The organism is Marinobacter salarius, from assembly GCF_032922745.1.
In the GTDB taxonomy this organism is placed as follows: Bacteria; Pseudomonadota; Gammaproteobacteria; order Pseudomonadales; family Oleiphilaceae; genus Marinobacter.
Window position 1 is genome coordinate 806458 of record NZ_CP136693.1, and the last position, 57671, is coordinate 864128.

Sequence of the window (57671 nt, forward strand, 5' to 3'; positions counted from 1 at the left end):
AACGACGCCATTGCCATCGCGCTGGAGCCTGGAACCACCCGTAAACATCAGGCCTATCCGTTGGCTGTCGATGGCAAGACACTGTACACACTGGTGGACACGCCGGGGTTCCAACGCCCCCGGCGTGTACTGGAATGGCTTGAAGCCCACAGCGTGTCTGCCTCTGACCGGGCCGAAACCGTCGAGGCCTTTGTGGTCCAACACCGCCAGGACAACGGCTTTGTCGATGAATGCGAGCTCTTGCAACCGCTCATTGAAGGCGCGGGCATCATCTACGTGGTTGACGGTTCGGTTCCCTACAGCACCCAGCATGAAGCGGAGATGACCATCCTGCGCTGGACCGGCCGGCCGAGCCTCGCCTTGATCAACAGTATTGGTGAAGACGACTACAGCGACACCTGGGCCAGGGCGCTCGGCCAGTTTTTCCAGGTTGTCCGGACCTTTGATGCGGTTCGCGCGCCCTTCGAGCAACACCTCAGCCTGTTGCGAGCCTTTGGGCAACTTGAGCCGGACTGGGAGCAGCCCCTGGACAGCGCGACGGCGTTTCTCTCGGCGCAGAGACGGCAACGCCGCACCCAAGCGGCCACACTCATCGCCCGTAGCCTGGAAGACATGATGTCCTTCCGCGAAAAACGGACACTGACCACACTCCAGACCAGCGAAATCTCCGATCACGACCTGGCCGCACAGTTGCGCAAAAGCTGGTATGACAACCAGAGAAAACGGGAACAGCACCTTCGAATTGCCATTGAGAAGCTCTACGAGCATCACCGTGTACAACGACAGGAAGCGGAACTGGAATGGCACAGTGAACACGACCTGTTCAGCGAAGACAGCCACAAAGCCTGGGGAGTAAACCGCCGCTACCTGGCCACCGCAGGCTTCGGGGCCGGTGCCGTGAGCGGGGCCGGGGTGGATGCGTTGACCCTTGGCCATTCACTGGGCGCCGGAGCCCTGGTAGGCGGGCTGATCGGTGCCGCAGGCAGCTATTTTTACGGCGACCGCCTGGCACTGCCGGTGCTCAATACCGGTGTACTAAAAAACGGGCTCAGGACCGCCACCTTCGGGCCTGTACAAGACAGCCAATTCGGCTATGTTGTATTAGGAAGGGCCGTTAATCACTGGTGGCATATCAGCCACCGAAATCATGCCGGCCGGGACCTGCTGGATCTTGAACCTGCCGATGACCATTGGCTTGAGCAACTCGACCGCAGCCAACGCCGGACCATCCATCAGGCCTTTGAACGTTGCCGGAAAAAGCGCGCCCTGGATGACAAAATGAGGATAGCCTTTATAGCCGCCATCGAGCAGTCGCTGGACGCCTACGACGATTGGCGGTTGAACCGAACCTGACGGGGATGTTTATACTGTAAGGCTGCTCCATCACACAGCGAGGGATAAGTATGAAAATTGTACGAGTTCAGGACATCATCGGCACCGAGCGCGAAGTATCAGGGCCGGGCTGGACCAGCCGCCGCATGCTGTTGAAGAAAGACGGCATGGGCTTTTCATTCCACGAGACCATCATCCCTGCGGGCGCCGAGCTGAACCTCTGGTACAAGCATCACCTTGAAGCTGTATATTGTGTCGCCGGTAACGGCAGCATCTACGACAAGGCCACTGGCGAAACCCACGAGATTTCCGATGGCACGCTTTACGCGCTGGACAAGAACGACCCGCACACGCTGCGTGGTGGCACCGAAGACATGCGACTGATCTGTGCCTTCAACCCGCCCGTCACCGGCCGTGAAGTCCACGACGAAGACGGCGCCTATCTCCCGGACACCGGCGACAACTAAGCCCGGCCCCAGTGGCTGACGTTTCAGGCACAACAACACCGCCACCGGCAGCCAAGCTGCTCCCGGTGGCGGTGTTGCTTTGGCTGGCCGGTGTTTACCTGCGCATACCGGTATTGGTTGCACCTCCCCTGGCGCCCTTCATCAGCGACGAGCTCAGCCTGTCCCAGGCTCTGACCGGTGCGCTCACCACTCTTCCAATATTGATGCTGGCTGTCGGTTCCATGCCCGGTTCCCTGGCCATCGCACGGATGGGCCCACGCAATACCCTGGCGCTGGCCATGGTGATCATGGTCATCGGTTCCGCCGGTCGCGGGCTGTCACCAGACACCGTCACACTCATGCTCGCGAGCGCCGTCATGGGTCTGGGTGTGGCCATGATGCAGCCCTCACTGCCGGCACTGCTGCCGCGCTGGCTCGAACCCAAACATCTGGCCATCGGCTCCGCCATCTACATGAACGGCATGCTGATGGGTGAATTCATCGGCGCCGGCATCACTCTTCCAGTACTGATGCCATTGATGGACGATAGCTGGCGAGCCACCCTCCTGGCCTGGTCACTGCCCGCGTTGCTGGTCGCTGCCGCTCTGTTCCTGCCGAGAAGAGAAATGGCACGGCCGGTGAAAAAACCGGCCTGGCTGCCCGATTGGAAAAACCCACTGACTCTTCGAATTGGCCTGCTGCTGGGCCTGTCCGGATCCCTGTTCTTCGGCCTTAACGCCTATATGGGCAATATCCTGGAGCAACAGGGTAACTTCGACATGCTGGCGGATGCGCTGTTCTGGTATAACTTCGCCCAGGTGATCGCCTCCCTGGTCATGCTGAAAATGGCAAGGTATTGGGTAGGCCTCAAAGGCCCCATCATGGTGATGGCAACCTGCAGCATCCTGGGCACACTGGGAACGGTCGTCTTCACCGGCTGGTGGTCAATAGCCAGCGCAACGTTTATGAGCTTCACGGCCGGTATTCTGCTGATCCTGCTGGTGGCTTTACCCCCTGTACTGGTGGAATCAAGAGAAACGGGGCGACTCTCAGCAGGAAACTTCCTGGTTGGTTACACAGTGGCGTTTTCTGTTCCCATGATCGGCGGGTTACTGGCCGATTGGGGCAACGACGCCCGATACGCCATCATCTTTATCATCGCCTATTGCGTTCTGGTTCTTCCCCTGACTTTTACCCTGGACCTGAAACGACAAAAGGGCCAACCCGAAAGTTGACCCTCAAAAAGCAGCCCACTCACAAATTGCTAGCCGTGGGGTGGGGGTAAATTTTCCGCCAGAAATGGGTGTCTGAGCGAAGCGAGTTCCATTTCCAAGGAAAAATTACCCCCGCCCCGCGGCCACCCCAATGTCAGATGTAATAGTCCTTTAACGGAGGGAATCCGTTGAATTCTATTGCACTGTACGTCGTGGTGTAGGCACCGGTGGACAGCCAGTACATGCGGTCGCCGATGGCCAGATTCAGCGGCAGCGGGTACTTGTGATGTTCGTACATGATGTCGGCGCTGTCGCAGGTTGGGCCTGCAATTACACAGTCCTCGCCTTCGCCGGATTTTTCGGTGTAGATCGGAAACTTGATGGATTCATCAAGCGTTTCGATCAGGCCACCGAATTTACCTACATCCGTGAACACCCAGCGATGCAGCGCTGTGCGTGACTTACGGGAAATCAGTACAACTTCACTCACCAGAATACCCGCGTTGGAAATCAGCGAACGGCCCGGCTCGATAATAATTTCCGGCAGATCATTACCAAAATCCTCATCCAGGAAACGCTTGATCTCTTCCGCGTAGGTTTTCAGATCGTTGGTTCGGGTAATGTAATTCGCCGGAAAACCACCGCCCATGTTGATCATCTTCAGTTCGATGCCGTCTTCTGCCTTCAGGCGCTCGAAAATTACCTTCACCTTGCCCAGGGCAGCGTCCCACGCGCCGATTTCACGCTGCTGGGAACCCACGTGGAAGGACACGCCGTAAGGTACCAGGCCCAAGTCACGGGCCAGGATCAGCAGATCCATGGCCATGTCGGTCTGGCAGCCAAACTTGCGTGACAGCGGCCAGTCAGCAGTCAGGGTGCCTTCGGTCAGGATGCGAACATACACTTTCGAGCCCGGTGCCGCCTTGGCAATATTGCGCAGGTCCGCTTCCGAATCCGTCGCGTACAGGCGAACCCCTCGCTCGTAGAAGGTGCGAATGTCCTTGGCCTTCTTGATGGTGTTGCCGTAACTGATGCGGTCGCCCGTCACACCCAGGCCCATGACCTTGTCGAGTTCGTACACCGACGCAATATCAAAGCTGGCGCCCTTGTCCCGCAGCATGGTCAGAACCTGCGGGGCCGGGTTGGCCTTCACTGCATAGTAAACGTTGGCATAGGGGAAGCCTTCCACCAACTCGTTGTACTGACGATCGATGGTCGCGGTATCAATCACCACACAGGGCGTATCCTTGGTATCGGCAAAAGCCTTGATACGGGCAAAGGTCTCTGCGTCGTAGTAATCAGCAATAAGAGCGTTGGCAGACTCGATCATGGATAGTGTTTCCCTCCACGGGCAAACAGGCATAAAAAAAGGCACCACAGCAACACTGCAGCACCCGTCAATCGCGCGATCATCGGTCCTTTCCCTGGGGCGGGATATGAGCATATCTACCCATAAACGAAGGCTTATTGCGGGCTCTCTGACACCTCAAACTGAGTCGCAATTCTGGTAATTTTGTTACCGTCTGCTTCTGCTTTCCTGAAACGGAAACCGGGTGTGATAGAGTGAGTCCAAATTCACTGGACTGTTGGAGAACCACATGTCTGACGTTGCTTCCCTGGCTGCCAGCGCCACTCAGATGAGCCAGCAGAATGTGCGCGAACAGGCGCAGATTGCTGTGCTAAAACAGTCCATCGATATGGCCGGGCAGGGTGCCCTGCAACTGCTCGAAGGCGTGACTGAAACCGCCGTAGCCACTACCGGCGCGACCCCATCGGACAATATCGGCAGCATGGTCGACGTCAGGGCCTGACACAGAAACCTTCCATCAAAGCGCAGTTGAATTCTAGCTTTACGTAACGACATCACCCTTTGTCATTAGAGCGGGGAGGTGGGGGTATTTTTCCGCCAGGAATGGGTGTCTGAGCGCAGCGAGTTCCATTCCCAAGGAAAAATACCCCCACCTCCCCGATCCCCACCATAAGCCCCAGTCTTACCTATAGAAAAAGGCCCAAAACAGGCTCATCGAACAGGACGCTTCTTAGTCCCCTGACTCGCATCCGCCGTCAGGGGATCTTCCGGCCAGGGGTGCTTGGGATACCGACCGCGCATATCCTTGCGGACCTCCGGGTAGGCGTTCTGCCAGAAGCTTGCCAGGTCGGCCGTGACAGCCAGTGGTCGCTGGGCCGGGGACAGCAGGTGGATCACCACCGGCACCTGGGCTCCGGCAACCGTAGGAGTTTTGGTCCAGCCGAACAGCGCCTGGAGCTTGGCCGCCAGTACCGGGCCATTTTCTGCGGTGTAATCCAGCGCCACAGTCTGCCCGGTGGGGATCGTCAGACGGGTGGGAACCAAGTCTTCCAGAGCCTGCTGTTGTGGATAATCCAGCAGGCTGGAAAGAGCCTGGTTCAGGTTGAGTTTGTCCAGGTCACGCCAGCGGATCATCCCTGCCAGGAACGGGCCAAGCCAGGTTTCCAGGTTGTCTGTCAGCCAGCGCTCACTGACCGTTGGCCATTCTCCGGGAAAGCGTTCTGCCAGCAGGGCGACCCGGGCAAGCCATTGTTCCGCCGCCGGCGTCCATGGCAGGCTCCCAAGGCCCTTCTTGCGCACAGCGGCGAGCAGCCCCTGCTGCACCAGTTCCGGTGACGGGGCCGGCAAGGCTGTTTCCTCCAGCTCCAACTGCCCCAGTTTTCGGACGCGACGGGCCACCACGGTTCCGCGTCGCTCGTCCCAGACCGCCTCCTCGTATTCTTCAATGTGACCGGACAGGTCCTGTTCCAGCAACGCTGGGGTAACCGGTGCAGCAAGATAAATCGTGGCCTCCCTGGCCTTGCCGTCCAGTTCAGCGGCAACCAGCCACTCATAGCGAGCCAGCCGGTCGTCGCTGCGAAGGGCTGCGCCGCGGCCGTTGCTGAGCTGGTATCGTGGTGCTTCGTCCCGCCGTTTACGGGCAATCCGGTCCGGGTAGGCCTGTGCGAGCACGCGTCCTACCTCATCCTCGGAGGGCATTGCCTGTGGTCGTTCAAGCCCGGCCGCCAGGCGGGACACCGACTTGGTGATCGATATCACCCTGGCGGTATCCACACCCTGTCGCGGGCCGGAACCCCGCAGCATCCTGACCCGCTCCTGCATGTCCGCCCCCACTGACCGGCCCGCCAGATCCCGCTCTTCCAGCAGCGCCGCCAGTTCGGCGGCGAGATAGCCGTGGCCGATATCCCGTCCGCGTAGAATCATGTGCGCCAGCCTTGGATGAACGCCCATGTCCCGCGCCGCCTTGCCATGTTCGGTAATGGCGCTGTCGGCGTCCAGCATATCCAGCCACTGCAACAACGCCACGGCCTGCTGCCAGTGCGCGGCAGGGGGCGGGTCAATCCAGTCCAGCTGCTCCGGCGACCGCGCGCCCCATTGCGCCAGTTCCAGCACCAGAGGCGCCAGGTCCGCTTCCTGTATTTCCGGCGGAGTGAACTCGGCCAGACCGAATTGGGCAGACTCGCTCCACAGCCGGTAACAGACGCCAGGCTCAATCCGCCCGGCCCGCCCCTTGCGCTGCTCCGCAGACGCTTTTGACACCCAGCCCGTCACCAGCCGTGTCATACCGCTGTTGGCCTCAAACACCGCCCGGCGTTGTTGACCGCTGTCTATGACGACGCGCACGCCTTCAATGGTGAGACTCGATTCGGCAATAGCCGTGGCCAGAACCACTTTGCGATAACCTTCGGGCGCCGGCGCGATGGCCCGGTCCTGCTCCTCACTTTTCAGGTTGCCGTACAACGGCGCCACGATCACATCATTGCCTGTCTGGTTCTGAAGCTGACGCTCAACCCGACGAATCTCGCCCGCACCAGGGAGAAACACCAACAACGACCCACTCTGATCCGCAAGCGCCTCATGAATAACGGACACCACCTGTTCTTCTACCCGGCCATTGCGCGGAATCGGACGATACGCCACCTCCACAGGGAACGCCCGGCCTTCACTGCTCAGCACCGGCACATCACCCAGCAACCGGGCGATGGGTGCGGTATCCAGCGTGGCGGACATGACGATGACCCGCAGGTCCTCCCGTAAGGCCTGGCGGGCTTCCCGCACCAACGCCAGCCCAAGATCAGCCTGCATTGACCGTTCGTGAAACTCATCGAAAATCACAACGGCGTAGTCTTCCAGCGCCGGATCATTCTGGATCAACCGCGTGAGAATGCCTTCCGTGACCACTTCGATCACCGTCGCCGACGTCACCCGCGTATCCAGCCGCGTGCGGTAACCCACCGTCTGGCCCGGCTTCTCTCCCATCTGCCCGGCCATGTACCTTGCCGCCGACCGGGCTGCCAGCCGTCTCGGCTCCAACATCAGGATCTTGCGATTCTCACGCCAGGGGGCATCCATCAAAGCCAGTGGCACCCTGGTGGTTTTACCGGCGCCCGGTGGTGCCTGTAGCAGGATGGTTGTTTGGGACTCCAGGGTGTTCAGGAGGTCCGGGATGATGTTGTTGATTGGGAGCATTTGTTTTTGGCTGTGTTCAGGACTGGTTGGGTTGGGGGAGGGGCGTGGGTGTGTTTTATTTTTCAAATGAAAATGAACTCGCTTTGCTCGGACACCATTTTCTTTTGAAAAATAAAACACACCCACACCCTTAGGTAACTCCCGTAATTCTCCAAAGGGTACTATGGTCTAAACTTGTTTTACGCGAAACGTTGATGCGCTTACCTCAACAGACGCGACAACTGCCAGTTACATGAGAGTGGGGTGGTGGAATTATTTTCCGCCAGGAATGGGTGTCTGAGCGAAGCGAGTTCCATTCCCAAGGAAAAAATTCCACCACCCCGCTCATGCCCCCTAACGATCAGTCCTGCCAGCCCCCCCAGGCAAAGGCACAAAAAACGCAAACACCGCTCCAAGAGCCAACGCCACCACCCCGATGCCAAAGGCCGTGGTCAGGGTGCCGCCGGCTTCCAGCCATTGCTTGGTGAGCCACGGGCCGGCCATCTGGGTGAAGCCGTAGACCGACACCATTGCCGCTGACAGTCGCGGCCCCTGGTGCGGATGCAGGGCCCGGCCGATGCGTTGGGTGAGCATCACCGTACCCACGAACGTGCTGCCCACCAGGGCGGCACAAACCGCCAGGCCCAAGGCACCAGGCAAGATCACTGCCGCCAGGGCGCCGGCAAGCTGTACCACGAAATTCATGCGCAATGCAGGGAGATCGCCGATTTTTGCACCAAGATAGTTCCATATCGAGGGTGACAGGATCGTCGCCACAGCCGCCAGGAACCAGGCGCCATCCAGCAGCCAGTGGTCGGCCGGTAACTGGTCCTTGGCCAGCAATGGCAAGAACGTCATCGGCAGTATGTAACCGAGACCAGCCCCGGCGTAGGAGAGAAACAGGGGCACACTTGCCCGGTCAAACAGGGGCGATTTTCCCGGCGGGGTTTCGCCGTCGCTTTGCGCCCTCACCGGTACGTCCAGTCGGAGTAACCGCGCCGTGGCCCACCAGGCCAGGGGGATGGAAAGCACGACGGCAGGCCACCAGCGTTCAGTCCCCTCAAGCCAGTGGGCGCTGGAGCTGACCAGGCCACTTGATACCAAAAGGCCCAGGCCTACACCAATGTAGAGATGCCCACTCAGAGTGGCGCGGTTGCGCAGCACCAGCCATTCCAGGATCAACGCCGGAGCCTGGACAAAGACAACGCCGTTGGCGATGCCATTGAACAGGCGGGCGGCGGACATGGCCACAAGGTGGTCAGTCTGCGTCATCGCAAGGGTGGTCAACAGATGAACCACGAGGGACGCCGGCAGCAGCATGCGAATGTGGCTGATGGTGTGCCAGCGGATGGCCAGCAAGGCGCCAAGCAGGTAGCCAAGGTAGTTCCAGGTGGCCACCGCAGCACCCTGCCCGGCAGTGATCTGGCCATCGTCCACCAGATACGGCAATAGCGGCGTGTAGATGAAACGGCCCAGGCCGTGGGTGACCAGCAACAGAATGGCACCCGCTACCACGACCAGATAAAGATCCCGCGGCGGTGTGCAGGAAGGGTGGGAATTTGGCATCACAGAACCCCTGGGGAAAGCCGGTAGGCAGTCTAAGTCAGTGGGAGCAGGAAGTCAGCCGAGTCAAAGCGAGGAGCGCAGGGTCATGACTGGGACGCTCGCGGATGATTTTCCCGGGCCCACTCGTAGATCTCACGATAGGCCTCAACCAGGTCTTCCGGCTTGTGGGGAGGCTGAAGCACGGCGGTCATTTCGCCGTCCGGGTTGATCAGCGTGAAATGCCCGCTGTGTTCCACCAGCCGTTCGCCATCCACCTGACGTTGGGAGAAAACCGCGTTCATGCTTCTGGCGAGCTCTCTTAGTGTCTCAATGTCGCCAGTCAGGCCGTGAAAGTCGTCGCCGAAAAAGCCCACATAGTCTTTCAGTCTCTGGGGCGTATCGTGTTCCGGGTCGGCGGAAATCAACAGGAACTCCGGCTGCGGTAGCTCCTCCGGTAGCATTTTGTCGGTTTTGCGCAGGGTCGCCATGGCGGCGGGGCAGATGTCCGGGCAATTGGTATAACCAACGAAAGCAAACGTCCATTTGCCCTTCAGGCTGTCCCGGGTGACCGTTTCGCCCTGTTCGTTAAGCAGCTCGAACTCTGCAAGTTGACGACTGTTGTCGTACACGTAGGCGTTGATACTGCTGAGTTCCGGTGGGGGTGAAGGCTGGTCATTTCCGACCAGCAACACCTGCCGTCCAACCACCAGCCCGAAGATCAGCACGACAACCAACAGCAGCAGGATCAGCGTCAGGCGAATCGAACGGTCCATGAAATCTCCGGTAAATCAGCATTCAGAAAAACACAAAGTGGTCGACCAGCAGCACCACAAACAGGGCCATCAGATAGGTGATGGAATATTTGAAGGTGTTGAGCGCAACACGACGGTCATCACCTCTGAGCAACCGTACGGCATACTGCAGGAAACGCAGGCCGAGGGCCAGTGCACCCACCAGATAGATAACGCCAGACATACCGGTGACAAACGGCAGCAGGCTGACAGCAAGCAGCATCAGGGTGTACAGGAGTATATGTAACTCTGTGTACTTGTTGCCATGGGTGACTGGCAGCATGGGAATACCGGCCTTGGCGTATTCTTCCTTGCGATGGATGGCCAGTGCCCAGAAATGCGGTGGCGTCCAGGCGAAGATGATCAGCACCAGCAACAGGGCGTGACCTTCCACTTGCCCGGTCACCGCTGTCCAGCCCAACAGTGGCGGCATCGCGCCGGCCAGGCCACCGATAACAATGTTCTGCGGGGTCATACGCTTGAGAAACAGGGTGTAGACGCCCGCATACCCCACCAGTGACGCCAGGGTCAGCCAGGCTGTCAGCGCATTCACCTGCCACACCAGGATGACCATGCCGGCAACCGCCAGCACGGTTGCGAACAGCAGTGCGTCCAGCGGCGAGATTTTCCCGGTGGCGACGGGCCGTTTGCGGGTACGGGCCATGACCGTGTCGATTTTCTGATCCACCACGTGATTGACCACGGCTGCCGCGCCCGCCAGCAGGGCGATGCCCAGGTTACCGTAGAGCATAACCTCCCAACCCGGCACGCCCGGTGTGGCCAGTAGCATGCCTATGACTGAGGTGAGGATCATCATCGCCACCACAGTGGGCTTGGTCAGCTCCAGAAAATCCCGCCAGGAAATGCCCGCGGCAGCGGACTCGTTGGTCGTTCCCTGCGCCGGCAGTGCCTTTACGTGCTCGCTCATGCCGTCACCTCTCGCTCGATTGTTGTTGTAGGTTCTGTTTTCGCTGCCTCTGGCAGGGCCTGTTGATGAAATCGCCAGAGCAGATTGATCACTGCCAGCAAAAGCCCTGCGCCCATCGCGTTGTGCGCCACCGCCACTGACAGGGGTATATGAAACACAATGTTGGCCAGGCCCAGCGCAATCTGCGCAACCAGGGCCACGGCCACCAGCTGCACATGCCACGCCAGTGGTGTTCGCTTTGTCCTGCGCCACAGTAATGCCAGAAAAACCGTGAAGTACGCAAGCACTATCATCGCTCCCAGCCGGTGACTGACATGGATGGCGACACGACCGTCAGCCGTTAGCTGCCCGCCCAGGTAATTCGGCCCCACATGCTGGGTGACATCGAACCCATGCTGGAAGTCCATCTCAGCCGGCCACCATTCGCCCTGGCAGGTGGGCAGGTCAGTACAGGCCACAGCAGCGTAGTTGGCCGCTGTCCAGGCCCCCAGGGCAATTTGCATAACAACCAGCGCCAGACCACCGTATAGCCACGGCCGGAAACGGCGCAACCCGGGGGGCCGGCCTGCGCCGGGTGATTCCCCTTCAGGTTGCGGTCTACGGCGTAGGCGAAGCGTGAGCAGTGTCAGCAGGCTCAGGGTGGTAAAGCCCCCTAACAGGTGCAGGGCAACCACCTGCGGCCAGAGCTTCAGGGTCACTGTCCACATGCCGAAGGCGCCCTGGAGCAGAATGAAGGCAGCAATAAACAGTGGCAACCGAAGCGGCACGCCGTCACGACGATGACGGAACGCATAGGCCGCCAGGCCAAACACCACCAGCCCCAGCGTGCCGGCGGCGTATCGGTGGATCATTTCAGGCCAGCCTTTTTCCACGTCGACGGGCGTGTCGGGAAAGCGCGCATTGGCGATGGCCATCCGCGACTCATCATGGGGCACCGTCAGAAACCCGTAACAACCGGGCCAGTCCGGACAGCCAAGGCCCGCGTCCACCAATCGGGTCCAGGCCCCAAGCATGATGACGACCACCGCCAGCAGGGTGGCCAGTAGCGACCAGCGCGCCATGAGGTGGGCCGGGCGGGAAAGACGGGGTTGGGTGGTGTTCAACGGGGCATCTCCGGTTACTGATGGTCAGCCGATCTGTGACAGCTTCAACAGGTGTTTCAGATCCTTCAGCATATCCTTTCCCGTGTGTTCGGTGCCGTAGTGCATGATCACGTTACCAAAGGGGTCCACCAGCAGAATCCGTGGCTGGTGCTCCGGGTTGATGCCGGACGGCCATTTCGGAGCGCGGCCCTCCAGGATACTCAGCCGTTCCATGGAGCTGTATTCGTCGCTCCAGCGAGCCGAAAGATCGTCAGGGATAGTGCCGAGCCAGGCCGAACGATTTACCCGGTTAGCATTCTTGCCCAGGGCAATATTGACCTGGCGCGCCAGATACAGAAGCTCTTCACACTCCGAGGCGCATTGCTCGGAAACCACCACCATCATCCATTCGGCGTCGGGTTCGTCAGGGCCAAAGCGGTCGACAAGCGGGTTGCCGCTGGCTCCCTGAAGCTGCATTTGAGCCAGGGGCGCCGGCGGCTGGATCAGCTCGCCATTATTGCTATTGCCGGCAGGATTCAGCCAGCCGGTGTAGTACATGATAGTGGCAAAAATCATCGGGCCGAAACCGATGGCAAACAGTAAAAGGGCGGTTCGCCTGCCGCGGCGTACCTGCTCTGGAGAGACGTTGTCGTCCGGGTCTTTCTGGTCCATGCGCTCAGCCGTTGTCATTGTGATTACGGACTCCTGTTTTGCGATAGCTCGCTACGACCGTCAATATAACCAGCGCGATGGCCAGTGAAAACCATTGCACCGCATATCCATAATGGGTTTGTGGCCCCATCCGGTCTGGAGCCCAGTCGGCGCGGTAGGCGCCAGGTTGCTCCGGCCCGGAAAGCCTGAGTACCAGGCTGGCAACATCATTCTCAATTTCCCGAGCCTGCCCGTGGGACAGCGACTGTGTTCGCTTCGGCCAGCCCGCTTTGTCAGATGGCACGGACTTGAGCACCGGGGGTTCCGGAAACTCACTCAACCGCCCCTTCACACTAAGCTCTCCGGACGGATAACTGACATCGGGCAGTTGATCACGTCGCCGGGGAGCTTGTACCCAACCGCGATTTACAACCACCGGGCGGCCCTGAACCGGGTGGAACAGGGTCAGTACCTCATAGCCCGGCGCGCCATCGCGTGTGCGGTTATCGAGGAGCCAGGATACCTCGCTGTAACGGCCGGACAGTGTCACCGGTTGCCCGGCTTCGAGGCCGGCCGCCAGATGTTGCGACCAGCTCAGGTTTCCGGCCTGTTGCTGCCACTGTTCAAGCTGGGCCTGTTTCTCTCCTGCTCGCTCCAGCTGCCAGATCCCCAGGCCTAACAGTACCGGCAGAAAGAAGCCGGCGAACACCAACAGGCGCCAATCGAAGTGCCATTGGCGACGAGAACGATCGGTTGGATCAGACATGCTCTGCTATAGTGGGCTCTGGATCTACATTCCCGTTTACAGGATTTCCCATGCTGAAGATTCTCATTGTCGTACTCATGCTGGCCGTTCTGGTGAGCCTGTTCAGCGGTCTGTTCTTCCTGATCCGGGATGGCGGGAAAACGAACCGTGTCCTGAATTCCCTGGCGTTGCGGGTCGCCCTCAGCGTACTGCTGCTGGCAGTCATTCTGATTTCGGTATGGCAAGGGGGCCTGACCCTGAATCCGACCCCCTGACGCGCGTCGTCAGAGCACGTAGACGAAGACGAACAGCCCGAGCCAGACCACATCCACGAAGTGCCAATACCACGCCGACGCCTCGAAGCCGAAGTGGTAATCACCCGTGAAATGGCCTTTGTGTATGCGGATCAACATGATCGTGAGCATCAGGGTACCCAGTATCACGTGGGCGCCATGAAAGCCGGTCAGCATGAAGAAGGTGCTGCCATAAATACCCGACTGCAGGGTCAGGTTCAGATCCTGATAGGCATGAGCGTATTCATAGCCCTGGACACACACAAAGATCAGCGCCAGCGCAATGGTGGCGCTCAGCCAGAGTTTGAGCTTTTTGCGGTTGTCTTCCTTGAGGGCATGGTGTGCAACCGTGACCGTAAAGGACGACGTCACCAGCAGGATGGTGTTAATCAGCGGCAAACCCCAGGGACCGATAATGCCTTCCGGTGCCGGGTAAGCGTCGGGATCAGGGTTGTTGATCAGCGGCCAAGTCGCCTGGAAACCTTCCCACAGGATGTTGGAGCTACCACGGTCGCCTTCACCGCCAAGCCAGGGCACCGCGAACATCCGGGTGTAAAACAGGGCACCGAAGAAAGCCGCGAAGAACATGACCTCGGAAAAAATAAACCAGCTCATACCCCAGCGGAAGGAACGATCCATCTGTGGGCTGTAAAGGCCTGACCGGCTTTCCTTGATGACCGTGCCGAACCACCCGAATAGCATATAGGCCATGATCAGGGAGCCTATCAGGAACATCACCCAGGGGCCGGTGGTGCTCTCACCCTGCTGGCCGTTCACCATTATGGCCGCCGCGCCGTAGAGGGTAACCCCCAGCCCGACGGTGGCGACAATCGGCCACTTGCTCTGTTCCGGAACGTAGTACGTCTGGTTTTCCGCCATGACAATCTCCGATGGCTTATCCGTTATCGTTTGTTGTTGTGGGCGCCAGTCTGCCTCTGTTTCACTTTACTTCCGGCGGCGTGGCAAAGGTGTGGTAGGGCGCCGGAGAAGGCACCGTCCACTCAAGGCCTTCTGCTCCGTCCCACGGCTGGGCAGACGCCTTTTCACCGCCCTTGACGCACTTGACCACAATCACCAGGAACAGGATCTGACTGGCACCAAACAGGAATGCGCCGACGCTGGACACCATGTTGAAATCGGCAAACTGCAGCGCGTAATCCGGAATACGCCGCGGCATACCCGCCAGCCCGAGGAAGTGCATCGGGAAGAACGCCAGGTTCATGCCGATGAACGACAACCAGAAATGCGTCTTCCCCAGTGTTTCGTCGTACATATGGCCGGTCCACTTGGGCAGCCAGAAATACGCCGAGGCAAAAATGCCGAAGATGGCGCCCGGTACCAGTACGTAGTGGAAGTGCGCTACCACGAAGTAGGTGTCGTGATACTGGAAGTCAGCCGGCGCAATGGCCAGCATCAGGCCGGAGAAACCGCCGATGGTGAACAGGATGACGAAGGCGACCGCAAACAGCATCGGCGCCTCGAACGTCAGTGAACCCCGGAACATGGTCGCCACCCAGTTAAATACCTTCACCCCCGTGGGCACGGCAATCAGCATGGTGGCGTACATGAAGAACAACTGCCCGGCGATGGGAATACCGACGGTGAACATGTGGTGAGCCCAGACCACAAACGACAGCAGGGCGATGGCGCCCACCGCATATACCATGGAGGCGTAACCAAACAGGGGCTTACGGGAAAACGCCGGGATGATATGCGACACCGCACCGAAGGCTGGCAGGATCATGATATAGACCTCCGGGTGCCCGAAGAACCAGAACACATGCTGGAACAGCACCGGGTCGCCACCACCAGAAGCATCAAAGAAACTGGTGCCGAAGTTGATGTCCATCAGCATCATGGTGACCACGCCGGCCAGAACTGGCATGACAGCAATCAGCAGGAATGCCGTGATCAGCCAGGTCCAGACGAACAGGGGCATCTTCATCAGAGTCATGCCCGGCGCCCGCATGTTCAGGATGGTAGCGATCACGTTGATAGCACCCATGATCGACGACACGCCCATGATGTGAATGGCGAAAATAAAGAACGTGGTACTGGGCGGGCCGTAGGTCGTCGACAACGGCGCGTAGAAGGTCCAGCCGAAGTTGGGCGCACCGCCCTGCATGAACAGTGTGGATACCAGAATCAGAAAGGCACACGGCAGGAGCCAGAAGCTCCAGTTGTTCATTCGTGGCAGCGCCATGTCAGGCGCGCCCACCATCAGCGGAATCATCCAGTTGGCAAGGCCAACGAAGGCCGGCATAACCGCGCCGAACACCATGATCAGACCATGCATAGTGGTCATCTGGTTGAAAAATTCCGGCTCAACAATCTGCAGGCCCGGCTGGAACAGTTCAGCCCGGATTACCATGGCCATGGTTCCGCCGAGCAGGAACATCGTGAAACTGAATATCAGGTACATGGTCCCGATATCTTTGTGGTTGGTCGTCAGCAGCCACCGAGAAAAGCCCTTTGCGGGGCCGTGGTGATGATCGTCCTGGGCGTGGGTATCTGCAACCGCACTCATGAAAAACCCCCGTTACCGCCGTATATTCAGGCTGGTGATGTCATTAATCTGGCGTCATTGGATAGGGTGGGCTGAAGCCTTCGCTCCACCCCCACCCGGTTCATCATTCCTGATTCTTGTACTCAAAGACTTCTTTTGGCGTCACCATTTCGCCGGTGTCATTACCCCAGGCATTCCGCTCATAGGTAATGACCGCCGCGAGGTCGACTTCGCTCAGCTGGCCGCCGAACGCCTGCATGGCGGTGCCGGAAACGCCGTTTACAACAATATCCATATGCGCCTGCATGTCTTCGGTCACGACTTTACTGCCCTTCAGAGCCGGGAATGCTGGTGGCGCACCGCTACCGTCCGCCTGGTGGCAGGCAGCACACGCGCTGGCATAGGCTTTTTCGCCACGTGCCATCAACTCTTCCAGGGTCCAGTCCTTCTCGGTCAGCTCACGCTCACGCTGGGCCGCTTCCTTCTGCTCGGCCACCCAGGCATCGTATTCGTCCTGAGGAACAGCCTTGACCACCACCGGCATGAAACCGTGTTTTACGCCACACAGTTCGGTGCATTGACCACGATAGATACCGGGCTCGTCGACCCTGGTCCAGGTTTCGTTCACAAAGCCGGGAATGGCGTCTTTTTTCACGCCGAAGGCAGGCACCCACCAGGAGTGGATCACATCATTGGCGGTGACCAACAGGCGGATCTTCGCCCCAACAGGCACTACCATCGGGTTGTCTACTTCCAGCAGGTAGTTCTCGGTTTTCTCGGTGCGGTTGTAGATTTCGTCATCGCTGGTGGTGATATTGGAGAAGTATCCAAAATCATCCTCTATGTAGTCGTATTTCCAGCGCCACTGATAGCCGGTGACCTTGATATCGACGTCAGCCTCAGTGGTGTCGTACATGTCCACCAACGTTGCTGTGGCAGGAATGGCCATTACAACGAGAATCACGAGGGGAATGATGGTCCAGAGAATCTCGACCAGGGTATTCTCGTGAAAGTTTGCCGGCTTCCGGCCCGGGGACTTGCGATGGGCGAAGATGGACCAGAACATGACCCCGAACACCACGATGCCGATGACAACGCAGATCCAGAGGATCGTCATGTGAAGGCTGAAGATTTCATTGCTGGTACCGGTGACCCCGGGACTCATGTTCAGCGTCCAGTCCGCCATGGACAACGCTGGCGTCATAAGCCCGCCCAAGAGGACACCTGCCCGCTTAGCGTGCACGCGCATAATACTGTGTCTCCACAGAGTGTTATTCTTGTCGGATTTTGCGTCCAATCCGCCCCGCTCCGGCCAGTGCTCGCACACACTATTCAAGACAGGGTGGAAGTCTGCTATGGATAATACACATCCCAGTATAGACACAGATCAAAAAAATGCGAAAGCCCGTCCACCCATAAATGTACTAAAGAAGGAAGCTTGCTCATTCCCATAGAATCGTCTCCGCGACTCGCCACCACCGATCGCAGGCTCTGGGCGCTGGCCTGGCCACTGATGCTCACCAATCTCACGGTGCCACTGCTGGGACTTGTGGATACCGCCGTGCTGGGGCGCCTCGATACACCGGAGTATCTGGGCGCGGTCGCGGTGGGCGCAAACCTGTTCAGCATCCTCTACTGGACGTTTGGCTTTATGCGCATGGGCACGACGGGGCTGGCTGCCCAGGCTTGGGGTAAACGCGATGAATTCGCGCAGATTGCCCTGTTGCTGCGCTCCGTGCTGCTGGCAATCGGTATCGGCCTGCTGCTGATTCTGTTCCATCAGCCACTGATCAAACTGGGCCTGACCCTGATGAACCCCAGTGAGCGTGTTGCCGCGCTGGCATCGGAGTACGCCAGCATCCGTATCTGGAGTGCCCCAGCCGTGCTCTGCCAGTACACGCTGGTGGGCTGGCTGATTGGCACCCAGTATGCGCGGGGGCCCATGGTCATGCTGATTGTGGCCAACGGCCTCAACATTGTTCTTGATGTGCTTTTTGTGACCGGTTTTGGCTGGAACAGCCGTGGCGTCGCCATGGCCACCGTGATGGCGGAGTACTCGGCGGCCGCCATTGGGTTTTACATGGTTCTGAAACGGATGCCGGATGGCCAGGGGATCGAACGGGCGTTGTTCGGGCAGTTGCGGGATTACCTAAGAATACTGCAGGTGAACCGGTACATTATGGTGCGCACCATTGCCCTGCTTCTGGTATTGGCCTTCTTCACCGCACAGGGCGCGCGACAGGGCGACACCATACTGGCCGCCAACGCAGTGCTGATTACCTTCCTGCTGGTTATTTCCAACGGCCTTGACGGCTTTGCCAATGCCGCAGAAGCATTGATTGGTGAAGCCGTGGGAAAAAACAGTCGGCGCCAGTTCAAAAACGTATTCCAGGTGGCGTTCCGGTGGTCGTTATGGGGCTCGGTGCTGTTTACCGTCGCCTTTGTTCTTGGCGGGCGCTTCCTCATTGGCTTGCTAACAGGTATCGAGGAAGTGCGCGCAACCGCGTGGGATTATCTACCGTGGTTATGGATGCTACCGCTGGCCTCGGTGTGGGGCTTCCTTCTGGATGGCGTGTTTATCGGCGCAACCCGAACGCGAGACATGCAGAACACGATGCTGTTTTCAGCACTGGTGGTTTTCCTGCCGGTCTGGTGGCTGACGACCGGGTGGGGTAATCATGGACTGTGGTTCTCGCTGATCTGCCTGATGCTGGCACGGGCAGTTTCCATGGGTTGGCTGTTTTTGAGCCATTCACGGCACGATCGCTGGTTTTCAGGGCAGTAAGGGAGTGTGCTGACAAACTAGGTACAACCTGTTCAGGTTTAATGCTCACACCACAGCAGCCTGTCAAAACTCGTCTACACTTGTGAGAAAAGGCAGGCATGTTGCGGTAGCCAGCCGCTTCCCATGCCCCTGACGATCCCAAGCGTATAACGGGAGGCGCCTTGCGACCCCATTCCGTTCAGAGACCGGCTTCTCCTGAAATGACACCAAAGGTAGTTCTCGACATCATTGATCAGGCCCGAAGGCAGGAAGCCCGCTCCGGCACCTTTCTAAAGCAGATGCGGGAGAGGGCATCGTCGCTGCCTGCCACCATCACCATTGACGGTTACCAGCCAGCGACCTGCCTGTTCCAGTTTGCCATTGAGTACATCGAAATGGCGCCCCGACTGATTGAATGCGTGGAAGCCTGCGCAAGAGAAGCTCGTAAGGCCGAGCTGTTTGCGCCGTTTGTAGAGGCAGCGATCGGTTATTTTACCCAACCATCCGTTCTTCTGGTACGTTATGATGGCCTTGACGGGCTTCTGATACGAGCCTATCTCTGCCACCGCCTGATGGAGGAAATGTACGAAAACAACCGCTCCACCCGCGCCAGCGAACTGGTCGACGTGGAGGCAACACGGGCAAATCTGCTGGCGCATCAGTTGATCGGCGAACCGTTCGCCAACGAACTGGACCAGTCCATCACCGTCACCGTGTTGCAGATTGCCGGCTCACCGGACTATTACGAACTGAACCTGGACCCGTTCGTAGAACAGACAAGGAACGTTGCATGGGACTGGATGAGACACTATTGGGAAAACCTGCTGGTCCGTAACCACATACGTTTGTCGTTAGGAGCGGGTCTTTAGAAAATACGGATGAACAACATTGATGTACAAGCTGACCGTAACCCTGTTTCTGTTGCTTGCAGGCTCTCTCTGCAACGGCACCGAGACCAACACCGTACCTCTTCAACTGACCGATAACCTGTCAGGAAAGCCGGTCGCCAATGCCGTGGTGATTCTGGAAAACGGCCCTACGGAATCGCCCATAGAGGCTGAAATTGTTCAGAAAAACCGAAACTTTCACCCTCATACGCTGATCATACCCAAGCATTCCCAGGTGGACTTTCCCAACCAGGACAACACCCAGCACCACGTCTACTCATTCTCACCCGCCAAGACATTTAACATTGAGTTATACGCCGGACGACCAACAGAACCGGTTGTCTTCAACAAGACCGGTGTGGTGGAAATTGGTTGCAACATCCATGACCACATGCAGGCCTTTATTCTGGTCATCGACAGTGCACCCTCAGGCCGAACGGATGAACAGGGCCGATTGACGGTTGAGATTCCGCCGTCGGCAGACGATGGGTCCGGTAAGATTGAGCTCCAGGTATGGCACCCCCGATTGACAGACAACACCCGTATGGCCCGATTCACCGTTGAGCAACCCTATCCCGAATCACTCAAACTGTCGGTGAAATTGTCCCCGGAACCCGCGAGTGATGACAGGCTGGATGGCCTGCAAGAACGTTTCCGGGAGCTTTGATGGCGGTCGCTAGCCGAATAGGGTTTCGTGGACGTTTAGTCACCGTCATGGTCACCATGGTGGCCATCGTCAGCCTGAGCATCGGTGCACTGTTAATGCTTTACCTGTTCGAGGATGAGAAAGTACGTGCACTTGAGCAACTGAGTCTCGGTGAACGAGTTGCAGAGGAAGTGCTTGAGCGCCGCACCAGCCTGATCCTTTCCCGGCTGGACGTTGTGGTCCGCGATTTCGGCTTTCGCTCTGCCGTCGCCAGCGGAGATCGCGCCACCACGGACAGCGCACTGACCAATCAGGCCCGAAGGGTGAATGCCGATTTTGCCGTCTTGCTTGGCAGCGACGGACATATTCTCGCCGACACCGATGGACTGCCCGATGCGTTTGCCAATAGCCCGCTGGTTACAGAAATGCTGTCCAGGGCGCGACAAACAGGCTTTGCCAGCCAGATGAGCGTTTTCGGTGCAGACGGCTTTGAACTGCTCACAATCCCGGTGGAAGCGCCCGGATTAAGGGCCTGGCTGATTGCCGGTTTTAACATCAACAATGATCTTACCGACATTATCGGTCGACTGAGCGGCACCGAGGTGTTGTTCAGGGCCTCCACTGGTGAAGAAGGCAGTTATCAGATTCTTACCGACCCGGGTTCCATCAACGCATCGAGGCTGGATGAACTGAACAATGCCATGGCCAGGACGTCCGGCGAGAACCAGTTTCTTGAGAGTACACATTACTTCACCCGCATCATAAGCCTGACCGGGGACGAAACACCGGCCCTGCAGCTGCTGCTGTTGATCAACCGTGAGGCCCGTCTCAGCAACTACTATGAGCGTGCTGTGGAAATTCTTACGCTGGTCAGTGCCGTTCTTGTGCTGGCTGCCCTGATTGCGCTCATTATCGCTCGCAACATGGGGCAACCAGTCCTGCAACTGGCGGACTATGCCAAGGCCATCGGCGATGGCCACACGCCCGCACCTCCCCGTATTCGCGCCGGCGGCGAACTGGCCGAATTGCGCAGGGCGCTTGGCGACATGCTGAGCAAACTGCGGGACCGCGAGGAGCAGATACACTACGCCGCCAGCCACGATGAAATTACCGGGCTACCCAATCGAAACGCCTTTCTGTCGCGCCTGCGGGAGCAATTCGACAACCACCGCCCCTGCAGCCTGATGGGCCTGCGCCTCAATGATATTTCTGACGTCAATGACACTCTGGGCCTCGAGTTCGGGGACAAGGTTTTACAGGCGGTGTCGGCCAGGTTGGAGGAAGCACTGCCCGGCAGCTCAGCACTGGCAAGGACCGGAGGCGCCGAATTCCTGATGATGACTGGTCTCCAGCCGCAATCCGAGCTCGATAAACTTGCCACCAAGATCAGCGAAATCGTGGAATCGCCGTTGTTCATCGACAACACTCCGTTCTCCCTTCGCTGCACCATGGTTACGCTGCAGCTACCCCAGGACGCCATCGATACCGACCAGGTTCGCAGGCGTCTGAACCTCACGTTCGAACAGGCACACAAAAGCCGGCTGCCCGTAACCCATTATCAGCCAGGACAGGATGAGAACCACCTGAGGGAACTTCAGCTGATCTCTGATCTGCACCACGCCATTGCCAGCAACGGCTTGCATATGAACTACCAGCCCAAACTTGATATGGCGTCTGCCGGCTTTCATCAGGCCGAAGCACTGGTGCGCTGGATTCACCCGGACCTGGGGTTCATCTCACCGGAAGAGTTCATTTTCCTGGCGGAGCAATCCGGCCAGATCACCGACCTGACCCGACACATTCTCCGCCGTGTTGCCAACGATGCAAGCAAGTGGCACGCCGCGGGCCTGAATATTGGTGTTGCCATCAACCTGTCGGCGCTCGACCTCACCCGCCCGGAACTCGCCAGGGAAGTTGCCGAGGCGTTTTCCCAATGGCAGTTACCCATGTCCAGTATCACCCTGGAGGTAACCGAGAGCGCCCTGATGGAGGAACCCGAAACGGCCTTTGAAACCCTGCGGCGCTTACGCCAACTCGGTGTCACACTGTCGGTGGACGACTTTGGCACAGGCTATTCCTCGCTGTCGCAATTGCGCAATCTGCCGGTGCAGGAACTCAAGATCGACAAATCCTTCGTCCTGCGCCTGAATACCGAACCCCAGGACCAGCTCATCGTGCGCTCCACCATTGATATGGCCCATGGCCTGGGGTTGCGGGTTGTCGCGGAAGGGATCGAAAACGCCGAAAGCTGGTCGCTGCTGCGGGACTGGGGCTGTGAGATCGGGCAGGGGTTCTTCCTCAGCCGCCCCGTTGCCGCTGGCGACCTGAAGGAGACAGAGCAGTCGCTGACGGACCGTCAGCAGGAACTCAGATACGCAGGAGAAACCACGTCATGACACGCTTGGCCAGGGCACTAAGCACCGGTTTGCTGGCATTAACGGTATCGGCAAACCTGTCCGCAGACACAGGCAGCAGGCTTTGGGCCACCGGTGGGGTAACGTCCGTCGGGGGTGCCGCCGGGGGCGGTCTGTCACCCTGGGCCCTGCTTGGCGGCTATGCCAGCGATGAAGAGTGGGGGGGCACGCTGACCCTGTCCCGCGCTGAAACCGACGACTATACCCTGTCGGTGGTCGGGACAGGCGTCACCTGGAACAATCGTGTTGAGCTCACGCTGGCGCGCCAGACTCTGGACCTGGACAGCCTGGTGTTCACCCTGAAAAACGGCTTTGGCCTTGAAGAGGACGAACTGGTACAGGACGTTTTCGGGCTCAAAGTAAGACTCGCCGGCGACGCCCTCTACAGCCCCTGGGGGCAATGGTCAGCCGGGCTTCTGCACAAACGCAACCGCGAGTTTACCGTACCCGACGCCATCGGCGCGGAAGATGACAGCGGCACCGATATCTACGTCGGAGGCAGCAAACTCTTCTTCGCGGCGGTGATGGATCGCAATCTCCTGGTCAATGCTACCGTTCGCGGTACCAAGGCCAATCAGGGCGGACTACTGGGTTTCGGCGGCGACCGCAACGACAGCTACGAGGCCATGTTTGAAGGCAGCGTCGGGTTGTTTGTGACCCGCCAGTGGCTGGTGGGTACGGAATACCGCCAGAAGCCGGACAACCTGGGTTTCGCCACCGAGGAAGACTGGTGGGACGTCTTTGTTGCCTGGGTACCCGACAGGCGCTTGTCGGTCACGGCCGCCCTGGTCAATCTTGGTGATGTTGCCACCCTGGAAGACCAGCGCGGCGCCTACCTTTCACTGCAGGCCAGTTTCTGACAACCCGGGAGATCATTATGAAACATTCTGTCATCATCTTGGTTCTATTACCTCTTCTGGCTCTCTCCGGTTGCCAGTCCATGGTTGAATCCAGCCAACAGAATACTTCTCTCTATCAGCAGCTTGGGGAACGTTCCGGCATTGCCGATATCGTCGAAGACCTGCTCTACCGGATTGTCGAAGACGAGCGTATCAACGATCAGTTTCGTGGCATTAACGTGCGCCAGTTCCACACCAACCTGACGGACCAACTCTGCGAACTCAGTGGTGGGCCGTGCACCTATTCCGGGCGCGGAATGCGCGAAAGCCACGCCGATATGAACGTGACGGACACCCAATTCAATGCCCTGGCTGAGAACCTCATCCTGGCCATGGAAGAGAACGGCATACCCACGGGTGCGCAGAACCAACTGATCAAAAAACTGGTGCCGCTGTACCCCCAGATCCGCAACCTTTGATTTGAGCCGGGCGACAAACCGGTTAAGCTTGCCCGCTGACCGATAAACCTTTCCTGACGGGAGAATAAACCTTGCTCGACAACGCGGATCTGGGAAAACTGATTGTTCGACTGACCCTGGGCGGACTATTGCTGTTTCATGGCATCGCCAAGCTGTTCCATGGCGTGGGCTTCATCGAAGGCCAACTGGCCAGCCATGGGATTCCCGCCTTTTTCGCGTGGGGCGTGTTCATTGGTGAGTTGCTGGCACCACTGATGGTGATCCTGGGTTACCAGACCCGTATCGGCGCGTTACTCATCGCCTTCAACATGCTGGTGGCCATTGCTCTGGTACACAGCCATGAACTGATGGCACTGGGTAACAACGGCGGCTGGGCACTCGAACTGCAGGGCTTCTTCCTGTTCATTGCCATTGCCGTTATTTTTCTTGGACCGGGCCGCTACAAGCTCAAGAACTGACCGTTCGAGTGGTCACCGGTCGCGTGTAACTAACGACGCATGGAGACAGATACGATGACCGATAAAAAGTCAGAGCTCCGCCCAGGCCGATACCGACACTATAAGGGTAGGGATTATGACGTCATCGGTGTAGCCCGCCACAGCGAAACCGAAGAGCCGATGGTCGTATACCGCTGCCTGTACGGTGACTACAGCCTATGGGTACGACCCTTGGCGATGTTCCAGGAGACAGTGGAAGTCGCTGGCGAGGATGTTCCCCGGTTTACCTACGTGGCCGACGATCACCCGTAAGCACGATTTTTGACTGCAGCACGCGTTTCCGGCACATTAGCGCGCTTTCCTGAACCGCCCCACCTCCGGGGCGCTGAAAGCCATCCCCGACATCCCGGAGTTTGCCATGAATGCCGTTGTTGCTGCGGTCGTGATCATGCTCGTGCTGAGCTTGTGCCGCATCCACGTTGTTGTTGCCCTGATTATTGGCGCCGTCGCCGGCGGCCTGATCAGCGGCCTGTCACTGGACGCCACCATTGCCGCGTTTAACGAGGGCCTGGGAGGCGGCGCCACCGTCGCCCTGTCCTACGCCACCCTCGGTGCCTTCGCCGTCGCCATCGGCAAATCCGGCCTCGCCCATGCCCTGGCGGACAAAGCCCTGAACCTGGTGGGCCGGCAGGATAACGGCAAAGCCGCTGGCGGCATCCGCCTGCTGATCGTTGGCCTGCTACTGGCCATTGCCATGTCGTCCCAGAACATCCTGCCCATTCACATTGCTTTCATTCCGCTTGTGGTGCCACCACTGCTGTACGTGATGGCCAAACTGAACATGGACCGCCGCCTGGTGGCCTGCGTGCTGACGTTCGGGCTGATCACTCCCTACATGTTCCTGCCTGTAGGCTTCGGAGGGATTTACCTCAATGAAATCCTGCTGGCGAACGTGGGCGACAACGGCATCGACGCCACCGACCTCAACGTCATGTCCGCCATGGCTTTGCCAGCACTTGGCATGCTCTGTGGACTTCTCGTCGCCGTCTTTTTCAGCTACCGCGGCGACCGACACTACAGTCTGGACGCCATTGCCCGCACCGAACGGGTAGATGTGACCTACAACGGCAGCACGCTGCTCATGGCCCTGGTCGCCATCGTGGCGGCGTTCGTGGTACAGCTGTGGTTGGGTTCGATGATCCTCGGGGCGCTGGCTGGCTTTGTACTGTTCAACCTGTCCGGGGTAGTGAAATGGAAAGAAGCCGACGACCTGTTCACCGAAGGCATGAAAATGCTGGCAATGATCGGCTTCATCATGATCGCCGCTTCCGGCTTTGCCGAAGTCATGCGCGAAACCGGTGACATTGCCACCCTGGTGGAAGGCTCCGTCTCCGCCATCGGCGACAACAAAGCCCTGGCCGCCCTGCTGATGCTGGTCGTTGGCCTGCTGATCACCATGGGCATCGGTTCGTCGTTCTCCACCATCCCCATCATCGCAGCCCTCTACGTGCCGCTAGCCCTGGAACTGGGCTTCAGCCCACTGGCCATTGTGGCTCTGGTCGGCACCGCCGGCGCCCTGGGCGATGCCGGCTCTCCGGCCTCGGATTCCACCCTCGGCCCCACCGCCGGCCTCAACGTCGATGGCCAGCACAACCACATCTGGGATACGGTGGTGCCGACGTTCCTGCACTACAACCTGCCGTTGTTGGGCTTTGGGTGGTTGGCGGCTATGGTTCTTTAGGGTTCGGAGTTGTCTGCTATTCGTAGCCTGACTTCAACGGGGGCTGCGAGGGGGCAGGGGGAGTTTTTGCTCTTGAAATGGAACTCGCTGCGCTCAGACACCCATTTCTGGCGAGTAAAAATCCCCCTACCCCCTCACGAACCAACACCCAAGATATCGCCAAGAACACACAAAATGTCACTGTCCTTTCAAGCGATACCCTTTCGGTTCAAACCGGAGGGTGTTGGGGTGCTTTCTGCCGGGAAAAAGGTGTCTGAGCGCAGCGAGTTCTTTTTCCCAGAAGAAAGCACCACGACGCCGTCCAGGCCCCCAAAACCAGCAGGCTACAACAGGAAGGCAAACTCCAAAGCCTCAATCATCCTTGGAAGAAAAGAACACCACCTGCTTAACGGTATGATCGTCTTCGTTGTCGAGCTTGTTCACCCGGGTTTCCAGTTCGGGATTGGTCGGCTCCGGGGTATCAGACACCGCATCCGTGAAACCGCAGGCGACGCACTCGCGAACCTGATCATCGTCGTCGGTGGTAAACATCATGATTTTGTCCATCTCCGCACAGCGGGGACAGACAGCGCCGGCGATAAAACGTTTGGGGGTCGCCATGGTTAAAACTCCAACAATTCCAGAACCCGGCCAGCCACAAAACTGACCGGGTGATATCGGCTTAAGCCGCGTCTTCAGTAATACCCGTCTGTTTCAGCAGCGCACCCACCTCCGGTTCACGGCCACGGAACGCCTTGAACAGTTCCATCGGCTCCTGGGAACCGCCTTTTTCAAGGATGTTCTGCAGGAACGCCTTACCGGTTTGCGGATCGAAGATACCCTTCTCCTCGAACAGCGAAAACGCATCCGCCGCCAGCACCTCGGCCCATTTGTAGCTGTAATAGCCCGCGGCGTAGCCACCCGCAAAAATGTGGGAGAAGCTGTTGGGGAAGCGGTTGAACGAGGGTGCTTCCACCACCGCGATTTCGCTCCGCACCTTGCGATGCATGTCCAGCGGGTTGGTGGGGGCGTCGAGGGTGAATTCCGCGTGCAGGCGGAAATCAAACAGCGAAAACTCCAACTGACGCACCATCGCCATGCCGGACTGGAAATTCTTGGCCGCCAGCAGCTTTTGCAGCAGGTCGTCCGGCAGCGGCTCACCGGTTTCATGGTGCGAGGCGATCAGGGCCAGGGAATCCGGGTTCCAGCACCAGTTTTCCAGGAACTGGCTGGGCAGTTCCACCGCGTCCCAGGCAACGCCATTGATTCCGGATACGTCCAGCACATCCACCTGGGTGAGCATGTGGTGCAGGCCGTGCCCGAACTCGTGAAACAGCGTGGTGACCTCATCGTGGGTCAGCAGTGACGGCTTGCCGTTCACCGGCGGCGTGAAGTTACAGGTCAGGAAAGCCACCGGCAGCTGCAACTGGCCGCGCAGGTTGCGCCAACGTACTCGGCAGTCCGCCATCCAGGCGCCGCCACGCTTGCCCTGGCGGGCGTACAGATCAAGGTAAAACCAGGCCAGGGGCTCGCCATTGCGGCTGATGCAATAGGCGGTCGCGTCCGGGTGCCAGGTTTCTACGTCTGGTTTGGCTTCAATCTGCACGTCGAACAGCTTCTCGGCCACGGCAAACAAGCCTGGAACCACCTTGTCCACCGGGAACCACGGGCGCAGGGTTTCCGGGGAAATGTCGTAGCGTTCCTGGCGCAGTTTTTCACTGTAGTAGCCGATGTCCCACGCCTGCAGGTCCTCAACGCCGTGGGTGTCCCTGGCGAAGGCCTTCAGCTCGGCAAACTCCCGCTCGGCAATGGGTTTGGACTTGGCCGCCAACTGGTTCAGGAAGTCCAGCACTTCGTCGACATTGCGAGCCATCTTGGTGGCCAGGGAGCGCTCGGCGTAGTTGTCGAATCCGAGCAGCTGAGCCATGGAGTGACGACGCTTGAGGATTTCCGCCATCACCGGCGTGTTGTCCCAGGTGCCGGCATCCGGGCCCATGTCGGACGCACGGGTCACAAAGGCTTCGTAGACTTCACGACGCAGGTCGCGGTTGTCACCGTAGGTCATCACCGGGTAGAAGCTGGGGAAATCCAGGGTGATCACATAGCCGTCCAGATCCTTCTGTTGCGCTGCCTGCTTGGCACCATCGAGTGCGCTCTCAGGAACGCCCGCCAGCTCTTCCACATCGGTGATGTGCTTGAACCAGTGTTGAGTGGCATCCAGAACGTTGTCGCTGAAACGGTTGGAGAGCTCCGACAGCTCCATCGACAGATTGGCGTACTGCTCTTTCTTTTCCTGGGGCAGATCGACGCCACCGAGGTGGAAGTCCCGCAGGGTGTTGTCCACGGATTTACGCTGCGCCTCGCTGAGTTCATCGTACTGGCCGCTTTCTGCCAGCTTCTTGTAAGCCTCGCAGAGTTCTGCATTCTGGCTTAACTCGGTGCTGTACTCGGTGAGCTTTTCCAGGCAGTTCTTGTAAACCTTGCGCAGGTCATCACTATTCATCACACCGTTCAGGTGGGAAATCACCGACCAGGCTCTTTCCAGCCGGTCTTCGGTTGCCTGCATCGGTTGCGCCAGGGTTTCCCAGGTGGGTTCGTCCTGCTGCGCCAGTTGTGAGATTTTCACGCGGTTCTCGCTGAGAATCTGGTCAATTGCCGGTTCCATGTGCTCGGTGCGAACATGGTCAAACTTGGGCAACAGGTCGTCGGTCAATAACGGGTTATTCATAAGTCCCCTTCTCAGCCTTTAATTTGTCAGGTAGCTTCGAGTATTCAACATCGGGAAAGGCACCTGTGGGGAAGCTTTTCCAAAACTGTACGGAGCCATGGATGGCGGAGTCCAAGCGTCACATGGATGTGCCGAAGGAGCGTGTTTTGGAAAAGCTTCCCCACAGGTGCCCCGAGCCTTCGGGTAAACGCTATATAGGTATATGTAATGTCGAATGTACGAACACACAAGGGTAACACGCCACAATTTGGAGAACGCGCCTGGATTGACCCAAGCGCAGTAGTCATCGGGGATGTCCAGACAGGGGATGACGTCTCCATCTGGCCAATGACGGCGGTGCGCGGTGACATGCACAAAATCCGCATTGGCAATCGCTGCAGCATCCAGGATGGGTCGGTGCTGCACATCACTCATGCCAGTGATTATAACCCCGGTGGCTATCCGCTTCTGATCGGGGATGACGTGACCGTTGGCCACAAGGCGCTGCTACACGGCTGCACCATTGGTAACCGGGTGCTGGTAGGTATGGGTTGCATCATCATGGACGGCGCCGTGGTGGAGGACGAAGTGATTGTCGCTGCTGGCTGCCTGGTGCCGCCGGGCAAAACCCTGGAGTCCGGTTACCTGTACGTTGGGTCACCCTGCAAACAGGCCCGGGCGTTGTCGGATCAGGAAAAGACCTTCTTCAAGTACACCGCGGCCAATTACGTCAAACTCAAGGACGACTATCTCAATGAGGTTTAGTGGAGAGATCCGCCATTGAAGCGACTGCTGTTAACCACCATCCTGCTGAACGTTTTGTTCGTGGCGTTGCTGCTGCCTCACTATCCCCAAATGCCCTGGTTGGCAGCGGAAGCCCTGTTGATAAGTGGACTGTTCGCTCTTCTACCTGAAAGCACGGGGAAGCGTGTCGGAGCGGCAACTGTTGGCGCTCTCTTTGGCCTGCTCGCTTTCTTTGCACTGAGTGATGTTCTGGTTCGCCACAGCATCGGGCGACCTTTCAATCTCTATCTCGAGTTGGGCCTTGCCGGTTCGGTGTTTAACCTGTTGCAGAGCAACCTGGGAATGACACTGTCGCTGACGCTGATCGTCATGGCCCTGGCTGTCTTCGTGGGGTTGGGCATCTGCGTAAGCCGGTTGCTCCGGCAGACTGATGCAAACCGTTCCCGCGCTCCGGCAACCGCCGTTGCGGCTCTGGGCATCGTCGCCATGGGGGTAGCGTTCCTGCCGCAACCATTCGTGGGCCTGACAGCAGCCCGGGCAGCCACCCAGCAGGTTGAACTGGCCGCTGATACCTATCAGTCAACGGCCTCTTTCCAGCAGCATTTGATGGATAACCCGGGCGCCAGCCAATCCAGGCCACTGCAGGCGCTTGCTCAAACCGATGTGATCCTGGGGTTCATTGAGTCCTACGGCATATCTTCCGTCACCGACCCGCGTTACGGGCCCCTGATCCAGCCTCGCCTCCAGCAAATGGAGCAGGTGCTGGCGAACGCCGGCCTGCATATGGTCACGGGCCGCCTGCAATCCCCCGTTCAGGGTGGCCAATCCTGGCTGGCGCATACCACGCTGCTCAGCGGCCAATGGATCGACACCCAACTCGATTACGACACTTTCCTGGCCAGCGACTATCCCACACTGATTAATGATATGGGCGCGACTGGCCATGATACCGTGGCCGTTATGCCCGCCATTACCCGGGAGTGGCCGGAGGGTCTTGCGTTCGGCTACAACCGCATCTATCACTCCACCACCATGGGCTATCGTGGACCCGCCCTGAACTGGGTCACCATGCCAGATCAGTACACCTGGTCATGGTTCCAACGCCAGATTCGGGAGCGCGCTGATCATACCCCTGTGTTCGCTGAGGTGGCGCTGATCAGCAGCCACGCGCCATGGGTCCCCATACTCCCGGTTCTGGACGATTGGGACAGCATTGGCAATGGAGAAGCGTTTAACCGCTGGAAAGACGCCGGCGAAGCACCTGCGAGCCTGTGGCGGGACCCCGAGCGCGTGCGCGATCACTATGCCCGCTCGCTGGATTATGCACTGAACGTGGCCACCGAATACGCCAAACGCCATGTGGATAACAAGACCCTGCTGGTGCTGACAGGCGACCATCAGGCGGCCCCTTTGATCACCGGCGACGACGCCAGCCGCGACGTCATTGTTCATGTGATTAGCGCCGACCCCACAATGCTGGCGCCGTTTGTTGGCAGCAGTGATCAGAAGGGCATACGCGGATTCCGGTGGGGTGCGCACCCCCACTCGGATCAGCAGGGGCCTTCGATGGCCAGCTTCCGGCCCTTTCTTCATCGGGCTTTCAGCGGCCCGCACATTCCGGTAGAAGTGTCTGCTTCAGGCGTTGTTGAGCAGTAACCGGTAAAGAAGGAGAACGGTCAGATTCAGCTCCCGGCCTCTGCCGTTGTTTTTGCGCCGGCTTTCCGAAGTGTCTCTGCATACGCGGTGCTACGACGGTGCCGCGACACCAGGTCCAGGATGGTCTCACCGTTTTCATCGACTGCGTTGAGATCCCGCCCCGCTTCCACAAAGAAACCGACGAAACGGTCAAAGTCTTCGGCAATCATGGCCTGGTAGGCTTTGATCAGGGCGTTGAAGTCAGGATTGATGTTGCGGTCGTAGGGCGTAATGGCCAGGAAGCTCTTTACCCGCTCATCACTCCATTCCTCACCAATCACTTTCGGTTTGTCAGGTCCGCTCATAATCTCTCTCTGGCCTTTTCGTTACAGCTTTTTACAGCAAATAGTTACGACAAATGTGTTTGCGTTGGGCTGCACAGTATAAAGATCTAAAAGCGCCGGGGTTATATAAATTGACTATGAGGAGCTTCCCGGCAGGCATATGCGAACTTCACGGGTTAATTTCCACCGGTAACTGGTCCGTCTCCACGCTGTCGTCGCATTGCGGGTTGCGAATGGCGATCTCCACCCTCCGGTTCTTGGCCCGGTTCTCCGGGCTGTCGTTGGGCGCCAGCGGGTTGGTTTCCGCCCGGCCCGCCGCGACAACCCGCTCCGCCGGCACCTGACGATTCAGCACCAGCTCGTGAACCACCGACACGGCACGCGCGGCAGACAGGTCCCAGTTGGAGCGATAGCGGCCACTGGCTATCGGGCGGTCATCCGTGTAACCCGCCACCAGAACGTCACCGGTGCAACCAGACAACACCTCTACCACCCGTTCGATGATCGGCACCATTCCCGGCTTGATCGCCGCTTCTCCGGAGCGGAACGTGGCTTCCTCCGAAAACCGGATCACCACCCGGCTTTCATCGTAGTTGACGCTCAATGCCTCCGAAGCCACTTCCGGTTCAAGCTCTTCGATCATTCGACTTGCCAGATCGATCACACCCGCCGGAATTTTGGTCGGGGCATCCGCTTCCGCGCGTTCATCAATAAATTCGGGCTCGTCGGTCGCTGTCTCCATTGGCTCCGGCAGGGAAACCGTATCCGACTCAATCAGGGTCAGCGGCGAGCCCCCCACAGCATCGCCGAGCACCTGGTTGCTGCCGAAGGCCCCCGCCATGGAATTAGCCATGGCACGGTACTTTTCAACATCCATTTCCGCGAACGACAGCAACAGGATAAAAAAAGTCAGCAGCAGGGTGGCCAGATCGGCGAAGGTGACAATCCAGGCCGGGGAGCCACGGCCATGCTTCTTCTTTTTGACGGGCTGGCGAACCACCAAAACCTACGCCTCCCGCTCCGGCGCAAGACCATTGCGCTGCTCCGGCGTTACAAAGGACGACAGCAGTTCGGTCATCACCCGGGGATTCTCCCCGCGCATGATGGTACGCATTGATGTGGTAATCAGTAACTGGTTACGTGCCTCATCTTCGGCCTTGAGCTGCAGCTTGTCGGCCAGGGGCAGGGCGATCAACTGGGCGATGAAGGCGCCATAGAGCGTGGTCAGCAGGGCGATCGCCATGGCCGGCCCAATGGAGGACGGATCGTCGAGGGTGTTGAGCATCTGCACCAGGCCAACCAGTGTGCCCAGCATACCGATCGCCGGAGCGGATTCACCGATACCACGAAATACCCTTTCGGAGACTTCGTAGCGCTCGGCCGTTTGCTGGGTTTCCTGAGCCAGAGCTTCTTCAACCAACTCCGGTGGGTGGCCATCCACGCACAGATTGATGGCCTTTTTCAGAAACTCGTTTTCGGTGCCGTGGTTCTCCAAGCCCAGGATACCTTCCTTGCGAACGACAAGAGCCAGTATGCCAACTTCGCGGATCAACTCCGCCGGCCGTTCGACGCGATCCTGAAACGCCGCTGCAAACGCCAGCCTGAAAGCACTCATCACCGAAGGCAGACGAAACTTGATGAGGGTGACGGCAAACGTGCCACCCAGCACAATCGCCAGCCCCGGAAGGTTGAAAAAGGTCAGTATTGACGCGTTGGCCAGCATCGCGAGCACGACAATCAGTACGCCTGCCACTAGCCCGACAAGGGTGAGTATATCCATCAGAGACCTTAAATCAGCGATTAATCAGCGAGCTTCAGGAACCGTCTACACCTGCGAAGCATAGCCCATTGATCCGGGTTGGGCTCAGTCGTTTCGCAATTCTTCAATCACCGGACGGGTGTCCGGGGTTTTTCCTCGCCATATCCGGAACGACTCCGCCGCCTGTTCCACCAGCATGCCCAGGCCGTCGAACACCCGGGTGGCTCCCCGGTCCAGTGCCCACTGGTTGAAGGTGGTGGTCTGCAGAGAATACATCATGTCGTAAATCACCGTGTCGGCACCGATCACATTTGTGGAAACCGGTGGCAGATCTCCCTGCAGGCTGGCACTGGTGCCATTGATGATGATGTCGAAAGCGGAGGTCGGCTGTTCAAATCCGCAGGCCTCCAGGTGCGTATCGCCAGCCACGGGTTCAAAGAAACTGACCAGGCCCTCGGCTTTTGCCAGGGTGCGGTTGGCAATCGTCAAGGCGGCGGGTTCTTCCGCAAGAATCGGCCCCAGAACGCCACGAACGGCCCCGCCGGCGCCCAACACCAGCAGGCGTTTACCCGCCAGGCGAACGCCATGGTTGACCATCAGGTCGGTAACCAGTCCTTTGCCATCCGTGTTGTCGGCGGTTAGTGAGCCCTTACTGTCTTTGTAGAGCGTATTCGCCGCACCTGCTCGCTCGGCGCGCTGGGTTCGCAGGTCCGCGAGCTGCCAGGCCTGCTCCTTGAAAGGCACGGTGATATTCAACCCCTTGCCACCGCGTTCGAAAAAGCCTTCGACGGTACCCGCGAAATCGTCTTCTGGCGCCTGTATGGCCGTGTACTCCAGCTGCTCGCCGGTTTGGCGGGCAAACAGGCTATGAATGCGGGGAGATTTGCTGTGACTGATAGGGTTACCCACCACGGCGTAAAGATCGTTATGCATCGACATTCTCCAGCCAATCCCGTCCAGTAAGAAAATAGTCCGTCAGCCGGGCTTCTTCCGAGCCGGGCTCCGGAACGAAGGCATATTCCCAGCGCACCAGCGGCGGCAGCGACATCAGAATGGATTCGGTACGGCCACCGGACTGCAGGCCAAACAGAGTGCCCCGGTCGTAGACCAGGTTGAACTCCACGTAGCGACCGCGGCGATAAAGCTGGAAATCACGCTCGCGATCACCCCAGGCCAGGGCTTTGCGACGTGCCACAATAGGCTCATAGGCATCGATAAAGCTGTCCCCGACAGATTGCATCAAGGCAAAATCACGACGGAAGTCCCCGGTGTTGTGGTCGTCGAAGAACAACCCTCCCACGCCCCGGGGTTCGTCCCGGTGCTTGAGGTAGAAATAGTTGTCACACCAGTGCTTGTACTCGCGATAGAGTTGGTCGCCGAAAGGATCACAGGCGGCTTTCGCGACCCGGTGCCAATGGACACAATCCTCGTCGAAGCCGTAATAGGGCGTAAGATCATAGCCCCCGCCAAACCAATAGACCGGCTCTGCATCCTCGGGGGTCGCAACAAAAAACCGGACGTTGGCGTGAGACGTGGGTACGTAGGGGTTCGAAGGGTGCATGACCAGAGACACCCCCATGGCTTGCCAGGGCGCACCCGCCAGGTGGGGCCGATGCGCGGTGGCTGACGCAGGCATGGTCTCGCCCATCACATGGGAGAAGTTTACACCGCCTTTCTCGAACACCTCGCCATCGGTGATCACCCGGCTGATGCCACCTCCGCCTTCGGGCCTGTCCCAGGCATCGGTTTCGAAAACGCCCCTGCCATCGACCGCAGCCAGCCGTTCGCAGATCTGATCCTGCAGGCCAAGCAGGTATTGTTTCACGGCATGGCTGTCGGGGTGCTGAAAAGGGTGCTGAGACATGGGAACTCCTAGCGCAGTTGCTTTCCGCTGACGATATCGATGATACGGCTGGGTTGACGGTTACCGCCCAGTTCTCCCGGCACCAACCAATCCAGTTGGCCCTCGAAGTAACGACGCACCTGCCAGGAGCTTCGGGCCGGCTGGCGCCCTGCCGGATTACAGGAGGTAGAGACCAGGGGAAAGCCGGCCGCCTCGCACAGCGCGCGCACAACCGGATGGTCACTGACCCTGACAGCGATGGAGCTATGAAGACCTCGAACCTGTTGAGGGATTTGCTTGCGGACATCCGGCAGAAGACAGGTGACCGGGCCGGGCCAATGACTCATCGCCTGGCGCTGCTGCTGCTTCGGCAGCGGGTCGAGCAGAAACCGTACCTGATCGACAGACGCCGCCACAAGGATCAGTCCCTTCTCCATCGGGCGCTGCTTGAGCGACAGGACTCGTTCAACGGCGTCCTGGTCCCACGGATCGCAACCCAGCCCCCAGACGGCTTCCGTGGGATAGGCAATGACCCCGCCACCAAAGACGGTGCGGCGGGCGCAATGAAGGTGCCAGTCGGACAAAGGTTGCTGTGGTGATTTCATGAAATCTTCAAGTCTTTAAACGCGGCTCAGGCAATCCGTTGAAACCCTCCCGGCGCAGAATCCACCAACCCCTGTAACTCCAGGAGAAGCAGCGACTGCATCAACTGATCGGCGGGAAGGCCGGTCACTGAACACAAATCATCGGTTGACTGCGGATCATACCCTAAAGCCTCCAGCACCGCGATTTCCCGGGAGTCCAGGTTTTCTGTCGCCGGCCCATGCATGACCACCGAAGAGGGATTGCCCTCGTTCTGACCGGTCCACCAACCGCCCAGTTCCTCGCAGATATCGTCCACGGTTTCCACCAGTTTCGCACCCTGGCGTATCAGGTGATGGCAACCACGGGCCAGGGGATTGTGGACCGAGCCTGGAATGGCAAAGACCTCCCGCCCCTGCTCCAACGCCAGTCGCGCGGTGATCAGGGAGCCGCTTTTGAGTCCCGCCTCCACCACCAGGATGCCACGGCTGAGACCGCTGATAATCCGGTTTCGGCGGGGGAAATGGCCCGCCTTGGCGGACGTACCCGGCGGGTATTCGGACACAATCACCCCCTCACCGGCGATGCGTTCACTGAGCGTGCGGTGGCGATAGGGGTAGGGTTTATCAACACCATTGCCAATCACCGCGACGGTCGGGAAGCCGGCATCCAGGGCGCCGGCATGGGCGGCGCCGTCCACCCCCAGAGCCAACCCGCTGGTCACCAGCAGGCCTTTTTGGCCAAGCGCCGCGGCAAAGGAGCGGGCGTGTTCCAGCCCCGCCCGGGTGGCGTTGCGGCTCCCCACAATACCGATCTGATCGCGCCCCAGCAGGGAGCGATCACCGCGCACATAGAGCACCAGTGGCCCATCGTGAATATGCCTGAGAGGCTCGGGGTAGTCGGCATCGGCGATGGTCAGGATAGCCGTGCCAGTCCTCAGGCAATTCCGGTATATGCCGTCGGCGTTGGCGACCACAGGGTGAGCGTTATCCTGGCGGCGCCATGCTTCGAGAGCAGCGATCGTTTCCGCCGCCAAACCCAGTGCTTTCAGCGTGGCGGCGTTATGGGTCAGGAGTTGCCGGAAATCGGGAAGCTGTTCGAGGATCGCCTGCTGACGACGGGCTCCGAATTTCGGCAGACAGGACAGGAATATCCAGAATCCGTGTTCCGATTGGAACAGGTTCGGGACAGACAGGGAGTCGGTAGCGAGGGGCATGGCATCCTTCCGTGGATCAAGGTTGGGTATCGGGGCTTGCCTTCCTGGCAAGCCGGAGGTGAATTATGCCATAAAAAAAGGAGCCGGCGATGCGGCTCCCTTTCTACGGACGTTTTACGTTGTGATCAGCTCAGGGATTGGTCACCTTGTCACCAACCGACAACGGACGGGTAGCCTGCAGGATCAGGCCATAGCTCATTTTTTCGTAGGCCTGAAACACCATCATCAGCCCGGCACGCTCGGAGGGCAGTTCGATGGTTTCATTGGTGACCGGGTCCCGAACCAGGTTGCCACTCTTCAGCACGGCCATGACATTACCCGGCTTCAGGCCTTCCCGTTGACCGCGGTTGATAGCCACCACGTCAAACTGCCCGATCTGGCTGACACCACCATCGACCGAAATCATCTGGGCCTCGATGTCACTGTCGGGAGAGCTGGGCACAAAACTGGTGGTGATGCGACGCTCTTCGCCAACCAGCAGACGGTCCCCGATGCGAACTTCCTCGTTGGATTGTTTCAGCCGGAGCGTCAGAACGTCTTTATTCTCGGCAATGACTTCACCGCGGGCAATACTCCGGGCTTCAAGACCAAGGAATTCGCCGGTTTCCGGGTCCCGGAATTCCTTGCTGCGGCGGAATACGCCCACATTGTCAGCCGGCTTCTCACCACGAGCGTAAATCCGATCACCCGCGCCGGTAATAATCCGGCCGTCCTCGCCCTCCAGCACGTAAGGCGCTCCATTCAGCGCCTCAACGTCAACGATGCGCGTGTCGGTCAGGAAACTGCTGATCGCATCCAGGGGAATGGCGGGAATCGGCGTGTCGATGGGCTCGGAACGCACTTTTGGTGAAAGCTTCACCACCCGATCACTGGAAACCTTGGTAACACGCGGCTTGCCGTCAATATAGACCAGCGCCAACTCGTCACCCGGATAGATAAGGTGTGGGTTTGCAACCTGTGGATTAACGTGCCAGATTTCCGGCCAGTACCAGGGGTTATTCAGGAAGCGGGCGGAAATATCCCACAGGGTGTCACCCTTCACGACAGTGTAACGCTCGGGATGATCGGACCTCAGTTCCGGGGCGGCGTGGGCCCAGGAGGTTAGCAGCAGCATGCTTGCTGCCAGAGCGTACAGCAGTTTCCTCATTGTTTAAGTCCTTGATCGCGTGCCTTGAATCGATAGATTCTGTTCTTGGTATGCAGCCGGTACTCTGCCTTTTATACCACTACTATAGAAGATGTCTCGCAAATTGTGATGTTATCTTTTGTTCTTCCAGTAAATTCTACGCTATGGTCGAGAGCTTTTGACTATCAACTGATCAGTTTGTACTCAATGAGCGAGTTGAGGGATAATAGCACCATAAACGGCGACAACCCGTTGAAACCGGCTCTTTCATCCCGATCATAATAGTCACGGGATGGAAAAATGCGCAGTACGCTGTCGCATTTCGGAGACAGTATTCACACCGTTACAAAAGATAACGGTGAAAGCCAGAATCAGACACCAAAAGTACGAGCGCCATGATATTAGATATTCTCGAATACCCGGACCCCCGCTTGCGCACCCTTGCCAAGCCCGTGGACGAGGTGACAGACGAGACCCGCAAGCTGATCGACGACATGTTCGAGACCATGTACGATGCGCCCGGCATTGGCCTGGCCGCCACCCAGGTCAACGTGCACAAGCAGATTATCGTCATGGATCTGTCCGAAGACAAAAGTGAACCGCGGGTATTCATCAACCCGGAAGTGGAAGTGCTTGATGGTGAGCTTGAAGACATGCAGGAAGGCTGCCTGTCGGTGCCGGGTTTCTACGAAGACGTATCCCGTATTGAACACTGCATGATCAGGGCCGTTGGCCGTGATGGCAAACCGTTCGAGTTGGAAGCCCGTGGCCTGTTGGCGGTATGTATCCAGCATGAAATGGATCACCTCAACGGCAAGCTGTTTGTGGACTACCTGAGTTCGCTGAAGCGCACTCGTATTCGCAAGAAACTGGAAAAGCTTCACAAGAAAAGCGCCTGAAGCCGCCAAAACAGCGTAAATCGGGACCGGGTGAAAACCCGGTCTTTTCGTATTCAACGGACCAGGAAGCGATACCCGTGCGACTTGTTTTTGCCGGCACCCCTGAATTCGCAGCCACCGCGCTGAAGGCACTGCTCACGACACATCATCAGGTGGTTGGCGTTTACTCCCAACCCGACCGGCCCGCTGGCCGTGGTCGCAAACTGACACCCAGCCCGGTCAAACAGGTTGCGGTTGAGGCGGGCATTCCCGTGTTCCAACCAGAGTCCCTGAAATCGGCCGAAGCGCAGGAACAGCTCCGCAGCCTTAACGCAGACGTGATGATCGTCGCTGCCTACGGCCTGATTCTGCCGCAGGCGGTGCTGGACCTCCCTCGTCACGGCTGCCTGAACATCCATGCCTCGTTGCTGCCTCGCTGGCGCGGTGCCGCGCCTATTCAGCGCGCAATTGCCGCGGGTGACCGCGAAACCGGTATTACCATCATGCAGATGGACGCTGGCCTGGACACCGGCGCAATGCTGCTGAAAGCCATTACGCCGATCGAAGACGCCGATACCGGCGGCAGCCTTCACGACCGTCTGGCGGGCCTGGGTGGCGAAGCCATCGTCAAGTCGCTGGAGCAGCTTGAGAAAGGCGAGCTGCAGGGCGAAATCCAGGACGAGGCCCGGGCCTGCTATGCCCGTAAGCTCAGCAAGGAAGAAGGGCATATCGACTGGACCCGGGACGCCCCCGCCATCAGCCGGCTGATTCGTGCCTTTAATCCCTGGCCGGGCACCTACACCGACCTGGAGGATCTGCGCATCCGCATTCATCAGGCAGAGATTCTGGACGACACCAGCGACAAACATCCCGGCACGGTGATTCGCCGCGACCGCGAGGGCATCGACATTGCCTGCGGCCTGGAATCCCTGAGGATCACCCGTTTGCAGTTGTCCGGCTCGCGGCCACAATCGGTGAACGACCTGATCAACGGCGGCAAGGACATACTGATGCCCGGCCAGGAGCTGAACTGAATGAGCCAACAGGGCCAGCCACTGCGGGCGGTTGCTGCCCGAGTGTTGCAATCCGTTGAGAACGGCCAGTCGCTGTCCCAATGCCTGCCCCACGCCATGGGTGATGTGGCAGACAACGAACGACCACCACTACAGGCACTGTGTTACGGCACCTGTCGCTGGTTTCACCGGCTCGATGGCGAGTTACAGGCGCGCCTGAAAAAACCGCTGCGCAAATCCGACCGGGTGGTCCACCACCTGATGCTGGTAGCGCTGTTCCAGCTTCGCTTCAGCCAGCAGGCCACCTACGCGATTCTGAATGAAACCGTGGAAGCCTGTCGCGCCCTCGACAAACCACATCTGACAGGGCTGGTGAACGGCGTTCTGCGGGCTGCGGAGCGGGAAGGGGAGCCGCCCATTGCCGACGAAATCGGTCGTTTCAGCCACCCTCCCTGGATGCTTGAAAAGCTGCGCCATAACTGGCCTCACGACTGGCAGGCCATTCTCGAAGCCAATAACACCCAGGCCCCCATGACCTTGCGGGTGAACGCCCTGCGCTTCAGCCGCGACGACTACCTGCGGTTGTTGTCCGATGCCGGTATCGATGCCAACGCAACCCTGTTTGCGCCCCACGGCATCCAACTGGCTGCTCCCGTGCCGGTGGACCTTCTTCCCTGGTTTTCCGAAGGCGCGGTCAGTGTGCAGGATGAAGCAGCCCAGCTCTGCACCACCCTGATGGACCTGGCGCCCGGTCAACGGGTGTTGGATGCCTGTGCCGCACCGGGAGGCAAAACCTGCGCTATCCTTGAAAGCTGTGGACAACTGGAAGAAGTGGTCGCTATCGACGAATCCGCTGATCGACTGCCACGGGTGCAGGAAAACCTGGAACGGCTGGACCTCGTGGCCACACTGAAGCAAGCCGATGCCGCAGATATTGACCAGTGGTGGGACCGGAAGCCGTTCGATCGCATCCTGCTGGACGTTCCCTGCAGCGCCACCGGCGTGATTCGCCGCCATCCGGACATCAAGTTGCTGCGCCGTGAATCAGACATTGTCCCGCTCGCCAGCATTCAGCTGAGTCTGCTGGAGTCGATGTGGCAAGTGCTCGCACCCGGAGGACGCCTGGTCTATGCCACCTGTTCGGTGTTTCCGCAGGAGAATCACCGTATAATTCGTCGATTCCTGAAACAGCAGGACGACGCTGCCCTGGTGGAGCCCGATGTCCTTTGGGGGCGCGATATGGAAACCGGCCGCCAGATGCTGCCTGTTCCCGAAAGCCACGATGGATTTTTCTACGCTGTGCTGGAGAAACCCGAACCATGAAAATCCTGATTCTCGGTGCCGGCCAGGTGGGCGGGACCCTGGCAGAAAACCTCGCCAACGAAGCCAACGACATCACCGTGATCGACAGTGACAGTACCCGCCTGCGGGAGCTTCAGGATCGCCTGGATATTCGGACTGTCCAGGGCATGGCCTCCTTCCCCACGGTTCTGCGTCAGGCGGGCGCTGAAGATGGCGACATGGTCATCGCCGTGACCAACAGTGACGAGGTCAACATGGTGGCCTGCCAGGTCTCCAAGTTGCTCTACAAAACCCCGACCACCATCTGCCGGGTCAGGGCCAACGCCTACCTGGCAAAACCAGAACTGTTCTACCAGCGGGATCAGAAGAAGGATCTGGACAGCCTGCGGGGCTTCCCCATAGATGTTCTGATCAGCCCGGAGCACCTGGTCACCAAGCACATTACACGACTGATCGAATACCCCGGCGCGCTGCAGGTACTGGAATTTTCCAAGGGGCTTGTTCAGTTGGTCGCCATTCGGGCGACGGAAGGCGGCCCACTGGTTGGCCACGAATTGTCGTACCTGCGCAGCCATATGCCCAAAATCGAAACACGGGTCGCCGCCATTTTCAGGAAAGACCGGGCGATCATGCCTCAGGGGGATACGGTGATCGAAGACGGCGACGAGGTTTTCTTCATCGCCGCCTCCGACCATATTCGCTCGGTGATGAGCGAGTTGCAGCCACTGGAAAAACCCTACAAGCGCATCTTCATCTGTGGGGGTGGCAACATTGGCCAGCGCCTGGCCCATACTCTCGAATCCCGCTACCAGGTGAAACTTCTTGAACGGGACCACGAACGTTGCGTGATGCTGTCTGAGAACCTTCGCAAAACCGTGGTGCTGGAGGGCAATGCCGCCAACAAGGACATCCTGTTGGAAGAAAACATCGAGAATACCGATGTCTTCTGTGCGGTCACTAACGATGACGAAGCCAACATCATGGCGTCACTGCTGGCCAAACGTCTGGGTGCCCGCAAGGTACTGACGCTGATCAACAACCCGGACTACGTCGACCTGATCCAGGGCGGCGACATTGATGTCGCTATCTCGCCCCAGCAAACCACCATTGGCAGCCTGCTTACCCACATTCGCCGCGGGGACGTAGTAAACGTTCACTCACTCCGTAGGGGCGCAGCCGAAGCCATTGAGGCCATCGCCCATGGCGACCACCGGTCCTCCCGGGTAGTGGGTAAGCGGCTTGACGAGATCAACCTGCCGGAAGGCACCACCATCGGCGCCATCGTCCGCCACAGCGAAGTCCTTATCGCCCACGACCACCTGCGGGTACAGCCGGATGACCACGTTATCCTGTTCCTGGTAGACAAGTCGCGGATACGGGATGTAGAGAAACTGTTCCAGGTGGGACTGACGTTCTTCTAGCGCAAAATCAATCTTCTGAACCCAACTTAGAAATACGCGATTGGCAGGCGTATAATGCCCCTTTTTTCCGGAGTGCCCCGGCCAGATGCCCGGGCGCCACACACAGACTGACCAGCAGGCAAACGTCGTGACAGACAAGGCAACTTCCGCAAACACGCCGGACATCAAAACCTTCCAGGGCCTGATCCTCGCCCTGCAGAACTTCTGGGCGCAGCACGGCTGCGTAGTCCTCCAGCCCCTGGACATGGAAGTGGGTGCCGGCACATTCCACCCGGCCACCTTCCTGCGCTCCATCGGTCCGGAAACCTGGAACGCCGCCTACGTTCAGCCCAGCCGACGCCCCACCGATGGCCGCTACGGTGAGAACCCCAACCGCCTGCAACACTACTACCAGTTCCAGGTGGTGCTGAAACCGTCCCCGGACAACATTCAGGAACTGTACCTGGATTCCCTGAAGGCTCTTGGGCTGGACCCACTGGTACACGATATCCGTTTTGTTGAGGACAACTGGGAATCACCCACCCTCGGCGCCTGGGGCCTGGGTTGGGAAATCTGGCTGAACGGCATGGAAGTAACCCAGTTCACCTACTTCCAGCAGGTGGGTGGCCTGGAATGCTATCCGGTCACCGGCGAGCTCACCTACGGGCTTGAGCGCATTGCCATGTACCTGCAGGGTGTGGACAGCGTCTACGACCTGGTGTGGACCGAAGGCCCGGATGGTGTGGTCACCTACGGCGACGTGTTCCATCAGCAGGAGGTGGAGATGTCCACCTACAACTTCGAGCACGCCGACACCGAGTTCCTGTTTCACAGCTTCGATGTGCACGAACGCGAGAGCGCGCGCCTGATCGAAGCCGGCCTGGCATTGCCCGCCTATGAGCAGGTGCTCAAGGCTTCACACACTTTCAATCTGCTTGACGCCCGCCACGCCATCTCCGTGACCGAGCGTCAACGTTTTATCCTGCGGGTTCGCACCCTGGCCCGGGCCGTTGCCCAGGCGTATTTCGACAGCCGCCGCAAGCTTGGCTTCCCGCTGGCACCGGATGCCCTGCGCAAAGAGGTACTGGCAGCGACCGAGGCCGCCGCCGAAAAGGCGAACGGCAAGAAGGGTAAGAAAGCGAGAAAAGCTCAGCAGGAACAGGGGAACGCATAATCATGGCAAAACAGGATTTTCTGGTCGAACTGGGCACTGAAGAGCTGCCTCCCAAGGCCCTCAAGCCACTGTCGGACGCGTTTACCCGTGGCATTACCAATGGCCTGGAAGAGGCCGGTATTCAGTTCGGCAAAGTGGAAGCGTTTGCCGCACCACGCCGGCTTGCCGTCAGGGTACGGTACCTGGAAGACGCTCAACCGGACAAACCGGTGGAAAAACGCGGCCCTGCCGTGAAAGCTGCGTTCGACGATTCCGGCAACCCCACCCGGGCACTGACCGGCTTCGCCACCTCCCTGGGCGTGACACCGGACCAGCTTGATACGATGGAAACCGACAAGGGTGCCTGGGTGGTCTATCGCACCATCGAGAAAGGCCGTCCCACCGTTGAACTGATGCCGGAACTGGTAGACCAGTCCCTGGCCGCACTGCCGATCCCAAAACGCATGCGCTGGGGCGCGCACAGAACCGAGTTCGTGCGCCCGGTGCACTGGGCCATCCTGCTGTTCGGCAACAAGGTGATCGACACCCCGATCATCGGGCTGACCCCGGGTAATAAAACCCGTGGCCACCGTTTCCACTGCCCGAAATCATTGATCGTGCCCACGCCCGGCGACTACGAAGTGGTGCTGCGCCAGGAAGGGTATGTGATCGCTGACTTCGCCGAACGCCGCGAGCAAATCCGCGACGGCGTCACCGCCATCGCCAAGAAAGAAGCAGGCGGCCAGGCGGTTATCGATGAAGACCTGCTGGATGAAGTCACCGCCCTCAACGAGTGGCCCGTGCCGCTTATCGGCCGTTTCGAGGAACGCTTCCTGGAAGTTCCCGCCGAGGCACTGATTTCCTCCATGAAGGAACACCAGAAGTACTTTCACGTGGTTTCCGCCGACGGCCGGATGCTGCCGCTGTTCATCACCGTTGCCAACCTGGAAAGCAAGGACCCGCAACAGGTCATTTCCGGCAACGAAAAGGTCATCCGCCCACGCCTGTCTGATGCGGCTTTCTTCTACGACACTGACCGCAAGACCCGGCTGGAAGACCGCATCGACCGGCTCAAGCCGATCGTGTTCCAGGACAAGCTGGGGAGCATTTACGACAAATCCGTGCGCGTTGCCGCATTGGCGAAGAAGATCGCCGGCGCCATTGGCAGCGATCCCGTTCTGGCTGAGCGCGCCGCCATGCTCGCCAAGACCGACCTGGTCACCGAGATGGTGCTGGAGTTCACTGACCTGCAGGGCATCATGGGCCAGTACTATGCTGCCAACGACGGCGAGAACGAAGACGTGGCCAGCGCCCTGAACGAGCAGTACATGCCCCGCTTTGCCGGTGACGACCTGCCCGCAACCCTGACGGGCTGCGCCGTGGCCATTGCCGACCGCATCGATTCCCTGGTGGGGCTGTTCGGCATTAACCAGCCACCGTCCGGTACCCGTGACCCGTTCGGGCTGCGTCGAGCCTCACTGGGCGTATTGCGCATCATCATCGAGCGAGAGCTGCCGCTGGACCTGCAAACCCTCTGCGAGTGGGCAGTAGAGGAACACAACAGCATCACCGAACCGAATGTGGCCAACACGGTGGTGGACTACATGCTCGAGCGTTTCCGCGCGCACTATGAAGAGCAGGGCATCAGTGCCGAAGTCTACCTCGCCGTGCACGCCCGCCGTCCAACACGCCCGCTGGACTTTGACCGCCGGGTGAAAGCCGTGGAAGCCTTCCGCCAGCTACCGGAAGCCCTGGCCCTGGCCGGCGCCAACAAACGGGTGTCCAACATCCTTACCAAGCAGGGTGGCGACAGCATTGGTGAAAGCATCGACAGTGAGTTGTTGCAGGACAAGGCGGAAATAACACTGGCCGACCAAATCCGCCAGCAAGCCGACAAGGCATTGCCACTGTTTGAAAAAGGCGATTACGCGACGGCCTTGAGCTCTCTCGCCAGCCTGCGGGAGCCGGTGGATAACTTCTTTGATGAAGTCATGGTGATGGCTGACGACGAGGCCGTGCGTAATAACCGCCTGGCCATGCTCAACCTGCTGCGTAACCTGTTCCTGCGGGTGGCGGATATCTCGGTATTACCCACTGCCAGTGGGCAGTGAAAATCATACGGGGGCTGGTAAAAAACCAGCCAATCCGTATAATACCGGCCGTTGATCGGCGTGTGGCGCAGCTTGGTAGCGCACTTCGTTCGGGACGAAGGGGTCGCAGGTTCGAATCCTGCCACGCCGACCATTTTCCCGCATCTCAGTCCCTTCTTTAACGACGAAATACTCCCCTTTAAGCGACTCTTTTCTTTCAATTGACATAAAGCTTTCACATTGGACATGTACAACGGTGCTCTCATCCCAACGGAGCAGCAGTAATGTCCGACCAATCCTCCCTTTTGGTAGAGAAGCTCTGGCGACTCAAACGTCGCATCGACAAGGGCCAGTGCCCGAGCGTCGACTTTGTCCATCTCAACGTCTTGCTGAGAGAGCCCAACTACCGCAATGACGTTCTGATGCGTGTGGAAGCCAATGGCACGCCAGAGCTTCAGGCGCTGGCACGCGAGATCATGGCCAACGATGATGGCCGTCCGCTGATGGCCAAGTCCTCGAACCAGAAACTTCAGGCCAGTCCCGTCACGCCGCAAAAAAGACGCGGTTGGTTTGCCCGTCACGCGCTGGTACTGGTTCCCGTCATTGGCACGGTTGTCGCCACGGTCGCCGGTTTTACCGCATTTGAGAATCGCAACGTGCGTATCAGCGCCGACATTACCACAGACACCGTCTGGGAAAGCGGTCATCGATACACCCTTGAAAACACCGTGTTTGTGGAAGGCGCGAACCTGACCATTGAACCCGGCGTAACCATAGAGGGCGAACCCGGTTCCGCCCTGGTTGTCACGTCCAGTGCCAAACTGTTTGCCCGCGGCAGCCGTAACCAACCGGTGGTCTTTACCAGTAGCAAGGAACCCGGAGCACGGGCTCGCGGTGACTGGGGTGGCGTTGTGCTTCTTGGAAAGGCACCGGTGAACGAGCCGAACGCCCGCATTGAAGGCGTACCTGAAAACGACACCCGTGGGCAATTCGGTGGCAGCGACACGCAGCATAGTTGCGGCGTGGTGCAGTACACCCGCATTGAATTTGCCGGTTTCGAGGTCTATCAGAACAACGAGCTGAACGGCTTAACCCTGGGTGGCTGTGGCTCCAACACCATCATCCAGAACGTGCAGGTTCACCGTGCTCTGGACGACGGTATCGAAATGTTCGGTGGCACCGTCGACCTGAAAAACATCCTGGTGACCGGTGCTGCCGATGACAGCATCGACTGGGACTGGGGCTGGCGAGGCAGGGTACAGTTTGCCATTATTCAGCAGTACCGGGATGTCGGCGATAACGCCTTTGAGGGCGACAACAACGGTTCCAGCCACTCGGCCGTGCCACGGTCCGAACCCACATTCTACAACGTCACCCTTTATGGCAGCGGCCGTTCCGCCAAAGAACACCGCGCTATTATGCTAAGAGAGGGATCCGGCGGCCACTTCCACAATATGATCATCGACAGTTACGCCATTGAGGCCCTGGATACCAGGGATGAGGTCACCGCGCTGGTGGGCATGAATGCCCTGACGTTCAGCCACAACCTGCTTGCCAACAACGGTAGGTTAGGCAACCTCACCATTGTTAACGAAACCGATGATGACGATTTCGGCTTCAACGAAGAGCTGTGGATACGCAGCCCCGAACTGCAGAACACCGTTCAGGTTGAAACCGGCTTGCAACCCTCTGTCACCAGCGAGTCGTCGCCGCATTTCCGCCCCAGAAGCTCAGTGCGCGCCATGACTGCCAAACGGCCTCCGAAAGCCGAATTCTTTGATGAGTCGGCGATGTACCAGGGCGCTGTTAACCCCAGGGCCACATCGACCTGGCTGGATGACTGGACGGCATTTCCGGAATCCTGACGAGCTTACCAATGCCTGGGAGGGTGGCTACCTCCACAAAGGAATGCAGAGGTCTGAACTTTTCTGTACCCTGCGCGGCTCTTCGCGAAAGGAACAACCATGACCTCCCAGACAAACTCCCTGGCTACCGATGAACGGCCGGGCGCTTTCTCCGATAGCGACCCGATCGTTCTGACGCTTACGATTGGCTTCATCCTGCTGTTCGTTGGTGCTTCCATTATTGACAGCAGCGCCGTCGCTACAGCGATTGGCGCCGGATTCACCTGGACGGCAAAGTACCTGGGGTCGTTCTTCCAACTACTCCTGCTGGCAACCTTTTTCATCGCACTCGGAACAGCGGTCAGCAAGGCCGGCAATGCACGGATTGGTGGCCTGGACCGGCCGGAAATCAGCCGTTTTCGCTGGCTTTCAATGATCATGTGTACATTGCTGGCCGGTGGAGGGGTGTTTTTCGCCGCCGGGGAACCGGTCTATCACTTTGTGGTAACACCACCGGCGTTTGATACCGAAGCCGGAACGGCTGCGGCCACCGCTCCCGCCATGGCGCAGTCGTTTACTCACTGGGGCTTCCTTGCCTGGGCCGTGCTCGGCTCGCTGACCGCACTGGTTCTCAGCAGGGCTCACTATGATCAGGGCAAACCGCTGCAGCCGCGAACCCTGTTGTATCCGGTGTTTGGTGAGAACGCTGTTCAAGGCAAGCTGGGTGGGGTGATTGACGCCCTTTGCGTCATTGCCGTGGTGGCGGGAACCGTCGGCCCTATCGGTTTCCTGGCAACCCAGGTGAGTTTCGGGCTGCACGAGCTGTTTGGCATCACCGATGGCTATGGCACCCAGCTCGCGGTACTGATCATTCTGGCCGGGGTGTACATGACATCCGCCATGACCGGACTGCACAAGGGTATTCAGTTGCTCAGCCGGTTCAACGTGCTCCTCGCCCTGGCCATCGCCGCAGTGATTTTCCTGTTCGGTCCCACACTGTTTCTGGCCAACACCTTTACTCAGTCATTCGGCGAGTACCTGACGTCTTTCATGGCGATGTCGACGATGACCGCTGAAACGGCGCCGGACTGGTGGATGAAATGGTGGACGGTGTTTTTCTTCGCCTGGTTTATTGGTTACACGCCTTTGATGGCGGTGTTTGTGTCGCGAATTTCCCGCGGACGCACGGTTCGTGAAATGATCCTCGCGGTTGCCGTATTGGCACCTATTGCCACCACAATCTGGTTTACGCTGCTGGGTGGCTCGGGGATCTATCACCAGCTGGCCGGCACCTTTGACCTGACCGAAGCGTTGAACAATTTCCGTTTTGACGTCGCCACACTGACCGTGGCCCAGGCGCTGCCAGGAGGCACCTGGATGGCCGCCGCGATACTGCTGCTCACCACCATTTTTGTCGCCACCACCGGCGACTCCATGAGCTATTCCATTGCCATGGTGGGTGCGGGCCATGATGAGCCAAATCCTTGGATCCGTGTATTCTGGGGCGGTGCTATGGCGCTGATGGCCGCCATTCTGCTGTATATGGGTTCAGGGCAGATTGGCGTGCTTCAGCAGTTCATTGTGATAACCGCCATACCGGTCTCCTTTGTCATACTGCCATCGCTATGGACAGGGCCGAAAGCGGCTATGGCCATGGCCCGTGATCAGGGGCTTGCCTGACCATCATCACCAGTTCGATGCTGCTGTTCCCAGAGCCTGGCGTAATGCCCCTTCTGGCCCAGCAGCTCGACGTGGTTGCCACTCTCGACAATACAGCCGCCGTCCATCACCAGAATGGTATCCGCATCGCGCGTCGTCGACAGCCGATGAGCGATAACCAGGGAGGTGCGCTGGCGGCTGACTTCCTTCAAGGCCCCCAGAATCGCCTGTTCAGACAGCGAATCCAGAGAAGATGTGGCTTCGTCCAGAATCAATAACGGTGGGTTCTTGAGAAGTACCCGGGCAATGGCGACCCGCTGTTTCTCGCCGCCGGAAAGTTTAAGCCCCCGCTCACCAACCTGTGTGTTATAGCCATCGGGCAGGCTGTGGATAAACTGTTCCAGGTGCGCCATTCGGGCTGCCCGGTACACCTCTTCCTCGCTGGCATCAGGCCGACCGTAAGCCAGGTTCCGAAAAAGCGTGTCGTTGAACAGCACCGTATCCTGGGGCACCACGCCAATGGCGGAACGCAGGCTGTCCTGGGTGACCTCACGGATATCCTGACCATCGATGGTGATACTGCCCCGGTTCACATCGTAAAACCGGAAAAGCAGGCGGGCGAGGGTCGATTTCCCCGCACCGCTGGCGCCCACGACGGCTACGGTGTGCCCAGCGGGAATTGAGAAACTTACGTTCCGGAGGATCTGACGGTTGGGGCGATAACCAAAGTGAACCTGGTCGAAACGAACCTCGCCTTTGTCCACCACCAACGCTTTGGCGTTCGGCGCGTCCTCAATGACCGGTTCGTCGCCGAGCAACCCGAACAACCGTTCCACATTCACCAGCGCCTGGCGGATCTCCCGATACACGAACCCCAGTGCATTGAGCGGTATAAACAGCTGTAACAGGTAGGCATTAATCATGGTGAAATCCCCCAGGGTGATCTCACCACTGGCGACTTCCTGCACTGCCATGGCCATGATGACGATCATCGCCACACCGATGATCAGGGCCTGGCCCGAGTTCAGGGCGGCCAGCGACAGCCGGTTTTTGAGCCGTGCCTGTTCCCAGTCATCCAGGTCCTTGTCGTAGAGCTCTGCCTCGAAGCGTTCGTTATTGAAATACTTTACGGTCTCGTAGTTGAGCAGGCTGTCGACTGCGCGGGAATTGGACTGGTTGTCCCGGGCATTGGCTTCGCGCACGTATTTCGTGCGCCACTCGGTAACCTTGATGGAAAACACCACATACACCACCACCGCTACCAGGATCGCCAGCACATAGCCCACGTTGAACACCACGAAGAGAATACCGGCCACCATCAGGATTTCGAGGAGGGTGGGGACAATGTTGAAGAGAGTGAAACGCAGCAGGAAGCTGATGCCGTTGGTGCCCCGTTCAATGTCCCGGGCCAGTCCGCCGGTTTTCCGGTCCAGGTGAAAGGACAGCTCCCGGTTGTGCAGATGTTCGAAAACCCGCAGCGACACTCGTCGCATGGCCCGTTCCGCGACTCGGGCGAACACCGCGTCCCGCAATTCGCTGAACAGGGTGCTGCCAAATCGGAGCAGGCCGTAGGCGACGACCAGTATGACCGGTATCCACAGCAGTACCTCGCCGCCCTGATTTTCGTCCAGATAGTCGACGATGTATTTCAGGGCGACCGGTGTAGCCACCGTCGCCAGTTTGGAGAAGATCAGGAACCCCAGCGCCAGCATGACTCGACCACGGAATTCCGTCAGATAGGGCCATAGGCCGGCGATGACTTTCCAGTCGGGTTTGTGGTTGGCGGGGTACTCGTTGTCAGCGTAGGCGCGCACTCGGGTTTCCCTTCAATAACGGAGTAGTCGAGCGCACGAGATGGGACTTGTCTGCCAGGACACGCTGTAAATACGTCCCTGTACGCTCGACAAAAGCCATCCATGGCTTTTGACGGTCCTGGCAGACAAGTCCCACCCCGCACGCTCTTACGTAGCTGTATGATAGGTTCTAATACGAGTAAAAACCGTAATGTTATCGGAGTTTACAGTACCCCTTATCCTGGAGGCACACCATCAACACCCGTCATCGGAAGGCTCTGAAACTGGTTGTCGATTTTATCAGCCCTTACAAAAGGGCTGTTACCGGCGCTCTCGTGGCTCTGGTTATTACAGCCGGCATCACACTTGCCCTAGGTCAGGGCTTACGGATTCTGGTGGACCAGGGCCTTGCCACCCAGTCTCCCGCGATGTTGTCCAAAGCAGTCGGTCTGTTTTTTGTGCTGGTGATCGGTCTCGCCATTGGCTCCTTCGCTCGTTTTTACCTGGTGTCCTGGATTGGCGAAAGGGTGGTGGCGGATATTCGAAAGCAGGTGTTTAACCATCTGATCGACCTTCACCCTGGTTTCTACGAGAAAAACCGAAGCCTGGAAATACAGTCGCGGTTTACCGCTGATACGACAGTGCTGCAATCCGTCATCGGCTCCACGGTCTCCATCGCGCTGCGCAACACCCTGATGCTGGTGGGCGGGCTGATCCTGCTCTTCATAACCAATGCCAAACTTGCCGGTATCATCATCCTCGGCTTCCCACTGGTGATCATTCCCATCCTGATCTATGGTCGCCGTGTGCGGCAGCTGTCCAGGCTGAGCCAGGACCGGGTCGCGGAAGTGGGCAGCTACGTGGGGGAGAACCTCACCCAGATCAAGACGGTGCAGGCGTTCAACCATCAGCCTCATGACCGCCGGTTTTTCTCACAGGTGGCGGAAAATGCCTTCGAGATTGCCCGTGTGAGGATTCGCCAGCGGGCCTGGCTGACCACCATCGCCATTACCCTGGTTATGGGTGCCATTGGCGTGGTGATCTGGATTGGCGGGCTGGATGTGATCTCAGGTCGTACCAGCCCGGGCGAGCTGGCGGCATTTGTATTCTACAGCCTGTTGGTGGGACTGGCCGCCGGCGCCATCAGTGAAGTGATTGGTGAGTTGCAGCGCGCAGCCGGAGCGGCGGCGCGGATTTTCGAGCTGCTGCAGACACCCAGTGAAATCCTCAGTGGGGCAAACGCCACCCAGGCTCTGCCCGACCCCCTTCGCGGCGACATCGAGATCAGCAATCTGACCTTTTCCTATCCGGCCCGTCGCGATATCGAGGTTCTGCAAAGCCTTTCACTTCACATCCAGGCAGGCGAAACCGTGGCACTGGTTGGTCCCTCCGGTGCTGGAAAGTCTACGTTGTTCGATCTGCTCTTGAGGTTCTATGACCCCGACACGGGGCAGATTCTTATCGACGGCGTCGACAGTCGTAAGTTAGCGCTTACAGACCTGCGCCAATGCTTTGCGCTGGTGCCACAGAACCCCGCGCTGTTTCACGGCACCATTGCCGACAACATCCGCTACGCCCGACCAGAGGCCAGCGACACTGCCATGGTGGAGGCCGCCAGGATTGCCCATGCCGATGAGTTTATCCACAAACTGCCAAAAGGCTATGAAACACCACTGGGCGATACGGGTCTCGGGCTATCGGGGGGGCAGAAGCAGCGGCTGGCGATTGCCCGCGCACTGCTTGCGGATGCACCTATACTGTTATTGGATGAGGCGACCAGCGCACTGGATGCAGAAAGCGAACACCTGATCCAGCAAGCCATGCCGGGACTGATGTCCAACCGCACGACATTGGTCATCGCACACCGGCTGGCCACCGTCAGGCACGCCGATCGTATCATTGTGATGGACGCCGGAATTATTCAGGATATCGGCAACCACGATAAACTTGTCGAACGGAATCCGCTGTACCGGAGACTTGCGGAACTTCAGTTCCGGGAGGACATTGGCGGCCGCAGTACGTAGAAACAACAGGGCCGGGTTTTCAAACCGGGCCATCATTTCGTGTATGCTGACAGTACCAAACCGAATTCGAGGAGAGGCAAAGTGACGAACAAAGAATTGCAGGCACTCAAAGAACGTTATGTCGCGGCCGGTGCTGCCAGCCCCAACGAGCAGTTTGCCGACCATGCGACCAATGCCGAGCTCTGGGATGCCGATGGCAAGCGTATGATCGACTTCGCCGGCGGCATTGGTGTACTGAATATCGGCCATCGTCACCCCAAAGTGGTTGAAGCGGTGAAGGCGCAGTTGGACAAGCTGATGCACACCTGCCAGACCGTCATGCCCTATGAGGGCTATGTGAAGCTGGCGCAGAAGCTCAGTGAAGTGGTTCCGGTAAAGGGCCACGCCAAGGTCATGCTGGCCAACTCCGGCGCAGAAGCCCTGGAAAACGCCATGAAGATCGCCCGCGCGGCGACCGGCAAAACCAATGTGATCTGCTTTGACGGCGGTTATCACGGCCGTACCTTCTACACCATGGCCATGAACGGCAAAGCCGCTCCTTATCAGACCGATTTCGGCCCAATGCCGGGCACCGTCTTTCGCGCCCCCTATCCGGTTCCCTATCACGGTGTCAGTGAGGATGAAGCGCTCCGTGGCCTGAAGATGGCCATGAAGGCCGATTCACCCGCCAGTGACACCGCCGCCATCGTGATTGAGCCGGTATTGGGTGAGGGTGGTTTCTACGCCGCACCAGCCAGCTTCCTCAAAGAGATCCGCAAGATCTGCGATGAGAACGGCATCCTGATGATCGCGGATGAGGTTCAGAGCGGCTTCGGCCGGACTGGCAAGATGTTCGCCATCGAACACAGCGGTGTTGAGCCCGACATGATGACCATGGCCAAGAGTATGGCCGATGGCATGCCGATCTCAGCCATTGTCGGTACCGACAAGGTTATGGACTCGTCCGGCCCGAACTCCCTCGGCGGCACCTACACCGGCAGCCCGACGGCCTGTGCAGCAGCCCTGGCAGTATTTGACGTGTTCAAGGAAGAAGACATTCTGGGTAAGAGTCAGCGCCTGGGTGACACCCTGCGCAAACGCTTTGATCAGTGGCAGGAACAGTTCCCCCACGTGGACAACGTGCGCAACCTCGGGCCCATGGCTGCCATTGAACTGGTCACCGACAAGACCAGCAAGGAACCGCGGGCAGACCTGGCGGCGGCCGTTACCAAGAAAGCCAAGGAAAATGGCCTGATCCTGCTGAGCTGCGGCATGTACGGCAATACCTTGCGTTTCCTGATGCCGGTCACCATCGAGGACAATATTCTTGAGGAAGGCCTGGCGATCGTTGAGCAGGCACTGAAAGAGGTGGGCTAACACCTTCTGGCAGGGTCATTAACACACCTGCCGCTGTATACCGGAACGCTGGTCAGTGTGAAGCTGACCAGCGTTTTTTTATGGGCTCTATCCGTTCTAGATCAACTTCCTGATTTCCTTCCACAAGCGCCGATAGGCATCGGCAGCTGCGGATGACCGATCCATCAGTTCCACCGGCTGGCCACTCTCACCCATCTTCTCCACCACACTGGCATTGGGAATCAGCGCGTTCAGCCCATTCTCGAGGCGCTGTTTGCGATGGATCACCATCTCGCGATGCAGATGCTTGCGGCGGTCCACGATGGAGAAAAACGGGTGCAGACGACCGGGTTTGAGCTTCTTGTCCTTGGCGAAGGCCTGGAGCTGTTGCCAGCTATTCAGAGCGAGCCAAGTCGGAACCACCGGCACGAACACGCCATCGGCGGTTTTCAACACCTGCTCGGACAACCGCGACATTGAGGGCGGGCAATCCAGTACGACCAGGCTGGTTTCCTCCGATAGCGGCGCCAGCCAGTTTTTGAGGGTATTGGCGCTGTCGTCCTTATCCAGCCGGACATCAAGGTTGCGAAAACTGTTATGGGCCGGGATAAAATCGAGGTCAGGGTAGGCGCTGGCCCGAATGAATTTGCCGATGGGGGTCTTGCCATCCATCAGTGCAGCCAGTTTCCGACCCTTGATCTCGTCGGTTCCCGCCAGGTACCAGCTAGCCGCCCCCTGAGGGTCGAGATCCCATAACAGGGTGGGAATGCCGGCCTGGCTGGCCAGGTAGGCGATGTTTACAGCCGCTGCGGTTTTTCCAACACCACCTTTAAGACTGTAAAACGCAATGATCTTCATGCTTCCTCCTAAAGCCCCGTCAAAACACCGGCTGCAAGCTTAACCGATCCCATTGGTGAGCGTGTTGCAGTTTAATGACACGTCATTTAACACGACATAAATTCTGTAACTCCTCCCCCTGACTACTCCCCGCAAACTGTGCGAAAGGATGTTTTGGCTAACGATTGAACACTTCATGTTGACAATGGACATCCACAACTGCCGTCAACCGGCGGCATTGGCCATTGGATCGTCTCCACAACAAATACAAGACAGGAGCACACAATGATCTCCATACAACGCCTGGTAACCGGTGTCAGTCTCGGCCTGACACTTGCGTTGCCCATCAATACTGCCCACGCCGGTACCTTTGTCCATCTGTTCGAATGGAAGTGGAGCGATGTCGCCACTGAATGTGAACAGTTTCTTGGCCCTAAGGGTTACAGCGCCGTTCAGGTGTCACCGCCGCAGGAACACATTCAGGGCAGCGCCTGGTGGACGCGCTATCAACCTGTCAGCTACCAGCTCCAGAGCCGCAGTGGTAACAGCAGCCAGTTCGCCGATATGGTTTCGCGCTGCAACACGGCCGGGGTCGACGTTTATGTGGATGCCGTGATCAACCATACCGCCAATGGTACGGGAAACGGCACGGCCGGGTCCTATTACAGCAGCGATTCCCTGACCTATCCTATCTACAGTGGCAACGATTTCCACGCCGAATGCAGTATCAACGGCTCGGATTACAGTTCGGATGCCTGGCGCGTTCGCAATTGCCGCCTCGTCGGCTTACCGGACCTGGATACCGGAAGCGGCTACGTGCGCGACACTCTGGCCGGCTATCTCAATCAGCTCACGTCGCTGGGTGTGAAGGGTATACGGGTGGATGCCGCCAAACATATGTCGCCCGGTGATATCGGCGCCGTCATCAATCAGGCCGGCGGCCCGCTGTACGTATTCCAGGAGGTGATCGACCTGGGTGGCGAAGCCGTCAGTGCCACTGAGTACACGGGTACGTCAGACGTCACCGAGTTCCGCTACAGCGCGTCCATCGGCAACGTCTTCAAGAACCAGCAACTGGCCAACCTCAACGCCTTTGGAGAGAGCTGGGGCTTCCTCTCCGGCGGTGATGCCGTTGTATTCACCGACAACCATGACAACCAACGTGGCCACGGTGCCGGTGGCAGCAATGTGCTGACCTACAAGGATGGTGATCTCTACAACCTGGCCAACGTGTTCATGCTGGGCTGGCCTTATGGCTACCCCAAGGTAATGTCGAGTTACGCGTTTTCCAACGGTGACCAGGGCCCTCCAGCCCAAAACGTCTACCAGAACGGCACTGCTCAGTGCGGCTCCGCCTGGGTATGCGAACATCGCTGGGACTCCATTGCCAACATGGTTGCCTTCCGGGCTGAGACTGACGGCCAGGGCGTGAACAGCTGGTGGGACAATGGCAATAACCAGATTGCGTTCAGTCGGGGCAATAAGGGGTTCGTCGCCATCAACCGTGAAGGCAGCACACTGTCACGGACTTTCAGCACCGGGCTGGCTGATGGAAACTATCGCAATGTGGCTGGCAACGGTGCCTGCGTAACGGTGCAGAATGGCCAGGTGGCACTGACGGTACCGGCGATGGAGGCAGCGGCACTTCATAGCGCTGCCCCCTGTGACGGAAGCGATCCCAATCCGCCAACAGCAGGGACGGCATCCGTCACCTTCCAGTGCCAGAACGGCACTACCATCATGGGGCAAAGTGTGTACGTTACCGGCAACAACGATGCTTTGGGTAACTGGTCACCTGCCGGTGCGGTAAAACTGGATCCAACAGCCTACCCAACCTGGAGTGGGTCGATCAATCTACCAGCGGAGACCTCCATCGAGTGGAAATGCCTGAAGCGCAGCGAAACCGATCCTGGCGCCCAGCAGCAGTGGCAGTCAGGGGATAATAACCTGGTACAGACCGCAGGTGAGGGCACCAGCAGTTCCACTTCCGGTTCTTTCTGAAGCGCACCTGCCACTACCACACCGACTGACAAACGGCCCGCGTTAGCGGGCCGGTACCGCCGACCTCGGTTACTCACACTCACGGTTTCATCGTATACTGCCTGACGACTTTTTCGGTATGCTGGATTCCACCGGCATCACTTCCCCGAACGATCAGGCTGATTTATGACCGACCCGGAAATCCAATCTC

At 58.6% G+C, this 57671-nt stretch carries 51 protein-coding genes and 1 tRNA gene (2 of these 52 only partly in view); 29 read left to right on the forward strand and 23 right to left on the reverse strand.

The features are described 5' to 3' along the window. The 3 genes in view from R1T46_RS03725 to R1T46_RS03735 are tightly spaced (at most 50 nt apart) and all read left to right on the forward strand, a layout consistent with a single transcriptional unit that may run on beyond the window. Positions 1-1353 carry the 3' portion of a GTPase/DUF3482 domain-containing protein gene (locus R1T46_RS03725; RefSeq protein ID WP_156105503.1) on the forward strand. 78 nt of this gene lie to the left of the window's left edge, so the window shows 1353 of its 1431 coding nt (coding positions 79-1431); its start codon lies beyond the left edge, outside the window; the stop codon is at positions 1351-1353. Between the two features lie 50 nt (positions 1354-1403). Beyond that, entirely contained in the window at positions 1404-1799 is a 396-nt protein-coding gene (locus R1T46_RS03730) for an ectoine synthase (RefSeq protein ID WP_036207743.1), read from the forward strand. Between the two features lie 11 nt (positions 1800-1810). Further along, positions 1811-3013, forward strand: a complete 1203-nt coding sequence (locus R1T46_RS03735; protein WP_317307383.1) for a CynX/NimT family MFS transporter — start codon at positions 1811-1813, stop codon at positions 3011-3013. Positions 3014-3146: 133 nt separating this feature from the next. Here the strand turns inward: R1T46_RS03735 and R1T46_RS03740 are convergent, their stop codons facing one another. Further along, positions 3147-4322 (reverse strand): type III PLP-dependent enzyme, encoded by a 1176-nt coding sequence (locus R1T46_RS03740; protein ID WP_317307384.1) that lies wholly within the window; start codon positions 4320-4322, stop codon positions 3147-3149. Between the two features lie 268 nt (positions 4323-4590). Here R1T46_RS03740 and R1T46_RS03745 point away from each other — a divergent pair, with 268 nt between their 5' ends. Beyond that, on the forward strand, positions 4591-4803 hold the full coding sequence (locus R1T46_RS03745) for a YjfB family protein (RefSeq protein WP_317307385.1): 213 nt from the start codon (positions 4591-4593) through the stop codon (positions 4801-4803). Between the two features lie 209 nt (positions 4804-5012). Here R1T46_RS03745 and hrpB read toward each other — a convergent pair whose 3' ends face one another. The 7 genes from hrpB to R1T46_RS03780 all read right to left on the reverse strand — a co-directional run bounded on the left by hrpB (position 5013) and on the right by R1T46_RS03780 (position 13232). Then, positions 5013-7490, reverse strand: coding sequence for an ATP-dependent helicase HrpB (gene hrpB / locus R1T46_RS03750; protein ID WP_317307386.1), 2478 nt, complete (start codon positions 7488-7490; stop codon positions 5013-5015). Positions 7491-7823: 333 nt separating this feature from the next. Continuing rightward, positions 7824-9035: a YbfB/YjiJ family MFS transporter gene (locus tag R1T46_RS03755; protein WP_317307387.1), complete on the reverse strand. Its 1212-nt coding sequence runs from the start codon at positions 9033-9035 to the stop codon at positions 7824-7826. A gap of 83 nt (positions 9036-9118) precedes the next feature. Continuing rightward, positions 9119-9787: an SCO family protein gene (locus R1T46_RS03760; protein ID WP_091643265.1), complete on the reverse strand. Its 669-nt coding sequence runs from the start codon at positions 9785-9787 to the stop codon at positions 9119-9121. A 22-nt stretch (positions 9788-9809) separates the two neighbouring features. After that, positions 9810-10733, reverse strand: a complete 924-nt coding sequence (cyoE, locus tag R1T46_RS03765; protein WP_036207795.1) for a heme o synthase — start codon at positions 10731-10733, stop codon at positions 9810-9812. Then, positions 10730-11836 (reverse strand): COX15/CtaA family protein, encoded by a 1107-nt coding sequence (locus tag R1T46_RS03770; protein ID WP_369810871.1) that lies wholly within the window; start codon positions 11834-11836, stop codon positions 10730-10732. Before R1T46_RS03770 ends, cyoE begins: the two co-directional genes overlap by 4 nt. Positions 11837-11860: 24 nt before the next feature. Beyond that, positions 11861-12505 carry a hypothetical protein gene (locus R1T46_RS03775; RefSeq protein ID WP_051946976.1) on the reverse strand — a complete coding sequence of 215 codons (645 nt, stop codon included), beginning with the start codon at positions 12503-12505 and terminating at the stop codon, positions 11861-11863. Continuing rightward, on the reverse strand, positions 12492-13232 hold the full coding sequence (locus tag R1T46_RS03780) for an SURF1 family protein (protein ID WP_036207804.1): 741 nt from the start codon (positions 13230-13232) through the stop codon (positions 12492-12494). Before R1T46_RS03780 ends, R1T46_RS03775 begins: the two co-directional genes overlap by 14 nt. Positions 13233-13282: 50 nt before the next feature. Between R1T46_RS03780 and R1T46_RS03785 the strand changes: the two genes are divergently transcribed. Next, complete coding sequence (locus R1T46_RS03785) at positions 13283-13486, forward strand: twin transmembrane helix small protein (RefSeq protein WP_007152938.1); 204 nt, start codon at positions 13283-13285, stop codon at positions 13484-13486. Positions 13487-13495: 9 nt separating this feature from the next. Here the strand turns inward: R1T46_RS03785 and R1T46_RS03790 are convergent, their stop codons facing one another. The 3 genes from R1T46_RS03790 to coxB form a co-directional block, all read right to left on the reverse strand. Beyond that, positions 13496-14383, reverse strand: a complete 888-nt coding sequence (locus R1T46_RS03790; protein ID WP_317307388.1) for a cytochrome c oxidase subunit 3 — start codon at positions 14381-14383, stop codon at positions 13496-13498. Positions 14384-14444: 61 nt separating this feature from the next. Continuing rightward, positions 14445-16031 (reverse strand): cytochrome c oxidase subunit I, encoded by a 1587-nt coding sequence (ctaD, locus tag R1T46_RS03795; protein ID WP_036207809.1) that lies wholly within the window; start codon positions 16029-16031, stop codon positions 14445-14447. A gap of 103 nt (positions 16032-16134) precedes the next feature. Beyond that, complete coding sequence (coxB, locus tag R1T46_RS03800) at positions 16135-17259, reverse strand: cytochrome c oxidase subunit II (protein ID WP_036207811.1); 1125 nt, start codon at positions 17257-17259, stop codon at positions 16135-16137. A 264-nt stretch (positions 17260-17523) separates the two neighbouring features. Here coxB and R1T46_RS03805 point away from each other — a divergent pair, with 264 nt between their 5' ends. From R1T46_RS03805 to R1T46_RS03845, 9 genes are all read left to right on the forward strand, one after another. Beyond that, positions 17524-18795 carry an MATE family efflux transporter gene (locus tag R1T46_RS03805; protein WP_317308256.1) on the forward strand — a complete coding sequence of 424 codons (1272 nt, stop codon included), beginning with the start codon at positions 17524-17526 and terminating at the stop codon, positions 18793-18795. Between the two features lie 200 nt (positions 18796-18995). Further along, complete coding sequence (locus R1T46_RS03810) at positions 18996-19643, forward strand: hypothetical protein (protein ID WP_286810836.1); 648 nt, start codon at positions 18996-18998, stop codon at positions 19641-19643. 22 nt (positions 19644-19665) lie between these two features. Then, entirely contained in the window at positions 19666-20328 is a 663-nt protein-coding gene (locus R1T46_RS03815) for a methylamine utilization protein (protein WP_286810837.1), read from the forward strand. Beyond that, positions 20328-22703, forward strand: coding sequence for a putative bifunctional diguanylate cyclase/phosphodiesterase (locus tag R1T46_RS03820; RefSeq protein ID WP_286810838.1), 2376 nt, complete (start codon positions 20328-20330; stop codon positions 22701-22703). Before R1T46_RS03815 ends, R1T46_RS03820 begins: the two co-directional genes overlap by 1 nt. Continuing rightward, positions 22700-23581: a DUF3034 family protein gene (locus R1T46_RS03825; protein WP_286810839.1), complete on the forward strand. Its 882-nt coding sequence runs from the start codon at positions 22700-22702 to the stop codon at positions 23579-23581. The genes R1T46_RS03820 and R1T46_RS03825 overlap by 4 nt, the downstream gene beginning before the upstream one ends. 17 nt (positions 23582-23598) lie before the next feature. Continuing rightward, positions 23599-24039, forward strand: a complete 441-nt coding sequence (locus R1T46_RS03830) for a group I truncated hemoglobin (RefSeq protein WP_286810840.1) — start codon at positions 23599-23601, stop codon at positions 24037-24039. Between the two features lie 71 nt (positions 24040-24110). After that, the gene (locus R1T46_RS03835; protein WP_286810841.1) at positions 24111-24497 is read left to right on the forward strand and encodes a DoxX family protein; all 387 of its coding nucleotides are present in this window, start codon (positions 24111-24113) and stop codon (positions 24495-24497) included. A gap of 54 nt (positions 24498-24551) precedes the next feature. Continuing rightward, positions 24552-24788, forward strand: a complete 237-nt coding sequence (locus R1T46_RS03840) for a DUF1653 domain-containing protein (protein WP_286810842.1) — start codon at positions 24552-24554, stop codon at positions 24786-24788. A 106-nt stretch (positions 24789-24894) separates the two neighbouring features. Further along, complete coding sequence (locus tag R1T46_RS03845; RefSeq protein WP_317307389.1) at positions 24895-26217, forward strand: Na+/H+ antiporter family protein; 1323 nt, start codon at positions 24895-24897, stop codon at positions 26215-26217. Between the two features lie 351 nt (positions 26218-26568). Here the strand turns inward: R1T46_RS03845 and R1T46_RS03850 are convergent, their stop codons facing one another. Both R1T46_RS03850 and prlC read right to left on the reverse strand, forming a co-directional pair. Continuing rightward, complete coding sequence (locus tag R1T46_RS03850; protein ID WP_091643245.1) at positions 26569-26817, reverse strand: YheV family putative zinc ribbon protein; 249 nt, start codon at positions 26815-26817, stop codon at positions 26569-26571. Between the two features lie 61 nt (positions 26818-26878). Next, positions 26879-28924, reverse strand: a complete 2046-nt coding sequence (gene prlC, locus R1T46_RS03855) for an oligopeptidase A (protein WP_317307390.1) — start codon at positions 28922-28924, stop codon at positions 26879-26881. 207 nt (positions 28925-29131) lie between these two features. Between prlC and R1T46_RS03860 the strand changes: the two genes are divergently transcribed. Together R1T46_RS03860 and R1T46_RS03865 are read left to right on the forward strand one after the other, a co-directional pair. After that, positions 29132-29668, forward strand: coding sequence for a gamma carbonic anhydrase family protein (locus tag R1T46_RS03860; RefSeq protein WP_317307391.1), 537 nt, complete (start codon positions 29132-29134; stop codon positions 29666-29668). 15 nt (positions 29669-29683) lie between these two features. Beyond that, positions 29684-31303: a hypothetical protein gene (locus R1T46_RS03865; RefSeq protein ID WP_317307392.1), complete on the forward strand. Its 1620-nt coding sequence runs from the start codon at positions 29684-29686 to the stop codon at positions 31301-31303. A gap of 26 nt (positions 31304-31329) precedes the next feature. On the opposite strand, the gene R1T46_RS03870 is transcribed toward R1T46_RS03865, so the two are convergent. The 8 genes from R1T46_RS03870 to R1T46_RS03905 all read right to left on the reverse strand — a co-directional run bounded on the left by R1T46_RS03870 (position 31330) and on the right by R1T46_RS03905 (position 38173). Beyond that, positions 31330-31647, reverse strand: coding sequence for a PA4642 family protein (locus R1T46_RS03870; RefSeq protein WP_317307393.1), 318 nt, complete (start codon positions 31645-31647; stop codon positions 31330-31332). 148 nt (positions 31648-31795) lie between these two features. Then, positions 31796-32629 carry a flagellar motor protein MotB gene (locus R1T46_RS03875; RefSeq protein ID WP_317307394.1) on the reverse strand — a complete coding sequence of 278 codons (834 nt, stop codon included), beginning with the start codon at positions 32627-32629 and terminating at the stop codon, positions 31796-31798. Between the two features lie 3 nt (positions 32630-32632). Further along, on the reverse strand, positions 32633-33406 hold the full coding sequence (locus R1T46_RS03880; protein WP_036211808.1) for a MotA/TolQ/ExbB proton channel family protein: 774 nt from the start codon (positions 33404-33406) through the stop codon (positions 32633-32635). 84 nt (positions 33407-33490) lie between these two features. Next, the gene (gene aroE, locus R1T46_RS03885; protein WP_317307395.1) at positions 33491-34318 is read right to left on the reverse strand and encodes a shikimate dehydrogenase; all 828 of its coding nucleotides are present in this window, start codon (positions 34316-34318) and stop codon (positions 33491-33493) included. After that, positions 34311-35249, reverse strand: coding sequence for an oxygen-dependent coproporphyrinogen oxidase (hemF, locus tag R1T46_RS03890; protein WP_036211804.1), 939 nt, complete (start codon positions 35247-35249; stop codon positions 34311-34313). Before hemF ends, aroE begins: the two co-directional genes overlap by 8 nt. Before the next feature lie 8 nt (positions 35250-35257). After that, a complete protein-coding gene (locus tag R1T46_RS03895) occupies positions 35258-35833 on the reverse strand; it encodes an L-threonylcarbamoyladenylate synthase (protein ID WP_036211802.1) in 576 nt (191 codons plus the stop codon). Between the two features lie 26 nt (positions 35834-35859). Further along, positions 35860-37026, reverse strand: a complete 1167-nt coding sequence (dprA, locus tag R1T46_RS03900; RefSeq protein ID WP_317307396.1) for a DNA-processing protein DprA — start codon at positions 37024-37026, stop codon at positions 35860-35862. A gap of 130 nt (positions 37027-37156) precedes the next feature. Continuing rightward, positions 37157-38173, reverse strand: coding sequence for a LysM peptidoglycan-binding domain-containing protein (locus R1T46_RS03905; RefSeq protein ID WP_036211799.1), 1017 nt, complete (start codon positions 38171-38173; stop codon positions 37157-37159). Between the two features lie 374 nt (positions 38174-38547). Here R1T46_RS03905 and def point away from each other — a divergent pair, with 374 nt between their 5' ends. The 9 genes from def (at position 38548) to R1T46_RS03950 (ending at position 49512) form a co-directional block, all read left to right on the forward strand. Continuing rightward, positions 38548-39051, forward strand: coding sequence for a peptide deformylase (gene def, locus R1T46_RS03910; RefSeq protein WP_317307397.1), 504 nt, complete (start codon positions 38548-38550; stop codon positions 39049-39051). A gap of 77 nt (positions 39052-39128) precedes the next feature. After that, positions 39129-40064, forward strand: a complete 936-nt coding sequence (fmt, locus tag R1T46_RS03915) for a methionyl-tRNA formyltransferase (protein WP_317307398.1) — start codon at positions 39129-39131, stop codon at positions 40062-40064. Further along, on the forward strand, positions 40065-41366 hold the full coding sequence (rsmB, locus tag R1T46_RS03920) for a 16S rRNA (cytosine(967)-C(5))-methyltransferase RsmB (RefSeq protein WP_317307399.1): 1302 nt from the start codon (positions 40065-40067) through the stop codon (positions 41364-41366). It abuts the gene before it with no gap. Then, on the forward strand, positions 41363-42766 hold the full coding sequence (trkA, locus tag R1T46_RS03925; RefSeq protein WP_036211787.1) for a Trk system potassium transporter TrkA: 1404 nt from the start codon (positions 41363-41365) through the stop codon (positions 42764-42766). The genes rsmB and trkA overlap by 4 nt, the downstream gene beginning before the upstream one ends. A gap of 127 nt (positions 42767-42893) precedes the next feature. Next, positions 42894-43919: a glycine--tRNA ligase subunit alpha gene (glyQ, locus tag R1T46_RS03930; RefSeq protein WP_317307400.1), complete on the forward strand. Its 1026-nt coding sequence runs from the start codon at positions 42894-42896 to the stop codon at positions 43917-43919. Positions 43920-43921: 2 nt separating this feature from the next. Continuing rightward, positions 43922-46009 (forward strand): glycine--tRNA ligase subunit beta, encoded by a 2088-nt coding sequence (glyS, locus tag R1T46_RS03935; RefSeq protein WP_317307401.1) that lies wholly within the window; start codon positions 43922-43924, stop codon positions 46007-46009. Between the two features lie 56 nt (positions 46010-46065). Beyond that, positions 46066-46142, forward strand: a tRNA-Pro gene (locus R1T46_RS03940). Between the two features lie 130 nt (positions 46143-46272). Next, entirely contained in the window at positions 46273-47853 is a 1581-nt protein-coding gene (locus tag R1T46_RS03945) for a hypothetical protein (RefSeq protein WP_075196398.1), read from the forward strand. 99 nt (positions 47854-47952) lie between these two features. Further along, the gene (locus tag R1T46_RS03950) at positions 47953-49512 is read left to right on the forward strand and encodes a BCCT family transporter (RefSeq protein ID WP_126810923.1); all 1560 of its coding nucleotides are present in this window, start codon (positions 47953-47955) and stop codon (positions 49510-49512) included. Here R1T46_RS03950 and R1T46_RS03955 read toward each other — a convergent pair. Next, on the reverse strand, positions 49497-51305 hold the full coding sequence (locus R1T46_RS03955; RefSeq protein WP_126810924.1) for an ABCB family ABC transporter ATP-binding protein/permease: 1809 nt from the start codon (positions 51303-51305) through the stop codon (positions 49497-49499). The genes R1T46_RS03950 and R1T46_RS03955 overlap by 16 nt on opposite strands. 257 nt (positions 51306-51562) lie before the next feature. Here R1T46_RS03955 and R1T46_RS03960 point away from each other — a divergent pair, with 257 nt between their 5' ends. Further along, the gene (locus R1T46_RS03960) at positions 51563-53308 is read left to right on the forward strand and encodes an ABC transporter transmembrane domain-containing protein (RefSeq protein ID WP_317308257.1); all 1746 of its coding nucleotides are present in this window, start codon (positions 51563-51565) and stop codon (positions 53306-53308) included. Between the two features lie 81 nt (positions 53309-53389). Continuing rightward, on the forward strand, positions 53390-54664 hold the full coding sequence (gene gabT, locus R1T46_RS03965) for a 4-aminobutyrate--2-oxoglutarate transaminase (protein WP_007152976.1): 1275 nt from the start codon (positions 53390-53392) through the stop codon (positions 54662-54664). A gap of 96 nt (positions 54665-54760) precedes the next feature. Here the strand turns inward: gabT and R1T46_RS03970 are convergent, their stop codons facing one another. Beyond that, positions 54761-55501: a ParA family protein gene (locus R1T46_RS03970; protein WP_317307402.1), complete on the reverse strand. Its 741-nt coding sequence runs from the start codon at positions 55499-55501 to the stop codon at positions 54761-54763. Between the two features lie 264 nt (positions 55502-55765). Here R1T46_RS03970 and R1T46_RS03975 point away from each other — a divergent pair, with 264 nt between their 5' ends. Together R1T46_RS03975 and R1T46_RS03980 are read left to right on the forward strand one after the other, a co-directional pair. Next, a complete protein-coding gene (locus R1T46_RS03975) occupies positions 55766-57481 on the forward strand; it encodes a carbohydrate-binding module family 20 domain-containing protein (RefSeq protein ID WP_317307403.1) in 1716 nt (571 codons plus the stop codon). Between the two features lie 165 nt (positions 57482-57646). After that, on the forward strand, positions 57647-57671 hold the beginning of the coding sequence (locus R1T46_RS03980; RefSeq protein ID WP_317307404.1) for a VC0807 family protein. The gene runs 740 nt beyond the window's last position; only the first 25 of its 765 coding nucleotides appear in the window; the start codon lies at positions 57647-57649; its stop codon lies beyond the right edge, outside the window.

Bases quoted from the DNA above. Each gene is read 5' to 3' on its own strand.
- R1T46_RS03730 (WP_036207743.1), top strand. From the start codon at position 1,404: ATGAAAATTGTACGAGTTCAGGACATCATCGGCACCGAGCGCGAAGTA.
- R1T46_RS03740 (WP_317307384.1), bottom strand. From the start codon at position 4,322: ATGATCGAGTCTGCCAACGCTCTTATTGCTGATTACTACGACGCAGAG.
- R1T46_RS03745 (WP_317307385.1), top strand. From the start codon at position 4,591: ATGTCTGACGTTGCTTCCCTGGCTGCCAGCGCCACTCAGATGAGCCAG.
- hrpB (WP_317307386.1), bottom strand. From the start codon at position 7,490: ATGCTCCCAATCAACAACATCATCCCGGACCTCCTGAACACCCTGGAG.
- R1T46_RS03755 (WP_317307387.1), bottom strand. From the start codon at position 9,035: ATGCCAAATTCCCACCCTTCCTGCACACCGCCGCGGGATCTTTATCTG.
- R1T46_RS03760 (WP_091643265.1), bottom strand. From the start codon at position 9,787: ATGGACCGTTCGATTCGCCTGACGCTGATCCTGCTGCTGTTGGTTGTC.
- cyoE (WP_036207795.1), bottom strand. From the start codon at position 10,733: ATGAGCGAGCACGTAAAGGCACTGCCGGCGCAGGGAACGACCAACGAG.
- R1T46_RS03775 (WP_051946976.1), bottom strand. From the start codon at position 12,505: ATGACAACGGCTGAGCGCATGGACCAGAAAGACCCGGACGACAACGTC.
- R1T46_RS03780 (WP_036207804.1), bottom strand. From the start codon at position 13,232: ATGTCTGATCCAACCGATCGTTCTCGTCGCCAATGGCACTTCGATTGG.
- R1T46_RS03785 (WP_007152938.1), top strand. From the start codon at position 13,283: ATGCTGAAGATTCTCATTGTCGTACTCATGCTGGCCGTTCTGGTGAGC.
- R1T46_RS03790 (WP_317307388.1), bottom strand. From the start codon at position 14,383: ATGGCGGAAAACCAGACGTACTACGTTCCGGAACAGAGCAAGTGGCCG.
- ctaD (WP_036207809.1), bottom strand. From the start codon at position 16,031: ATGAGTGCGGTTGCAGATACCCACGCCCAGGACGATCATCACCACGGC.
- coxB (WP_036207811.1), bottom strand. From the start codon at position 17,259: ATGCGCGTGCACGCTAAGCGGGCAGGTGTCCTCTTGGGCGGGCTTATG.
- R1T46_RS03805 (WP_317308256.1), top strand. From the start codon at position 17,524: ATGCTCACCAATCTCACGGTGCCACTGCTGGGACTTGTGGATACCGCC.
- R1T46_RS03810 (WP_286810836.1), top strand. From the start codon at position 18,996: ATGACACCAAAGGTAGTTCTCGACATCATTGATCAGGCCCGAAGGCAG.
- R1T46_RS03815 (WP_286810837.1), top strand. From the start codon at position 19,666: ATGTACAAGCTGACCGTAACCCTGTTTCTGTTGCTTGCAGGCTCTCTC.
- R1T46_RS03820 (WP_286810838.1), top strand. From the start codon at position 20,328: ATGGCGGTCGCTAGCCGAATAGGGTTTCGTGGACGTTTAGTCACCGTC.
- R1T46_RS03825 (WP_286810839.1), top strand. From the start codon at position 22,700: ATGACACGCTTGGCCAGGGCACTAAGCACCGGTTTGCTGGCATTAACG.
- R1T46_RS03830 (WP_286810840.1), top strand. From the start codon at position 23,599: ATGAAACATTCTGTCATCATCTTGGTTCTATTACCTCTTCTGGCTCTC.
- R1T46_RS03840 (WP_286810842.1), top strand. From the start codon at position 24,552: ATGACCGATAAAAAGTCAGAGCTCCGCCCAGGCCGATACCGACACTAT.
- R1T46_RS03845 (WP_317307389.1), top strand. From the start codon at position 24,895: ATGAATGCCGTTGTTGCTGCGGTCGTGATCATGCTCGTGCTGAGCTTG.
- R1T46_RS03850 (WP_091643245.1), bottom strand. From the start codon at position 26,817: ATGGCGACCCCCAAACGTTTTATCGCCGGCGCTGTCTGTCCCCGCTGT.
- prlC (WP_317307390.1), bottom strand. From the start codon at position 28,924: ATGAATAACCCGTTATTGACCGACGACCTGTTGCCCAAGTTTGACCAT.
- R1T46_RS03860 (WP_317307391.1), top strand. From the start codon at position 29,132: ATGTCGAATGTACGAACACACAAGGGTAACACGCCACAATTTGGAGAA.
- R1T46_RS03870 (WP_317307393.1), bottom strand. From the start codon at position 31,647: ATGAGCGGACCTGACAAACCGAAAGTGATTGGTGAGGAATGGAGTGAT.
- R1T46_RS03880 (WP_036211808.1), bottom strand. From the start codon at position 33,406: ATGGATATACTCACCCTTGTCGGGCTAGTGGCAGGCGTACTGATTGTC.
- aroE (WP_317307395.1), bottom strand. From the start codon at position 34,318: ATGCATAACGATCTTTACGCCGTGGTGGGTAACCCTATCAGTCACAGC.
- hemF (WP_036211804.1), bottom strand. From the start codon at position 35,249: ATGTCTCAGCACCCTTTTCAGCACCCCGACAGCCATGCCGTGAAACAA.
- R1T46_RS03895 (WP_036211802.1), bottom strand. From the start codon at position 35,833: ATGAAATCACCACAGCAACCTTTGTCCGACTGGCACCTTCATTGCGCC.
- dprA (WP_317307396.1), bottom strand. From the start codon at position 37,026: ATGCCCCTCGCTACCGACTCCCTGTCTGTCCCGAACCTGTTCCAATCG.
- R1T46_RS03905 (WP_036211799.1), bottom strand. From the start codon at position 38,173: ATGAGGAAACTGCTGTACGCTCTGGCAGCAAGCATGCTGCTGCTAACC.
- def (WP_317307397.1), top strand. From the start codon at position 38,548: ATGATATTAGATATTCTCGAATACCCGGACCCCCGCTTGCGCACCCTT.
- rsmB (WP_317307399.1), top strand. From the start codon at position 40,065: ATGAGCCAACAGGGCCAGCCACTGCGGGCGGTTGCTGCCCGAGTGTTG.
- trkA (WP_036211787.1), top strand. From the start codon at position 41,363: ATGAAAATCCTGATTCTCGGTGCCGGCCAGGTGGGCGGGACCCTGGCA.
- glyS (WP_317307401.1), top strand. From the start codon at position 43,922: ATGGCAAAACAGGATTTTCTGGTCGAACTGGGCACTGAAGAGCTGCCT.
- R1T46_RS03945 (WP_075196398.1), top strand. From the start codon at position 46,273: ATGTCCGACCAATCCTCCCTTTTGGTAGAGAAGCTCTGGCGACTCAAA.
- R1T46_RS03950 (WP_126810923.1), top strand. From the start codon at position 47,953: ATGACCTCCCAGACAAACTCCCTGGCTACCGATGAACGGCCGGGCGCT.
- R1T46_RS03970 (WP_317307402.1), bottom strand. From the start codon at position 55,501: ATGAAGATCATTGCGTTTTACAGTCTTAAAGGTGGTGTTGGAAAAACC.
- R1T46_RS03975 (WP_317307403.1), top strand. From the start codon at position 55,766: ATGATCTCCATACAACGCCTGGTAACCGGTGTCAGTCTCGGCCTGACA.